We start from the raw sequence: 57,258 nt of genomic DNA on the forward strand, positions 1-57,258 counted from the left end.
GTGGAAGAGTGTCGAGTTCGGTTTGGATGCGGCGGATGCGATTCTGCTGAAGACGGCGGCGACGTTCGACTTGTCGGTGTGGGAGTTCTGGTCGGCCGCTGTCTGCGGCGGTCGCTTGGTGATCGCCTCCCCGGACGGTCACCGGGACCCGGCGTACCTCAACGAGTTGATGGCTCGCGAGTGGGTCACCACCCTGCATGTGGTGCCGTCCATGCTGGACGCGCTGCTGACCGCCGGTCTGCCGAACTCGCTGTGGCGGGTGCTCGCGATCGGTGAAGCCCTTCCGGGGTCGGTCGCCCAGCGGTTCCTGCGGGAACACCCGCGCACGGAGCTGTTCAACCTGTACGGTCCGACCGAGGCGGCGGTGTCGATCACCAGCCACCGGGTCACCCTCGCCGACGAGACCTCCGTGTCGATCGGCGCGCCGGAATGGAACAGCCAGGTGTACGTCCTCGACTCCCGGCTGCGGCCGGTGCCGGACGGTGTGTCCGGCGAGTTGTACCTCGCTGGTGCGCAGTTGGCGCGGGGCTACTTCGGTCGTGCGGATCTGACCGCGGATCGGTTCGTGGCCAATCCGTTCCAACCCGGTGAGCGGATGTACCGCACGGGTGACTTGGTCGCGTGGACCAGCACGGGTGAACTCGAGTACCGGGGTCGTACGGATTTCCAGGTGAAGATCCGTGGTTTCCGTATCGAGCTCGGTGAGATCGAAGCCGCGCTGCTGGCGCTGCCGCAGATCGCGCAGACAGCGGTGATCGCGAAGTCCGATCCCAAGACCGGCGACCGTTTGGTGGCCTATCTGGTGGCGAGTGATGCCGAGGCCGGTGTCGATGTGGCACAGGTGAAGTCCGAACTCACCGCTGGCCTGCCGTCGTACATGGTGCCCGCGGCGTTCGTGGTCCTGGATGCGTTGCCGTTGAATGTCAACGGCAAGCTCGACCGTAAGGCGTTGCCGGAACCCGAGTTCGAGGTTCAGGCGTTCCGTGCGCCGTCGACGCCGATCGAGGAGATCGTGGCGAACGTGTTCGCCGAGGTGCTCGGTGTGGAGCGTGTCGGCGCGGACGACGATTTCTTCGCGCTCGGTGGTAACTCGCTGTTGGCGACGCAGGTCGCGGCGCGTATCGGCGCTGCGCTGGATGCTCGTGTGCCGGTGCGTGTGCTGTTCGAAGCCTCCACCGTCGCCGGACTGGCCGCGAAGGTCGAGCAGCACGCGGGCGCCGGTGGCCGCCGCGAACTGGTCGCCGGTCCGCGTCCGGAGCACATCCCGCTGTCGCTGGCGCAGCAGCGCATGTGGTTCCTCAACCAGTTCGACACCGCATCGGCGGTGAACAACATCCCGGTGGCCGTGCGGCTCACGGGCGAGCTGGATGTCGCAGCGCTGCAAGCAGCGGTCGGCGACGTCATCGCCAGGCACGAGACCCTGCGCACCGTCTACCCCGAACAGGACGGCGCCGCGCACCAGGTCATCGTGCCCGTCGAGCGGGCCATGCCCGACCTGCGGCCGGAAGCGGTCGCGGCCGAGGACATCCGGCACCGGATCATCGAGGTGATCTCCGCCGGATTCGACGTGACCACCGAGGTCCCGTTGCGGGCCAAGCTGTTCCGCGTCGCCCCGACCGAATACGTGCTCGTGTTCGTCGCGCACCACATCAGCGCCGACGGCTGGTCGATGGGCCCGCTGACCCGCGACGTGATGCTGGCCTACGCGGCCCGTTCGGCCGGTGTGGAACCGGGCTGGGCGCCGCTGCCGGTGCAGTACGCCGACTTCAGCCTGTGGCAGCGCGACGTGCTCGGCTCCGAGGACGACCCGGAGAGCCTGATCTCCCAGCAGGCCGAGTACTGGCGCACCGCGCTGGCCGGGCTGCCCGACGAGCTGAACCTGCCCGCCGACCGGCCGCGTCCGACGACGCAGTCCTTCGCGGGCGGGCGCGTGGTGTTCCCGATCTCCGGCGAGCTGCACGGCAAGCTCACCGAGATCGCCAGACAGCAGAACGCGACGCTGTTCATGGTTGTGCACGCCGCGCTGGCGCTGTTCCTTGCGCGCATGTCCGGCACCGACGACATCGCCGTCGGCACCCCCATCGCGGGCCGCGGCGAGGCCGAACTCGACGACGTGATCGGCATGTTCGTCAACACCCTGGTGCTGCGCTCGCACGTCGAGGGCGACCTGACCTTCGACCAGTTCCTGGCCCGCACCAAGGACGCCGACCTGCAGGCGTTCGCGCACGCGGACCTGCCGTTCGAGCGGCTGGTGGAACTGCTCAACCCGGAGCGCTCCACCGCGCGGCACCCGCTGTTCCAGGTGGCGCTGTCGTTCGAGAACCTGCCCGAGAGCAGCTTCGAATTGCCGGGGCTGCACGTGGGCGCGGTCGACTTCGACGTGGACACCGCCAAGTTCGACCTGTCGCTGACCATCCGCGAAGCCGGGGAGAACCCCGACGACGCGGGCATGTACGCGGAGTTCTCCTTCGCGCGCGACCTGTTCGACGACGAGACGGTGCGGGTGTTCGCCGAGCGGTTCACCAGGCTGCTCACCGCGATCGCCACCGACCGCGAGACCCCGATCGGCGACCTGCCGTTGCTGGACGCGGCCGAATACCACCTGCTCACGCACGTGGCAGGCGAGGACGTCATGGCCACCGGCCTGCTGCCGGACCTGCTGCAGCACGGCGCGCGGCTGGACCCGGACCAGATCGCGGTGCGTTACCAGGGCCGGTCGATCACCTACCGCGAACTGGACGAGTACTCCTCGCGCCTGGCGCGGGTGCTCATCTCGCGCGGTGTCGGGCCGGAGCGCATCGTGGCGCTGTCGTTCCCGCGCTCCTACGAGATGGTCGCCGCGTTCTGGGCGGTGGCGAAGGCGGGCGGCGCGCACGTGCCGGTCGACCCGACCTACCCCGAAGACCGCATGCGGCACATGGTCAACGACTCCGGCGCGGTCATCGGCATCACCGCCAGCGAGTACGTCGACCGGTTGCCGCGCGACGTGGAGTGGCTGCGCATCGACGACCCGGCGCTCGGCGAGCTGATCGAGCGCGAGTCCGGCGAGCAGATCACCGATGCCGACCGCAACGCCGCGCTGGCGATGCGCCACCCGGCGTACGTCATCTACACCTCCGGCTCGACCGGTATGCCCAAGGGCGTCACCGTGACCCACGCGGGCATGGGCGGCCTGGTCGGCGTCGCGGCGGATCTGTACCAGCTGGAATCGCACCACCGGTTCCTGCACATCTGCTCGCCGAGCTTCGACCCGTCGGTGCTGGAATGGCTGTGCGCCGCCTACACCGGCGCGACGCTGGTGGTCGTGCCATCGACCATCATCGGCGGACCGGACCTGGCGGAGCTGCTGCGCACCGAGCGGGTCAGCCACACCATCATCACCCCCGCGGTGCTCGGCACGGTCGATCCGGAAGGCATGGAGGCGCTCGAAGTGGCCTCGGTCGGCGGTGACGTCACCACGCCGGAACTGCTGGCCAAGTGGTGGCCGGGCCGCAAGTACTTCAACGCCTACGGCCCGACCGAGACGACGATCATCTCGTCGTACGCCCAGCTCAGCCCGGGCAGGCACATCACCATCGGCCGTCCGGTGCGCGGCATGTCCGCGCTCGTGCTCGACAACCGGCTCAACCCGGTGCCGCCTGGCGTCGCGGGCGAGCTGTACCTGGCCGGTGGCGCGCTGGCGCGCGGCTACCACAACCGCCCCGACCTCACCGCGGAACGGTTCGTCGCCAACCCGTGGAGCGACGAGGGCGCGCGGATGTACCGCACCGGTGACGTGGTGCGCTGGTTCGCCGAACCGGGCGAGCGCGCGGGCAACGCCGCATTGCCTTCGGTGCCGTGGCAGCTCGACTACGTGGGCCGCTCGGACTTCCAGGTGAAGATCCGCGGCTTCCGTATCGAGCTCGGCGAGATCGACACCGTGCTGGCCGGCCACTCCGACGTCGAGTACGCGATCACCATCGGCCGCAAGACCGACGCGGGCGCGACGATCCTGGTGTCCTACGTGCTGGCCGCGCCGGGCCGGGAGATCGACACGGCGAGGCTGTCGGAGTACGCCTCGCGCACCCTGCCGCCGCACATGGTGCCGACGGCGATCGTGGTGATCGACGAGATCCCGCTGACCCCGGTCGGCAAGCTGGACCGCAAGGCGCTGCCCGAGCCCGAGCTGGCTCCGCGCGAGTTCCGTGCGCCGGCCAGCGAGGTCGAGGCCGTCATCGCCGAGGTGTTCGCCGAAGTGCTCGGCGTCGACCAGATCGGTCTGGACGACTCGTTCTTCGCGCTCGGCGGCGACTCCATCCTGTCGATCCAGCTGGTCTCGCGGGCCAAGGCGCGTGGCGTGCTGTTCACTCCGCGCGATGTGTTCGAGCGGCGCAGTGTGGCCGCGCTGGCCGAGGTCGCCGCGCTGGGCGCGGGCACGGAGCAGACGCGGCTGGAGGAACTGCCCGGCGGCGGTGTCGGCGAGATCCCGCTGACCCCGATCATGCGGCAGATCCTCGCGAGCGGTTCGACCTACCAGCGGTTCTCGCAGACCATGGCGCTGCGGCTGCCCGAAGGCATCGACCGGGAGACCCTGGTCGCCACCATCGCGGCGGTGTTCGACCACCACGACGTGCTGCGGTCCCGCTTGCGCCGCACCGGCACGGACTGGACGTTCGAAGCGCTGCCGCACGGCGCGGTCGACGTCGACGCCCTGGTGCGGCGGGTCGACCTGGCCGCCGACACCGACGAAGCGGAGCTGGCACGGGTTGCCACCGAAGCGCTCGACGGTGCGCTGGGCAGGCTCGATCCGGCGGAAGCGTCGATGGCGCAGTTCGTTTGGTTCGCCTTCGAGGGCGAGCGGCGGGACGTGCTGCTGATCGTCGCGCACCACTTCGTGGTCGACGGCGTGTCCTGGCGCATCCTGATCCCGGATCTGGCGGTGGCCTGGTCGCAGCTGGTCGCCGGTCAGCCGGTGGCGCTGCCCGCCAACGGCACCTCCATGCGGCGCTGGGCGCACAGCCTGGTCGAGGCGGCGAGCGCGCCGGACCGGGTCGCGGAACTGCCGTTCTGGCAGCAGGTCACGGCCACGCCGGATCCGCTGCTGGGCGAGCGTCCGTTCGATCCGGCGGTGGACACGTTCGCCACCGTCGAGCGGGTCGAGGTCACCGTGCCCGCCGAGGTCACCGACGCGGTGCTCACCGCGATCCCCGGCCTCTACCGCGGCGGTGTGAACGACGGCCTGCTCACGGCGCTGGCCATGACGGTCGCCCGCTGGCGCGGCGACGGCCCGGATGCCGCCTTGATCAAGCTCGAAGGCCACGGCCGGGAAGAGGACGTCGTGCCGGGCGCGGACCTCTCGCGCACGGTCGGCTGGTTCACCTCGGCCTACCCGGTCCGGCTCGATCTGGCCGGCGCCGACCTCACCGACGCGTTCGCCGGTGGCGCCGCGCTGGGCGAGATCGTGAAGTCGATCAAGGAGCAGTTGCTCGCGGTGCCCGACAAGGGCCTGGGCTACGGCCTGCTGCGGCAGCTGAATCCGGAGACCGCGCCGACCCTCGGCTCGTCCGGGCAGATCAGCTTCAACTACCTGGGCCGGATGTCGGCCGGGGAGATCCCCGAACAGCTCGCCGAGATCGGCTGGGTGCCGGTGGCCGACCTCGGTCAGCTGGATGTCGACATGGACCTCGACATGCCCGCCAACGCGACGATCGACATCAACGCGATCGTCACCGACTCCGACGAGGGTCCGCGACTGGGCGCGTCGTTCGCCTTCCCGACCGGTCTGCTGACCCGGGAACGGGTCCAGGAGTTCGCCGACCTGTTCGTCGCCGCGCTCACCGCGCTGGCCACGCACGCGCGGCGGCCGGACGCGGGCGGTTTCACGCCGTCGGACATGCCGCTGGTGCGGGTGGGGCAGCAGGACATCGAGCAGTGGGAACAGGCCTACCCGGCGCTGTCGGAAGTGTGGCCGCTGTCGCCGCTGCAGTCGGGTCTGCTGTTCCACGCGATGATGACCCAGTCCACCGTGGACGTGTACACCATGCAGGCCGTGGTGGACCTGGGCGGCACGCTGGACGTGGCGCGGCTGCGGGCGGCGGCCCAGGGCATCGTCGACCGGTACCCGAACCTGCGCACCGCGTTCGTCACCGACGCCGACGGACAGGCCGTGCAGGTGGTGCTGGACCGGGTCGAGGCGCCGTGGCGCGAGGTGGATCTCACCGAGCTGCCCGCCGACGAGCGGACCGCCGAGCTGCGCAGGCAGGTCGCGGCCGATCAGGCGACGCACTTCGACATGGCCACCCCGCCGCTGATGCGGTTCACGCTGTTCCGCAGCGATGCCGCGCAATGGCACCTGGCCATCACCACCCACCACATCCTGCTGGACGGCTGGTCGATGCCGCTGCTCATGCGGGACCTGCTGGTGCTGTACGCGGTGCGCGGCGACCTGACCGCGCTGCCGCGGGTGGCCTCCTACCGCAACTTCCTCGGCTGGCTGGCCGGGCGGGACCGGGACGCGTCGCTGCGCGCCTGGGCGGCGGCGCTGGAAGGGGTCAACGAACCCACCCAGCTCGCGCCGCAGCCGCGCGGAGCGGAGACCTACGAGATCGGCAAGGTCGTCACCGAGCTCGACGCCGACCGCACGCGCCGGATCACCAAGCACGCCGCCGAACTCGGCGTCACGGTGAACACGCTGGTGCAGGCCGCGTGGGGCATCCTGCTCGGACGGCTCACCGGCCGCGGCGACGTGGTGTTCGGCGCGACGGTGTCCGGCCGCCCGGCCGAGCTGCCCGGCGTCGAGTCGATGGTGGGTCTGTTCATCAACACGCTGCCGGTGCGGCTGCGCATCGATGACCGCCAGAGCATCGGCGAACTGCTGGCGCGGTTGCAGGGTGACCAGGCGGGCCTGCTCGAGCACCACTACGTGGGCCTCACCGACATCCAGCGGGTGGCGGGCACCGGGTCGCTGTTCGACACGCTGCTGGTGTTCGAGTCGTATCCGATGGACAAGGAGGCGATCTCGGCCGCCAGTTCGATCGACGGCATGTCGGTGACCGGTGTCGGCGTCAACGACGCCACGCACTACCCGATGACGCTGCTGGTGATGTCCGAGGCCACCATCGAGCTGACCCTGAAGTACCTGGGCAGCCGGTTCACCGCCGAAGAGGTCGAGACGCTCGCCGAGCGGCTGGTCCGGGTGCTCGACGCGCTGCTCGGCGATCCGGACGCCTTGGTCGGGGACATCGACATCCTCGACGAAGGCGAACGCGCCCGCCTGCTGGCCGAATCCGGCGTCACGGCGGCGGCTGCCACGCCGGAGCCGGTGGGCCGGGTCGGCGCGCGCACGGTGGCCAAGGTGCTCGGCGAGGTCGTCGAAGAGGACCCGGAAGCGCCCGCGCTGCTGGCCGGCGAGGACGAGGTCGCCTTCCACGCGCTGGACCGGCGTTCCTCGCAGCTGGCCCGGGTGCTCATCGACCGCGGCGCCGGACCGGGCGACGTGGTGGCGGTGACGCTGCCGCGTTCGGTGGACGCGGTGGTCGCGGCCTGGGCGGTGCAGAAGGCCGGTGCGGCATGCCTGTTCGCGGGCGACCTCACCGCCGAGGCGCTGACCGCGGCCTGCGCCGCGTTCGGCATCGGGTCGCCGGTGGCCGACAGCGACATTCGCTGGCTGGCGCTCGACGACGCCCAGGTGCGGGCCGACATCGACGCGGCGGCCGCGCACCCGGTGTCCTACGCCGACCGGGTCCGCCCGCTCGGCGAGGAACATCCCGCGTTCGTCGTCACCACGGCGAACGGGGTCGTCGCGATCACCCAGTCCGAGGCGCTGGACGAGGCCGAACGCGTCCGCGAGGAGCACGAGATCGACTACGAGTCGACCACGTACACCACGGCACTGTCCGGCCGCCCCGCGATCATGGAGTTCCTGACCTCCGCCACCGCCGGAGCCCTGTCCGTCCTGCCGACCGGCGACCTGGAAACCGACCTCACCGAGGGCGAGGTCACCCACTGGTTCGCGGGTCCGGGCGAAGCGACCGACGCGGCGGGCGAGGAGATCACGATCGTGACCGCGGAGTAGGTCCCGGTTGAAACCGACGAGCCCCACCCCACGCGGGAGGGGCTCGTCGGTTCACGTGGACAGATATGATCGACCGCCGACACTCGGCCTGATCAGCCTGGTCGATGTGGGTCAGGTCGGTCCGCCCGACCGGCGACTGCCGTGTCGCCGTCGTTCGACGAAGTCGGGAGGTTCGACACGATGCCGGTTCCACGTGGCGACAGGTGGACGGCCGCCGATCTCGATCACATGCCCGAGAACGGTCTTCGTTACGAGGTTCTGAACGGTCAGCTTGTCGTGAATGCCGTGCCTACGCCAAGGCATCAGTGGTTGATAAAATCGCTCGTCCGGGCTCTGGATGCGGTATCGCCGCCAAACCATATCGTGCTAACCGGCGTCGGGCTGCTGTCCGGCGACGACGAGCCGATACCGGACCTGGTGGTCGCGGTCGGCCCGATCGATCCGAACGGCAAGGGGATTCCCGCCGACCGGATAAAGCTCGCAGTCGAGGTGGTATCGAGATCTACGATGATGTCCGACAGGCTCGTCAAACCCATTCTTTATGCAGAGGCGGGCGTCAGAAACTATTGGCGCTTGGAGCCCGAACCGTTCCAAGGACAGCTACCGGGCGAGTCCTTCCCCGTTCTGTTCACGTACGAACTCGGTGCCGCCCGCAACTATGAGCTGACCCACAGGGTGTCCGCGGGCAACACGGTCACTCTGCGCAGTCCCTTCGACTTCACGTTCGACCCGGAGACGTTGCTGCCCTGACCTCGCTGTAGCGGAATCTCCGCAGTGTGGTGACGGGCGGTTCCTCTCGCCGCCGGGGGGCCATCAGCCGAGCCCGTGGTCCGGTCCGGCGCGAACTGCAATGATGTGCGCTATGAGCGGTCCCGACGACGCCCCGCGTGTGACGGCCGAGCAGTTCGCCGATGGGGCGACTGCCGGGCTCGGCGACATCGAGATCGTCGACGGGCGCGTAGTGCGACTGATGGCCCAAAGCCCCGTGCACAGCCGTGTGGTGCGGCGGCTGGCCGGAATGCTCGAGGCAGCTCGACGCGATGGCGGGCCGTGTATGGTCGTGGACTCCGATGTGGCCGCTCGATTCGCCGACGCGGAAGCCGCGGCGGCGGATCGGCGGTTGAACATCCGCTATCCCGATATCTGGATCCGGGACTGCGAGCCTTACGACGTCAACACCGTGCGTGACCATATCTTGCTGATAGTCGAGGTCACTTCCGTATCGACCATCGACGCCGATATCACCGACAAGCGAATCCAGTACGCTGCCGCCGGAATTCCTCGGTACCTGATCGTCCGGCTGGATCAGAAGGAAGAACGCATCGAGGAGATCGAGGAATACCGTCTGGACTGGTCCGGCCGCCGCTATCTCGCCCACACCGTCCACCGCCGCGTCCTGCTCCTCGACGACCCGGTCGAAGCGACCATCCCCTTCGACATCCTGGAACAGCCCTGACGCCCGGCCCGCGAGTGGCACATCATCGCGGCGAAGCGCGAGAAGCCCCTCCACCATGTGCCACTCGCGGAATGGTTCAGGGGTTGGTGGGGCGGAGGGTGGTGGTTACGAGGAGTGTGAAGGCCACCAGGGCGCAGGTGGTTCGGGCGATGTGGAAAGTTTCCCATCGGCCGAGGATTTCGGCGTAGTCGGCGGGCGGGCCGGTGACTGCCCAGACCTTGATCTTCTGGTTGATTGGGACGTTGCCGAGGCGGGTGATCAGGAAGGCCGCGACGGCGAGGGCGCTCGCGGTGCCTGCGAGCAGGCGTGCGCGGCCGGTGGAGCGGATGGCGAGTACCAGGGCGCTCAGGATGGTCAGGCCCATCAGTGACTGCATGACCACGCCGTTGACGCTCATCAGCGCGGTGTGGAAGGTGAAGCGCACATCCAAGGGGACTTTGCGGAACGCGTACAGGACATTGACCGCCCCGTAACCGAATGCCCCCGCGAGCAGCCCGGCCGGGATCACCGCGAATGCCCGCGCAGGCAAGGGTCTCTCGGCGATTCTCACGCGTGCCGCTCCGCCGGGACGAGCGCGAGCAGTTCGTCGACCGACCACTGGTCGTTGACGTGCGCGCCGTGCTTCGCCGCGAGCACCCGTCCGTCGGGGGAGATCAGGAAATCGGCGGGCAGCCCGAGACTGCCGCCCTCGGGTTTGGTGGGCGGGGCGGCTTGCTTGCGGCGCAGGGTCGCGTAGGCGTCGTGGGCGACACCGCGCAGGATGGCGGGCCAGCCGCGTGGGTCGAGCAGGGCGCGCGGCGAGGTCTCGACGCCGAACTCGCGGTAGAGCTTCCGGTCCGGATCGGCAATGAACTCCAGCGGCAGTTCAGCGGTGTACTTGCGCAGTTCCGCCGCGCTGGAATGGAAGACGATCACTTCGCGGACGCCCGCGGCGGCGATCTCCGCGTGCCGCGTGACGATCGAACGCAGGTGCAGGTTGCACACCGGGCATCCGGCGAAACGACGGAATTGCAGGTGGATCAGGCGATCCGGGTCCGGCACCTGGACTTGTGCACCGGAGACGGTGACCAGTGTCCGGTCCGGAACAGCGGTCGGCAGCGACATCAGGGCTCCTTTCGTAGGTGTACTTTGTACGCCTACGACCAGTATGCGCGTAACGCGTACGCTGTCAATCCGTGCCCCGCCCGCGCTCGCTGACCACCGCCGATCTCGCCGCGGCGGCCCTCGCCGTGCTCGACCGCGAGGGGTCTTCGGCGCTGACCATGCGCGCGGTGGCCAAGGAGCTGGGTATGGCCACCATGGCCCTGTACCGCTACGTGCGCGATCGCGACGAACTCGAGGTGCTGGTGGCCGACCAAGTGTTCGCCGCGATCGACACCACGCTCCCGGACGGCCGCGACTGGCGAGAACGCGTGACGGTGCTGCTCGAGAACATCCGGGACGGGTTCTCGGCCCATCCGGCCGCCGTGCCTATCGTGTTGCGGCGCAGGCAGTCGGCGGTCGAGTCGTTGCGCGTGATGGAATCCATGCTCGCCGTGCTCACCGAGGGCGGCTTCACCGGGCCCGCCCGCGTCATCGCCCAGCGCACCCTGATCGCCTTCCTGATCGGCTACCTGCAGAACAAGCACTACGCGCCACTGCCGGGTCAGGGAACGATGGTGCTGGCCGAGCTGCCCCCGGAGAAATACCCGCATCTGGCCCAGACCGCGGGCCAGGCCAAGGGCATGTCGGCCGACGACGAATTCCGCGGGGGAGTCGAGATCGTGCTGCGCGGTCTGCAGCCTTAGCGTTCGGCCGCATCCCGGCCGAAAAGGGCTGTGAGGTCAACCGTCTCGGCCATGGCGCGAGCGCCCGCGTCGTTGAGGTGCATACCGTCGCCGCTGTCGAGATCGGGTCGGATGAAGTCCGGCCGCTGCGGGTCCTCGACCGCGCGGGCGACGTCGAACACCGAATCGAAAACGTCGGTGCCGCGCAGCCATTCGTTCACCCGGCGGCGGGTCGGCAACGTCTCGGCAATCGGCAGGCCCTCGTAGACGCAGCCGCCGTAGGGACCGATGGTCGCGGCGTGGATGGGCAGCCCCGCCGCGTGCGCGCGCCGCGCGATGGCGGTGAAGCCCGCGATCAGTTCCTCGGCGGTCGCGGGCGGCTGTCCCGCCATCCCGCCCAGGATGAGGTCGTTGATGCCGAAGTTGATCAGCACGCTCGTCACGCCGGGCACGGCGAGCACGTCATGCTCGAAACGCTCCAGTCCCGGCTCGCCGATCTCGTCGGTGAGCAGGCGATTTCCCGAAATGCCCTGGTTGACCACCCAGCCTCGGTCCAGTCGCGCGTTGAGGTAGTCCACCGACCTGTGGTTGGCGCCCACGGTGGTACCGAAACCTTCGAACCACGAATCGCCGAACGCGACGGCCACCGGCGTCCGCGCGGGCGCGAGCACGTCGACGCCCGTGACGTAGAACCGCGCGGGGACCTCGCCGGCGTCGCCGAAAGCGGTCGCGGTCGCGACGTTTCCGGCGGCGACGTAAGCGATTTCGCCGGGTTGGTGGGAGTAGGTCGCGAGCCCCGTCGGGCCGGGCAGGTAGAGGCTCAGCGTCAGATCCGCACCCGCGGGCGCGGCCAGATCCACCGGGTCGCTGAACACTTCGCCGCCGACCGGGATGATCACCTGCTCGGCCCCGTCGAACCGCAACGCGGTATCGGTCTCGGCGACGATCTCGCTGCCTGTTTTGCGGAGAGCGACCCTGGCAGCGCCGATCGTCAGCGGTGTCTTCCCGTAGCGATTGGTCAGCCCGACCCGCACTCGCGCGCCACCGCCCGCCAGATGCAGCACCTGGCGCACGGTCTGGTCGGTGAACGCGCGCGGCTCCGCGAGCTTGATCTGCTCGTCCGGGCGAATCACCGCGGAGCGGAATCCGGCGATCCAGGCGGTCGACGACATGGGAACCTCCAGTATTTGACGCGAGGAATATTGCTCACGCATATTTCTACGGTGACTTATTCCTCATGTCAACTATCCGCAGCGAAACTTTGCGCTAGGTTTGCCATATGGACGTGACGGAGCTGTTCGAAGATCCGCGCCTGACCACGATGGGTCTGCTGTTCGAGGCGCACGGCGGTGTGCTCGCCAAGCTGGAGCAGGTGTGGAAGGCGCACGGGCTGTCCGGACTGGATCTGAACGCCCTGATGCGGCTGAGTCGTTCGCCGGGGCGGCGGCTGCGCATGACGGAGCTCGCGGTGCAGACCGCGCTGTCCACCAGCGGGGTCACCCGGCTCGTCGATCGGCTGGCCCGCGCCGGCCTGGTGGAGCGGGAACTGGACCCGGGGGATCGGCGCAGCGCGTACGCGGTGCTCACCGAGGCAGGCGCGGCGCGGCTGGCGCAGGTGCTGCCGGACTACCTCGCCGCCGTCGACCGCTGGTTCGTCGGATTGCTCACGCCCGAACAGCTCGCCGCGTTGTCCGAGGCGCTGCGGATCGTGCGGGACACCGCGAACCCGGATGCCACGTTCCGGATGGATTGAGCTCGTCCACCTGCTTCACAGTCCGCTGATGCCTCTTCCGGTTACGACCGCGCCCATGATCGCGAGCACCAGGGCCATCACCACATGGTTGTTGGCTTGCAGCCAGCCTCGGGTCCACTCCAGGGGTTCGCGGAGCCGATCGGCAGCGAGGCTGTAACCGAGGACCACCGCTACCACGCTGGAGGCGGCGAGCACGGTGAACACGACGACCGCGACCGCCTGCTCGCCGACGCTGATTCCGGCCGAACCGATCACCACGCCCGCGGACAGGCACAGCAGCAGGTTCTTGGGATTCACCGCGGAAAGCGCCGCTCCCAGCACGGTGGCCTTCACGATGGTGAGCTGGTCGATGGCGCGCATCCAGCCCGGCACCGCGGTATCGGCCCGGGAACGCCACTGTGCGATGGCCAATCCGAGCAACAGCACCCCCAGCACGATCCGCACCCACGACCCCGCCGCCGAGGGCTGCCGGTCACCGGCCCCGCCCAACGGACCGGCCGGCAACACCACGATCGCGGTGGCCGCCGCGATCCCGGCCACCCAGCCGAGTGCGAACCCACGGGCGGCCGCGCCGGCGTGCGCCGCCAGGATCATCAGAATCGCGGCCAAGATCGGGATCGGGGAGATCGCCACCCCCACCGCCAAGGGAAGCAGATCACCGAGCGCAGCGCCCATCCCCCGGAGAGTAGAGCAGAAGCCCAGCTCAGCGCCGGTGTATCCGGTGGGGCCCCGTGTCGTTGTCGCATCGTGACCCTCCGTTCCCCTCGACCAGCGGGTTTCACCCGCGCGGGGTGATGCGCTGCGGGCGGCAGGCCGTGATCGGGTCAGGTCGCGGGCGAGCCCGTCTCGGAGGCAGTGATCGTCGTCTGAGCCGGACGCCGGGTCATCCGGCCGAGACCGCGCCCCGGCGCTCCGCCAGATAGTCGGCCCAGGTCAGCTTGCCGACATCAGCCCCGTCGGTCACCAGGTTCCCGCCCGCGCGGTAGACCCGGCCCGCCTTGCCGGGCACCCGGACGGTCAGCAGCGCGCGCCGCTTGCCCAGCAGCGCCACGTAGTCGCGCACCAGCTCGCGCATGCCGATCACCTCGGGCCCGACCAGATCGGGGACCCGTCCGGCGGGCGCGCCTGCCGTCAGCTCCGCCAGCCGCGCCGCCACCTCGCGCACGTGCACCGGTTGCAGCCGCACTCCGCCGAGCACCGGGAGCACCGGCGATTTCAGCATCGAGTCCACCAGCTCGGGCACGAAATCGTGGAATTGCGCGGCGCGCAGCGTGGTGAAGGGAATGCCCGACTCGGCGACAGCCTGCTCGGCGGCGAACTTCGCGCGGAAGTAGGTCATCGGAAGCAGTTCGGCGGCGGTGACCGAGATGTACACGATGTGCCCGACGCCCGCGGCCGTGGCGGCACGCAGCAGATTCGCGGTCGCCACGTCGTCGCCCTTCGCGTCGCCCGCCAGATGCAGGATGGTGCCGACGCCCGCCACCGCGGCGTCGATGCCGGTGCCGCCCAACAGGTCTCCCGTGACGAACTCGAGGCCATCCTTCGCCGGACGTTCGGTGCGGCTCAGCACGCGCACGTCGGCGCCCGCGTCGCGCAGCAGCGGGAGCACCGCACGACCCAGGGTGCCCGTGCCGCCGGTGACCAGGATCTTCGCGGTCATGACTGTCTCCGATCTCGTCGGTGCCGATGGGGCGCTCCCATCGCTTCACCGAGACGACGACGCACGAGCGGGGAGTGTGACACCCGGGGTCACTCCCGCTCGCGGTAGCGGCGAACCTTGCTGAGGTTGCCGCAGCGGTCCATCGAGCACCAGCGGCGGCGGCCGGGACGCGAGGCGTCGACGAACAGCAGGCCGCAGTCGTCGGCGGCGCAGACGCGGATGCGGGCGGACAGCGGACCGGCGAACAGGTCGATGGCGTCCCTGGCCAGCGTGGACAAGGCGGCCGCCGCCGTCGGGCGCGCGTATCCCGCGGTGGCGTCGCCGCGCAGCTGCGGGATCAGCGGAGGCTGCGCGGCGACGGCGTTGATCGCCGCGATGTCGTCCGGCCGCAGCGGTTCTCCGGCGGCGAGGCCGTACGCGGCGCTGGTGATCGCAGCCCGCAGGGCGCGCATCGTCGGCAGATCCGCTTCGTCGGCGTTCAGCTCGTCGAGTTCGAGGATGACCGCCAGGAAGCGGCGCAGGTCCTCGACGGTGTGCACGATCTCCCACACCGCGAGCTCGCCCTCGCCTCCGGTGTGCGCGAGGTCGAGGGCGGCGCGCCCGGTGCGGAAGCGGCGGCGCAGATCGGGTGGCAGGCTGGCGCGGGATTGCATGACACCAGTTTAACTGGTTACAGTGCTGGCATGACGATCACCACGCACATCAATCCCGCCTCCATGCACAGCAACCCGGCTTTCACCCAGGTAGTGCGGGTGTCGGCCACGGCGGACACGATCTACGTCGGCGGGCAGAACGGGGTCGACTCCTCCGGGCGTGTGGTCGGTCCCGGCGTCGCCGAGCAGGCGCGTCAAGCGCTCGCCAACTTGCAGACCTGCCTCGCCGCCGCGGGCGCTTCCCTCGAGCACGTGGTGAAGTGGACGATCCTGATCCGTGAGGGCGAGCCTTTGGGAGACGGATTCGCGGCGTTCGGCGAAGTGTGGGGCGGCCGCCCGAACCCGCCCGCCATCACGGTCGCGCAGGTGGCGGGCTTCGCCGTGCCCGGCGCTGTATGCGAGATCGAAGCCGTCGCCGCCGTACCGGTCTGAGCGAGGTCAGTCGAGGGCCGCGCCGAGGCGCGCGGCGAGTTCGCGCAGGTGCGTGCGAAGTTCTGGCGGTTCGTGCACCCGGAAGGGAAAACCGAAGCCCGCGACGTAGACGGCGAGTTCGTCCAGCGAATCGGAACCGGTGCGCAGCACACAGCTCTCGGCGTCCACCGCCTCGATCACCCCGACGGTCGGGGCGATGCGCTCGGCGGCAATCTCCGCGGCGACACCGAGGGTGATGCGGGCCGCGTAGCGGTACGGCGCGGTCGTGACGCCATGGGAGAGATACCCGGGCAGGTCCGCGTCGGGCGCTTCGCGCGGGGTGAAGCGGGGGCCGGTCGGTATGCGGGGCCGCAAGCGGTCGACGCGGTAGGTCCGCCAGTCCGCGCGGTCGACGTCCCAGCCGATCAGATACCACCGCCTGCCCGTGTGCGCGAGCCGATGCGGTTCGGTGACGCGCAGCGATATGACGCCGTCGTGCGCGCGGTAGTCGAAGCGCAGGCGGTGGTGGTCGCGGATGGCGGCCGCGACGGCGGTGAGGACGTCCGGGTCGACGGTCGGGCCGCCCGCTGGCACGGTGACCGTGGCCGCCTGGAGCATGCCGACCCGGTGGCGCAGTCGCGCGGGCAGCACCTGCTCGAGCTTGCGCAGCGCGCGCAGCGAACTGTCCTCGATTCCCGCGATGGTGCCGCCCGCCGCGGTGCGCAGGCCGAGTGCCACCGCCACCGCCTCGTCGTCGTCCAACAGCAGCGGCGGCAGTTGTGCGCCCGCGCCGAGCCGGTAACCCGCAACGCCGGGCGTCGCGTCCACCGGATAACCCAGCGCGCGCAGCTTGTCGATATCCCGGCGGACGGTGCGCACATCCACGCCGAGCCGTTCGGCGAGCGCGGCGCCGGTCCAGTCACGCGGAGTCTGAAGCAGCGACAGCAGGCGCAGCAGCCGCGCCGAGGTTTCCAGCATGGGAAAAGTGTGCCGGAAAGCTAGGGCCGAAACTGTCCTAACCGGGTCATACCGTCGAGGACATGACCAACGACATCACACCGTTCCGTATCGACATCCCGCAGCGGCAACTCGACGATCTGCGTTCTCGTCTGGACGCCACCCGCTGGCCCGCCCCGCTGCCCGGCGACGGCTGGGACACCGGCGTGCCGACCGCGTGGCTGCGCGAACTGGTCGACCACTGGCGCACCGGATACGACTGGCGCGCGGCCGAAGCGCAGCTGAACGCCTATCCGCAGTACACCACCGAGATCGACGGGCAGAACATCCACTTCCTGCACGTGCGCTCACCCGAGAGCGGTGCGCTGCCGCTGCTGCTCACCCACGGTTGGCCCGGATCGGTGGCCGAATTCCTCGACGTCATCGGGCCTTTGAGCGACCCGAGGGCACACGGTGGCGACCCGGCCGACGCCTTCCACCTGGTCATCCCGTCGCTGCCGGGTTTCGGCTTCTCCGGCCCGGTCGCCGAGGCGGGCTGGACCATCGAACGGATCGCGAAGGCATGGGCCGAACTCATGCGCAGGCTCGGTTATGAGCGATATGGGGTGCAGGGCGGCGACATCGGCGGGGCGGTGAGCCCGGAGGTCGGCCGGACGGCGCCGGACCAGGTCGTCGGCGTCCACGTCAACGGCGCGCCCGGTCTGCCGCCGTTGCCGCGCGCGGAGGCGGAACTGGCGAGCCTGACCGAGTTGGAGCGCGATCGCGTGCGGCGGATGCAGGCGTTCATGCGGGAGGAATACGGCTACATCGCCGTGCAATCCACCCGTCCGCAGGCGCTGGCCTACGGACTGACCGACTCGCCGGTGGGACAACTGGCCTGGATCATGGACAAGTTCCGGGAGTGGACCCATCCCCGCACCGTCGAGCCGGACAAGATCCTCGGCCGGGACCGGCTGCTGACCAACGTGATGATCTACTGGCTCACCGGCACCGCGGGCTCGTCGGCTTATGTCGGCTACGCCCAGGACGCGCCGTGGGGCGAGCCGAAGCGCAACTCCGGCGTGCCGACCGCCGCCCTGGTCTTCGCCCACGACGTCGGCATCCGCCGCTACGCCGAGGAAGAGCACACCATCACGCGCTGGAACGACGTCGATCGCGGCGGCCACTTCGCCGCCATGGAGGAACCCGCGCTGCTCACCGCCGACATCCGCGAGTTCTTCCGCGACCTACGCTGAGCTCTTACGGTCTGCGCGCGCGCCGATCTCGCACGCGGTCGTGAGCTATGTGGATCTCACCCTGTGCGCCCGTGCGCAGAGGTCGGTTGCCGTCGTGGCCTGTGTGGTTAGTTCGTCTGGTGTACTCGTGCGCAGAGGTCGGTTGCCGTCGTGGCCTGTGTGGACAGTTCGTCCGGTGCGCTCCTGCGCAGAGGTCGGTTGCCGTCGTGACCTATGCGCACACCTCATCCCGCGAGTTCCCCAACCGAACGCCAGGAATTGCGTTCGGCGGTGAACGCTTCCGTCTGCTTCGCGCGGAACGCCTCTATGGATTCGGCGTTCTCGGCGAGGAACGCCCGATACTCCGCCAAGCGGAATTCGCCGTCCTCGGCACGCACCCGCGCGTTGCCCGCGGCGAAGTCGGCACGCAGGTCGAGCAGTTCCTCCGCTTCGACGGGATACCAGCGGATCCGGTCGAAATACCGCAACAGCCAGGGTGTTTCCGCTCCCGAGGCAGCCCGGTCCGCGCCAGGGGGAACCGGGGCCGCACCGGCTCGGTGGTTCCACACCTGCGTGGTGCGCCCGACGAACTGATAGCCGCCAGGCCCTTCCATGCCGTAGACGCACAGGTAGGCGCCGCCGATCCCGACCGCGTTCTCCGGCGTCCAGGTGCGGGCGGGGTTGTATTTCGTCGTGACCAGCCGGTGCCGCGGATCGGTGGGGGTGGCGACCGGCGCGCCGAGGTAGACGTCGCCGAGGCCGAGCACCAGATACTCCGCCCCGAACACGGTGTCGTAGACGTCCGCGACGGAATCCAGGCCGTTCATGCGCCGGATGAACTCGATGTTCCACGGGCACCATGGCGCGCCGGCGCGCACGCCGTGCATGTAGCGGGTGATCGCCTCGCGCGTGGACGGATCGTCCCAGGACAGCGGCAGATGGACGACCCGGCTCGGCACGGTCAGCTGGTCGGAGGCGGGCAACCGCGCCTCCGTCTCGGCGAGCAGATCGAGCAGCGCGGCCACGGACAGCACGTGCGGATCGACCCGGATCTGCAACGAGCGGATGCCGGGGGTCAACTCGGTCACGCCGCGCACCCCGGCGGCGAGCAGGTGCTGATGCAGCGCGTGCACGCGGGCGCGCAGGCCGAGATCCAAGGTCATGGCGCCGTATTCGATGAGCACGCCGTCGTCGCCTGCGCGCCGATACGTCACGGCGGTCTCGTCATCGACGTCGCAACGCCGCAGCACCCCGTCGTCGCCGTCGCCGCCCGCCGAGAGCACCGTCGGCCACCCGGCCCGGCGCGCGGGCCCGAACTCCCGGATCGAGGCCGCGCGGTCGCCGCGGACCGGCACGAACCGCACCTTGTCGCCGGGCGAGAGCTGTCCGAGCTTCCAGCGGTCGGCCGCCACGACCGTGACCGGGCAGACGAAACCGCCGAGGCTCGGTCCGTCCGGGCCGAGCAGGATGGGCGTGTCGCCGGTGAAGTCCAGCGCGCCGACGGAATACGGGGTGTCGTGGATGTTGGACGGGTGCAATCCCGCTTCGCCGCCGTCGGTGCGTGCCCACTCCGGTTTCGGCCCGATCAGCCGGACGCCGGTGCGGTCGGAGTTGAAGTGCACTTCGTAGTCGGTGCCGACGACGGTCTCGAAGTCGGCGCGGGTGAAGAACTCGGGCGCGCCGTGCGGGCCTTCGGTGACCGCGAGTTCCCAGCGCCGGGTCAGCACGGGTTGCTCGTCCATCGGCACGGCGGTGGCGACCCGGCCGTGGTGCGCGCCCAACGCCAGGGATTCCCCCGCGCGCAACGCGCCGCCGGTGCCGCCGCCGAAGCGCCCGAGCGTGAATGTGGCGCTGCTGCCCAGGTATTCAGGGACGGCGATACCGCCCGCGATCAGCACGTAGCAGCGCATCCCCGGTCCGCGCACCGCGCCGACGTCCAGCACGCCGCCCGCGGGCACCGGCACCGTCCGCCACTGCGGCACGGCGACGCCGTCCACGGTCACCTGCGCCGGAGCGCCGGTGACACAGACCCACCCCGGTGCGGTGAACCGCAGCGCGGGGCCGCCGAGGGTGCATTCCAGTCCGGCGGCGCCCTCGGCATTGCCGAGCGCGCGATTGCCGAGGCGGAAGGACAAATCGTCCATCGGACCCGACGGCGGGACGCCGATGTGCCAGTACCCGACCCTGCCGGGCCAGTCCTGCACGGTGGTGAGCATGCCGGGACGGACGACCTCGATCCGGCCGGGTCGCGTGGCCCGCTCCGTCCTGGCCGCCGGTAGCTCGACGACGGTCATCGCGACACCACCATGCGCACCGGGGTCGGGTCGAAGCCGTTGCACGGGTTGTTGATCTGTGGGCAGTTCGACACCAGCACCAGCGTGTCGATCTCGGCGCGCAGCGTGACCCGCTTGCCGGGCGCGGACAGTCCGTCCACGATGCCCAGCGTGCCGTCCGCCTCGACCGGAACGTTCATGAACCAGTTGATGTTCGACACCAGATCGCGTTTGCCCAGGCCCCAGCGCAAGGCCTCGGTGAGGAAGTTCTCCACGCAGGCGTGCTGGTGGCGGGTGTGGTGGCCGTAGCGCAGCGTGTTGGATTCCTGGGAGCAGGCGCCCGCGACGGTGTCGTGGTTGCCGACCTCGTCGGCCACCACCGTCATCAGGGCCGTGCCCGCGTCGGTCAGCAGCACGCTGCCGGTGGTGAGGAAGATGTTGCGCTGCGCGGTGATCGTGGCCTGCGCGCTGTAGCGGTCGGCGTGATCGGCCGCCGAGTACAGCAGGCAGTCCACCGCCTGATTGCCGTGCAGATCGATGATCTCCAGGTGCTCGCCCGCCCGGACCACCGCCGACCAAGGCGAGCGGGCCGGAACGGTCTCGTCGAGCACGACGGTGCGTGTCGTGGTCATGCGGTTGCCTCCAGGGTCAGCGCGGCGGTCCAGGCTTGTTCGGTGTTCTCCAGCGCCCGGAGGTATTCCGGGTCTTCGCTGCCGGGTACGGCGAGGTCTTCCGGCGCGGCCCACGCGACGAAGTCGAGGTCCGTCGCGGGCCGGTCGTCCAGCGGGTGCGCGGAGTTGGCGACCAGTACGGTGACCGGCAGGTGCACGAGCAGATCCACCGAAGAGCCGGGGGCGGCGCTGCCGGTGGCGACGAGCGCGCCGTCCCGCGCGACGCGCACGCCACGGAAGAACGAGATCGTCGGCCCGATGTCCCGGGGTTCCAAGCCCTGTTTGGCGCCCGCGAGCCGCAGCGAGTGACGGGCCTGGGCGGTCGGTCCGCAGAGTGTGTCGTGGTGGCCGGAGGTATCGGCGAGCACGGTCGCCAGCACGCGGCCCTGGTCCGACAGCAGCGGATGACCGCTGCCCAGGTACGCCTGCCACGGCACCTTGACCGTGTCGGCGACGTTGAGGCGCTCCCACGGCGCGTCGGTGCGCACCAGCAGCAGGTGCGCGCAGGCCGCGCCGTCCGGGTCGGACAGGCGCACGCGGGTGCCGCGTCCGAGCGCGATGTTCGCGTAACCGTCCGCCGGAATCCGCTGCGCGAAGGTGATCTTCGAGGCGGGTATCCCGGCGGGGAGCACGGGCGTCGCGATCGCCGCCGCCGCGGCCTGCGCCCGTGCGTGCGCTCGCGCGCCGGAGGTGTCCGCAGTGCTTGTCACGATGATTCCTTTCGGATGCTGCATGGGTGGGTGTGCGGCGGTGCCGGGCGCGCCGCCGCATCGGAGGCCGCTCAGGCCGGCTGCGGAGCGGGCTCGACGGCGGCCACGCCGCGCGACCAGCCGACCACGAAGCGATGCACCAGAACACCGACGGCGAGCACCAGCAGCACGAACAGCGGTGCGGCCCAGAGCATCCACCAGCCGCCGCCGGCCGGGGTGTATACCTCGGCGCGCGGCCAGGCCAGGTTCACCACCATCGCGACGCCCCAGACCACGGCGAGCGCGTTGACCGGAATGCCGAACCGGCCCAGGCCGAACAGCCGCGCGTCGGTGCCCGCGTCCGGCAGGCCGGTGAACCGGCGGACCAGCAGCGGCACGGTCACCAGCAGATAGGCCAGGTAGAGCGTGACGATGCAGACGCTGGCCAGCGTCGCGAAGATCGCGGCGTTGCCGAGGTTCAGCACCAGCAGTCCGATGCCGAGCGCGCCGATCACGATCGCGGGCAGCACCGGCGTGCCGTAACGCGGGTGCACCGCGGCGAGCCTGCGGGCGAACGGAAGCTTCCCGTCCCGCGCCATGGAGAACATCAGCCGCGAGCCGGCGGTCTGGATCGCCAGGGTGCACACGGCGATCGCCACCGCCACGCAACCCAGCAGCACCTTGCCCGCCGGGCTGTCCAGCTTCGCGGTCAGGACGTAGGCCAGGCCGTCGGAGGCCAGCGCGCCGTCGGACAGGCTCGGCGCGGCCATCAGCGCGCCCAGCAGCATCAGCCCACCGCCCAGCGCCGAGACCGACAGCGCGGTGAGAATGGTGCGCGGCGCGACCCGGCGCGGGTTCTTGGTCTCCTCGGAAAGCTCACCGGCGGAGTCGAATCCGACCATGACGTAAGCCGCCATCAATCCCGACACCAGGAACGCGGCCCAGTAGGGTCCCGGCGCGGCCTGGTCGGTCTCCAGTACCACGCCGGGCCCGCGCTCGGTGTGGGTGAAGAACAGCGCGATGATCGCCAGCACGCCGACGATCTCGACCGTGACGCCGATCGAGTTGATCCGCGCCATCAGGTCGATGCCGATGACATTGATCAGCGTGGTGACCACCAGCAGGATGCTGCCCAGCAGCACGGCGTTGGTCGCGCCGGACGACGAGGTCAGCGCGGTGTCGGTGCCGACGAGCTGGAAGCCGCTCCAGATCGACGGCAGCACCACTTGCAGGGCGATCGCCGCGGCTGCGGCCGTGACGATCTGCGCGATGATCATCATCCAGCCCGCGAACCAGCCGACGAGTTCGCCGCCGAGCCGCCGCGACCACTGGTAGATGCAGCCCGAGATCGGGTAGCGCGCGGCCAACTCGGCGAAGTTGAGCGCCACGAGGAACTGTCCGGCGAACACGATCGGCCAGGTCCAGAAGAAGGCGGCTCCGCCGAACGAATAACCGAAGCCGAAGAACTGGAAGATCGTGGTGAGGATGGAGACGAACGAGAAACCGGCCGCGAAGGAGGCGTAGCGGCCGAGCTTGCGGTGCAGGACGGGCTGGTAGCCGAACCGGGCGAGGTCGGCGCTGTCGCCGGTCAGGTCGGGCGGCGGGGTCGGGGCGAGCGTGGTGGCCATGGGCGGTCCTTCGGCGTGCCAATAACTATCAGGCGATAGTTTTGCCGCCGCGATCGCGCTTTCGGTGACCTGCGTGTATCGCTTTCGAGACCTTCGGTAACTTCTGTGTTGCGGGGATTTCTGTCAAATGACAGAAAACGCACCGCGCGCCGTCACGGAGCTGTGCGCACGACCACCGCGGCAGAGCTTCCCCGCGCCGACCTGCCAGAATGAACCCGTGGCAAACCTCGGGCCCGGACGGCCGCGTCTCGAACAGCGACGCAGGCGCGGATCGACGCCGCGCGCCGAGATCCTCGACGCCGCAGGTGAACTGTTCACCACCAACGGGTACGCCAACACCTCCACCCGTGCGATCGCCGACGCCGTCGGCATCCGCCAGGCCTCGCTGTACCACCACTTCGCGGCCAAGGACGACATCCTCGACGCGCTGCTCGCCGAAACCGTCGCCGCGCCGATCGAACTGGCGCACCGGCTGCGGGCGGCATCCGAGCCGCCGCCGGTCCGGCTGTACGCGCTGGCGCTGTTCGACGTGCGGCAACTGTGCGCGTCGCGCTGGAATCTCGGTGCGCTGTACCTGCTTCCAGAGCTGCGCACCGAGCGCTTCGCCGCCTTCCGCCTGCGCCGCGACGAGTTGCGCAGCCACTACGAGGCTTTGGCCGCCCAGGTGCTGGCCGAGGTAGGGGCGGTGAACGTGCCGGGCACCGAATCGCTGCCGTTCCGTCTGGTGGAGACGGTAATCAGCATTCGCTCCGACGAAGGGACCGCGCCCAGGTACGCGGAGCGGGCGATCCCTGGGGCGGTGCTGCGCACGCTCGGCTGGTCCGGTGATCTCGACCCGGTCCGGGCCGAAGCGGCCGTGCTGCTGGACCGCCTGGCATCGCCCACCCCATGACCAGGAACTCGTGCGACTACCGGTTGCGCTCGATTCCCCGGCTCCGATCCTGGCTGTGCCAATACCCCCGCACAGCTGACGGAGCATGACCCGGCGGCTCCCGCACCGCCGCCGACGGTGGTTCCGCTTGACCGAGCCCGAGAATCTTAACCACCTCCGGCGGCATTCCCTGCGCTTGCAGCCGCGCGAGATGTTCCGCGCGCTCCTGCTCCGCTGCCTCGCGCTCCTGCTCCGCTGCCGCGCGTTGCTTCTCCGCTGCCTCGCGTTCTGCCGCACAGGCCTCGGCCGCCTCTCTGGCCGCCCGTTCCTCGGTGTCGGCGGCCGATCGCTCCTGGTGCTGATCGGGCGCTGGGAATTCCCGCGCGACCCGCTCGGCGGCCTCAGGTGCAACCCGTGCGGGCTCGGTCTCCGGCGCTCGAGGTGCTTGCCTGGCTCGCTCGGCTTGCTCGTGGACTTGCCTGGCGTGTTCGGCTCGCTGCGGGGCTTCCACCCGCCCACGAGCGGCGCCTTCCCGGAACCGGAGCATATTCCGGAACTTCTCGGCTCGCTCGCGTGCCTTGTTCGCCAGCTCCGCCAATTTCGACCGGTGCTCGCGCTGTTGCGCCTTCTGCTGCCGCGCCTTCTCGCCGACACCGGGCAATTCGAGCTGCTGGCCTCGCTCCAACGCCAGACCGCGTGCCCAGATCTCGCGTGCATCGGCGCGCGAGATGACCTGGTGCGTGAACCGATCCCCGAAATCCCGGAGCAATCCTCTGATGAGTTCCTGGGCCTTACTCGAGATGAATTCGCCTTCGACGGATCGCAATGTGTGCTGATGCACCTCACGATTGGCGAGAAGGGCACGTATCACCTTGAGCTGAGTTTCGTCCTTGTCTCCCTCGATTCTGCCGGATTTCTCTTCGATGGAGCTGATTATTCCTCGATCGTCTTTGATCTTGTCGAATCGGGTTTTACCCACGCCTTCGACGCGGTATAACCGCGACTGCTGAACGTATCCGTTCTCGCGGTCGCTAAAGAAACGGTCGGTGCCGTTTTCGAATATTCTGCCGCGCTCATGATTCCTGACCTTGTCGCGGTCCCGGTCGTATCCGTCCGGCATAGCTGGACACACCCCCCGGTGTTCGTGGTGTCCTGGTGAGAAGGCGTGGAGAATCAAGCCTTCACGTGCGGTCGGTGGATTCCTCTTGCCGCTTCTCTTCGTGGTAGGAGGCGTATTCGCGCACTGCAGCGGCAATGTAGGAGAACATGCCGTCATGATCTTCGGGGTTGTAGCCGATCATGCTGTCTACCAGTCGCCACATCACGATTTCGTCTTCGTCGTAGGTGTCGCATTCCACTGCGGGATTCACGCGCGGGTAGAAGGAATAATCTCGGCCGAACCATTCGCAATCGAACCATCGTGCGCCCGCGAATCTGATGAAGCATTCACCGACGAAGCAGATGAAAGCGTCCACCATGTCGGCATTCTCCGGAGCCATCGCGGTAGCCATGTCCGGGAACAACTCCGCGACGATGGGGTCCAGCCGCTTCACCTCCGCCGAGTCTTCCGGCCACGGTTCCGAAGGGATGCGGCTTATGCCGGCATGGTCCATGAACTTCTGTGCCTGCGCCTTACGGCGATCAGGGTCGACCCACTTGCCCCATTCGGTCTGTTCGACGGGTACGCCGAGATCCATGGTCAACTGCTCGTCATTCCCCACGCCCAGCTCCTTCTCGTCATGGTCCGAACAGGTCAGTGTCGCGCGTACACCGGTCGCCGGACAAGAACCTCATCGCTCCAAGTACAACTTCTCGTTCGGTAACCTAGGCCAGCCCTCGGCATTATCGGGAAGAATGTGCACCGCGTCGACGTAGTGGCGTTTCCGGTGGTCTTCCATGAACGTCAACGCGGCAGTGAGGCAGGCCGTGAAGTCGAGCCGGAGGCCGTGCAGGAAGACCGACAGATGTACATCCGGATCGTTCGGCAGCGGAGAAGTCATCGCGTTTTCTCCCGTCATCGCCTGCCTGGATCGGCACATGCCCGGATGGCCTGGACTACAACCATTCCGGACGGGCGGTATCTGTCCCGCGGTGTCTCTATCCAATGCCGGACAGCGCCGGACTCGGCTGTGGGCGACGGCAGTGCCACCGTGCCGCCCTCCCGGACAATCGACACGTCGAGCCGGAACATCTCCGCGAAAAGCTTTGTGTCGTCGGGAAGATCCGGCCGCACAATATAGGTCCACCTGTTCGAGCGAGGATGCGCGACAATCGGCCCTATCGCATCCCTGCGGCGCTGCATGACTTGCCTGACGGCTCGCCCTAACGGAGCGGGCATGGTCAACGCTCCGACGTACGACGCGCGCATGATGATGCGCCCCAGCTCCGGCGGGTCGATGACAGCGGGCAAATCACACACGCGCCGGTAGAAGTGGCAGCGAGACCGGGGTGTGTCCCCGAAAGATATGTGTGCCATCGGTGTTAGACCTCTTGGTCAGCTTGCTCGGCCTTGGTGTGCGCCCGCCGCCGGGGAGCCGATCAAGGCATCGCATCGACCCGGCGACGGGGCTCTTCCAGCTTGTCCGTGCTGAGCATGTGATCCCAGGCACACAACTCGCCTCGAGGTCGTACGCTTCTCGTACGGACCGTTGGAGGGCACGGGCGAGGGGTGGGTATTGATCGTCAGCACATGGACACGAAAAGAAGTCCGAGCGCTGCGCGAGGTTGCTTTGCGCATGACACAAGAGGAGTTCGCCGAGAAGGTCGGATTTCAGACTGCGACTGTGCAGAAGTGGGAACAGAGGACCACAGCGGAGCGTCCGGTCAGAGGGCGGTCGGCCGAAGCGCTCGACACGATCTACAACGGCCTCGAACCGGCGCAGCGGGAGCGGTTCTGGCATCAGTTGGCAGGTGCACCACCGAAAACCGGAGGGCATCCTGTTCTCAGCGGGGCAGAAACCATCCAGCCCGAACCGGCCAATGCTGGTGACGGTGCGGTCGGTATGCATGTGCGGGAAGTCGAGGACGATGTGAAGCGGCGTGAGTTCAACAAGCTAGCCGCGGTAGGCGCGGTCGCGGTGCTTGTCCCGGACAGCGCCGACCGAATCGGCATGAGTATCGGCATGAGTGATGCCGAACGGCTGTTGGCCGATGTCGATGCGCTCGGTCAGGAGGATCAGCGCACAGGCGGTGCACAACTGGTCGGTTTCGCCGTTGACAAGCTGGCGCACGCCCTGGACCGGCTTCAAACCGGTGTATTCGATTCCGCTACTGGCAGCGCCTTCACCAAGGCGACCGGAGAACTCGCCGTGCTCGCCGGGTGGTTGGCCTATGACGCGGACCGGCACCCTCTTGCGCGCCGGTGCTTTGCTGATGCCATGGCTCTCGGCACCGAGGCGAACGACGATGACCTCATTGCACACACTTGCCTGATTGCGGCGAATCAATCCAGCTCCCTTGCTCGCGCCAATCGAGGAGGAAGCCCCCACAAGGCACTCCAACTCGCTGATCGTGCCCGCACCTTGATGCGCGGTCGGCCACCAGGCCGGATACATGCTCTGATTGCTGTTCGTGAGGCGCAGGCGTGCGGAATACTCGGTGACAGAATTGCTTTCGGGCGTGCTATCGCGACCGCATGGCGAGAGTTGGATGAGGCCATGCAGTCCGAGCCGCTGGAAGAAGTTCCGCAATGGCTGCGATTCGTGACCTACTCGGAGGTCGCCGACCACGAAGCACGCGGTTATGCAGATATCGGCGACCTGCGCCGATCTGTCGAAATGTACTCGGCTGCGGTCGAGCACCCCGCAGCCATGCGTAACGCCACAATCGTCCGCGCGTGGTCCGCCGCGACCAGGGCTCGTCTGGGAGATATCACTGGCGCGCTCGAGCACGGGTACCCGGCTTTGTCGGACTTGTCCGCCATTGCGTCGACACGCACACTACGCCGCCTCGCGCCGGTTCGGACAGCAGTCGATCGAGTGCCCGCCGGTGCGGAGTTCCGCGACTTGTACGACTCCCTGGCGCAGAAGGCGGTGACCGCATGACCGGCTTGCCGGATGGCCTGAAATTCGAGCACTACACCGCTGACGAAGCACGTGCGCGAAGAGAGATTGTCGAGGGTGTCTACCGACGTTCATACGTCGATGCCATCGCCTCGGGAGACCCGTTCGACTCGCCTTCGGAATTCATGCGCCGGTTCGATTCCTACACCGGCCCTCGTGGCAGCGGATTCGCGTATGTGCTTGCCCGAGTCGACGGTGAACCTGCGGGGCAGATCTGGGGATGGCCGTTACCGCCGAACGCGCGATGGTGGACGGGATTGCATCTCGACAGTGGCGACCTCGAAGAGTTCACTGCCGAAGACGGTAGGCGCACGTTCGGCCTCAGCGAGATCATGGTGTGCGCGGAATATGCCGGGCGGGGCATAGCGCGGGCCCTGCATGACGAGCTGCTCGGTTCCCGAACCGAACAGCGCGCGACACTGCTCGTCGAAGCGGACAACGAGCGCGCCTACCAGCGATATCGGCGTTGGGGCTGGGAAAGAGTCGGATGGCTGCGCCCATCTTGGTCCGAAGCCCCGCGTTTCGATGTGCTGATCCGCGAGTTGCGCTGAGCAGAAAGACGAAGGATCCGGCTCAGTGCGTCGGCGGCGCGATCTGCCAGTGCTCTTGCAACGCGCCCGCGATCTGCGGCAGCACGGTCACCGGAATCCGTTTGTGCCGCAAGATTGCCCGGATCTCCGTAACCTGATCGCGCTTACGCAGGTCGTAGGCTCCCGCAACCGGGCGGACCACCGGGGGGATGGACAGCAGCACCAGTTCGCCGTGCGGTTCATCTCCGCCGGAGAGGTCGAGCGCCAGCGACCACCGGTCGCGTTCGTCCAGCGCGAAGCGCCCGGCTACCACCCGATCCCACGAGATCCGGGAGACCGTCCACGGCTTGCGCCGGTAGATGGCGTGATCGGTGAGCACGACGGCGTCGCGAGTGAACAGTGCGACCAGCACAGCGATACCGACGACGGCTCCGGCCAGTAAACCGGTGAACACCCGGTTCACCCCGAACGCGGCGACGAACGAGCCGCAGATCATAACCGTCGCCAGTATGCCGAGCACGCTGTAGAACACGGCACGCTGCGTCGGGACGACACCTGCCCGCACCGCCGTCATCTCACCTACCTGTTCATGGCGCATATCCGGCCCACCGTACCGCTTCGCGCGCCGAGCGCACACACCCCGGCCGTTCCCAGTTCTGAACGGTGCTCACAGGGTGAGCGGGACCGCCGCCTCGGCGGTGTACACCAGGAACGTCAGGCTCTGCTGGAAGTACAGCTGCACCGAGGAGCTGTCATGTGACAGGTAACCGATGGACAGATCCTGGCCGATCCGCAGATCGAAGTCGCCGCCGCGGGTGGTGAGCACGATCGCGCCGTCGATGGCGGGCGCCCAGATGATCTCCCCTTCCGGGATCAGGCGCTCGATGTGCGTGCGGATCATGTGGCCGTGATCGGAGGTCTCGCTGACGGCGGTGTACAGATCGGCGCTGAGCAGCACCGAGTACGGACCGTCCACACCGGCCAGCCGCAGGGCGCTCAACGCCTGCGCGATCGCCTCCGGCACCAGCCTGGTGTCACTCGGCAGCGTGATCGGGTCGTTGGACGAGCTGGCGCGGATGCCGGTGATGTGCGCGGCCGGATACCCCTCGAAGATCGCCCGGTCCTCGGCGAACGCGATCTTCTTCGCGGCGTCCTTCACCGGGTCCAGGTCGGTGTCCTGCGCGCCGCGCTCTACGTCGTCGAGTTCCTCGCGGGAGAGCGTGAACGGCACGCGCAGCTCGACCAGCGGCGCGACCACCCGCTGCCGGGCGAACACCCCGGCGTCCGGCGACTCGATCGCCGTGGTGTGTCCCGTGCCCACCGCGGAGTAGTCGACGCCGTGCGGGCCGGACAGGTCGACGACGCGCCTGCCCGCGATGTGCCGCTTGAACGTGCGCGTCGCCTCCTCCTCGATGGCGGCCCACGCCTCGGAGGTGATCGGCGCGAGTTCGCGATGGAGGTTGTTCATGACCTGATGCTCCTTTTCAACGAGCCGATACCGAGGGCGCCGTCGCCCGCGGGCGCGGCGGTGCCGGGCAGATCTGTGCGACCGTCGGTGTCCACCGACACCGTGGAATCCGCCGCCTCCCACGGCGCCGGAGGCAGGTCGTCGAGGAAATCGACGGTGGGTGCGAAGAACGACGTGCCGGTGTGGGCGACGGAGAAATCGAGGATGCGGTCGTAGGCCGCCTCATCGGTGCCGAGGAACATCCGGGTGAGCATGCGTTCGGTGACGCTCGGCGTGGCCGCGTAGGCGATGTAGTAGGTGCCGAACACGCCCTCACGCACGCTGCCGAACGGCATGTTGCCGCGCAGGATCTGGCGTTCGGTGCCGTCCGGGTCGATCAGCGTGTTGACCTCGACGTGCGAGTCGGCGGGCTTTACCTCGTCGGGGAGTTCGAAGTCGTCCAGTTTGGTGCGGCCGATGACGCGCTCCTGCTCTTCCACCGACAGCGCGCGCCAGTCCTCCAACGGGTGGGTGTACTTCTGCACGATCACGTAGCTGCCGCCGGTGAACTCCGGGTCCTCGTCGCCGACCAGCGCCGCCGCGAAAGCCGCGCGGCCCTCCGGGTTCTCCGTGCCGTCCACGAAACCGAGCAGGTCGCGCTGCTCGAAGTAGCGGAAGCCGACGGTCTCGTCCACGATCGTCCCCGCGCCCGCCAGCCGGTCGCCGATGGCCATCGCCAGCTCGAAACAGGCGTCCTGCACCTCGGACTTGATGTGGAACAGCAGGTCGCCCGGCGTCGCGGGCGCGGTGTGGCGTGCGCCGACGTAACCGGGGAACGGATGCAGCTCAGCCGGTTTCGGCCCGGCGAACAGGCGATCCCACGCGTCGGAGCCGATCGACGTGACGCAGGTCAGGTTCGCGCCGGGCAGGCGGAAGCCCACCGAGCGGCGCAAGCCGGTGATATCGGCGAGCAGGTCGCGGACCGCCGCTTCGCCACCCTCGTCGATCGTGGCGACCAAGAAGATCGCGGACGGTGTGAGCGGTTCGAGGATCGGCTGCGGCTCACCCATGATCGACACCCTAATGCCCGGCCGCGGCGGCCGGGGTGCCGACCCGCATCGTGGCGAACTACATCGCCACCGTCAGCAGGAACGCCACGTCATCGATCGCCTTGACGCTGTGGCGCGCCTTGGGCACCACGATCAGGTCGCCCTCGGAGCCTTTCCATTCGTTCGCGCCGCTGAGCAACACCAGGGTGCCGCTGAGCACCAGCAAAGTGGCCTCGCCCGTGTTGTCGTGTTCGGCCAGACTGTGCCCGGCCGACAGGCCGACCACCGTTTGCCGCAGCGTGTGCGTGTGGCCGCCATAGATTGTCTGTGAACTGCGCCCGCTCGTGGCGAGGGCGGCCAGCTTCAGTTGCTGGCGCGCTACCGCAGTCAGCGATTTCTTTTCCATGGACCGCCTTTCGCAGAGCACCACAGCCGATGCCGGGCTGCTGGCAACGGCTCGAGGCGTTCGACCGGACGCGGGTCCGGCCGCCCGCATATCGCGAGTATGCCCGAGTCCGCCGCGACGCGGGCCGGGTTTCACCGGCCCCGCCCGTGACGGCGGCGTTCGCGGGCCGGCGCGGCGTGGCGCGCTAACCGGACCGGCGGGTGTAGTGCCGGATGCGGAAGCGCAGCCCGGTGGTGGAGGTGCGCCACGGCTCCGGGTCGTCGGATCGCCACTCCGGTCCGATCGGCGGCGCGAAGGCGTCGCCCTCGACCGCGGTATCGATCTCGGTGACGCTCAGGTCCGTCGCGAACTCGAGCGCCGCCCGGTAGATCTCGCCGCCACCGGCCACCCAGACCGCGTCCGGTGCGCAGCTGTCCAGCGCGTCCGGCACCGACGACGCCCGCTCGGCGCCTTCGGCCGACCAGTCCGGCTGCCTGGTCACCACGATGTTGCGCCGCCCGGCCAGCGGCCGGAACCGCGGCGGCAGCGAATCCCAGGTTCTGCGGCCCATCACCACGGGATGTCCCCAGGTCACGTCTTTGAAGTGGGCCATGTCCTCCGGCAGCCGCCAGGGGATCTTGTTGCCGGACCCGATCACCCCGTCCAGGGTCTGCGCCCAGATCAGCCCGACCGTCCGCTCGCTCACACCGCCACCGGGGCCTTGATGGCCGGATGGTGCCGGTAGCCGTCCACCTCCACGTCCTCGTAGCGGTAGTCGAACAGCGTCGGCGCCGGATGCAGCCGCAGCGTGGGGAACGGATAGGGGTCGCGCTGGAGTTGCTCGGTGACCTGATCGAGGTGGTTGTCGTAGATGTGGCAGTCTCCGCCGGTCCAGATGAAGTCGCCGGGGATCAGCTCGGTCTGCTGGGCCACCATGTGGGTCAGCAAGGCGTAGCTGGCGATGTTGAACGGCACGCCGAGGAACAGGTCGGCGCTGCGCTGGTAGAGCTGGCAGGACAGCTTCCCGTCGGCCACGTGGAACTGGAAGAACGCGTGGCACGGCGCCAGCGCCATCTTGTCCAGCTCGGCGACATTCCACGCCGAGACGATGATGCGCCGGGAGTCGGGGTCGGTGCGCAGTGTGTGCAGCACCTGGGAGATCTGGTCGATGTGCGTGCCGTCCGGCGCGGGCCACGACCGCCACTGCACGCCGTAGACCGGGCCGAGTTCGCCGTCGGCGTCGGCCCATTCGTCCCAGATGGAGACGCCGTGCTCGCGCAGCCAGCTGACATTGGAGTCGCCGCGCAGGAACCACAGCAACTCGTAGACGATCGACTTGAGGTGGACCTTCTTCGTGGTGATCAGCGGGAAGCCCGCCGCGAGGTCGTAGCGCAATTGGTGGCCGAAGATGCTGCGCGTGCCGGTGCCGGTGCGATCGGCCTTCTTGGTGCCGGACGTCAGCACCAGCCGCAGCAGGTCCTCGTACTGGGTGTCGGGAGCCGATGCCGGATCGAGCGCGTCGTGAGCCACGTCTGGCAACTCTAGTCGTCGTCCTCGCACCGCCCGCGAGCCGTTCGGGCGCGTCCCCGGCCCGGCCCGACGGCGGCGGCCCTGGCAAGCTCGGCCCATGCGCAAGCTCTACGTGATCGGCATCGGCGCCGGCGATCCCGACCAGGTCACCGTGCAGGCGGTCAAGGCGATGCGGCAGGTCGAGACGTTCTTTGTCATCGGCAAGGGGGAGGCCAAGCGGGAACTGGCCGACGTGCGGACGGCGATCCTGGCCGAGCACATGGATCGGCCGTACCGGATCGTGCCGATCGCCGACCCGCCGCGGGACCGCACGCCTGCGGATTACGTCGACGTGGTCGACGACTGGCACGATCGCCGGTCGGCGCTGCTGGAAGCGGCGTTCGCGGCGGCCGACGGCGTCGGCGGCATCCTGGTCTGGGGTGATCCCGCGCTCTACGACAGCACGCTGCGGATGGTCGAGCGGGTACTCGCTCGCGGCGCGGTGCGTTTCGAGTACGAGGTCGTTCCCGGCATCACCAGCGCGCAGGCTCTGGCCGCACGGCACCGGATCGTGCTGCACGGCATCGGCGAACCGGTGCGCATCACCACCGGCCGCCGCCTGCGCGAGGAGGGTATGGGCGCGGAGAACGCGCTGGTGATGTTGGACGGCGACTGCTCGTTCACCGCGATCGATGACCCGGACGTGCACATCTGGTGGGGCGCCTACCTCGGCATGCCGGACGAGACGCTGATCGAAGGGCCGCTGGGCGAGGTGGGGGAGCGGATCGTCCGGCGCCGCGCCGAGTTGCGCGAGCGGAAGGGCTGGATCATGGACATCTACCTGCTGCGCCGCGGGGCGTGATCCGCCCGCCGCCGTACGAGAACCGGCAGGTTGTCGGTAGGGCTGGGTAGTCTGAACCCCGTGCCTGAGCTACCGGAAGTGGAGGCGTTGGCTCAGTTCCTCCGGGAGCATGCGGTCGGCGCCGTGGTCGGCCGCGTCGACGTGGCCGCGTTGAGCGCCGTCAAGACGTTCGAGCCCCCGGTCACCGCGCTGTCCGGCCGAGACGTCACCGGCGCGGGGCGCTGGGGCAAATTCCTCGGCCTGGAATGCGACGGGTTGTGGCTGGTCACGCACCTGTCGCGGGGTGGCTGGCTGCGCTGGATCGACGAACCGAGCCCGGCGCCGCCCAAACCGGGCGGCAAGAGCCCGCTGGCGTTGCGGGTGCACTTCTTCACGCCCGAAGGGGCGACGCCGGCGTTCGACCTCACCGAGGCGGGCACGAAGAAGCGGCTGGCGGTCTACGTGGTGCCGGACCCGAAGGCGGTGCCGGGTATCGCGCGCCTCGGCCCCGACGCGCTGGAGGTGACCGAGGCGCAGTTCGCCGACATCCTGCACGGCACCTCGCAGCGGATCAAGACCGCACTCGTGGACCAGTCGCTGCTGGCCGGTGTCGGCAATGCCTACTCCGACGAGATCCTGCACACCGCGCGGATCTCGCCGTTCGCGAACACCAAAACCCTCCCGGCCGACAAGGTGGCGGAACTGTACACCGCGATGCGCACGGTGCTCACCGACGCGGTGGGACGTTCCGTCGGCCAGGACGCCGCGCGCCTCAAGGGCGAGAAGCGCTCCGGCATGCGGGTACACGCCAGGACCGGGCAACCCTGCCCGGTCTGCGGCGACACGGTCCGCGAGGTCTCCTACGCCGAACGGTCCTTCCAGTACTGCCCCACCTGTCAGACCGGCGGCAAGATCCTCGCGGACCGGCGGATGTCGCGCTTGCTGAAGTAGCGGCCCGGCTCAGGTCAGCGTCGGGACCCGCACGCCCTGCCAAGCGAGTCGTTTCGCCCGGTCCGGATCGTGTTCCACGCGGGTGGGGTAGTCGATGATCAGAGTCGACCTGCGCGCCTCCGTGTACGTGGGCCAGGACGGCAGCGGAGCGCCGGTGCGGGCGAAAGCCAGCCAGTTGTCCTGGAACTGATCGGTGACCGCCCGCAGGCCGCGCCTGCCGCCCGCGGCCGTGAAGGCCCGGCCGATCGGGGTGTCCGTCACGCCGAACACCGGGATGAGGTCGGTAGCGTGCGTGGCGCCGATCCCGGCCAGTTGCAGAGCGCGCGGGGCGAAGTCGTAGCGGTAGGCGTAGGTCGGCGCGTGCTTGCTGTGTCCCTCCATGACCGTCAGCGAAGGACGCCAGAAGGTGTAGTCGCCGCCCGCTCGCACCGCGGCCTTCGGCTGCGGATAGCCGGGGTACGCCGCCCTGATTCTCGACTCGGCCTCGGTGGAGTTGCCGAGCGCCTTGCGCAGCCGGTCCGCGGTGGTGGGCAGTTCGTCGGCGAACCTGGCGAACAGCGTGCCCTCGTCCCGGTTGGTGCCGATGATCAGCGGCACCCGGTGCGCCGAACCGTCGGCGATCGCGTCGACCGGGGAAAACGGCAGGAACTCACCGTCGATGACCGGGCAGACCGGAAAGGCGCCCGGGTGTTCCCGCACCACCTGTGCGATGGTGCGATCGACCGCGCGGCGGATGTCGTTGGCCCCCGCGGTGCGCAGCGCGGTGTGCGCGGTGTCCGGCGTCGCGCCCAGCGCGGCCACACAGCGGCGTGCGAAGCCGCGGGCTTCCTCCGCGGTGACCGCCCAGTCGGCGGGCGGGCTCTGGGCGATGGCTCGATGGAACAGACCCTTGGCGGCCGGTGTGGCGAGCAGGCTCAGCACGGCGTGCGCGCCGGCCGATTCGCCGAAGATCGTCACGTTGTCGGGATCACCGCCGAACGCCGCGATATTGGTGCGCACCCACTCCAACGCGGCGAGCTGGTCACGCAGGCCGAGGTTGGAGTGGAACGGTTCTTCGTCGGTGCCGAACTCACTGAAATCGACGTAGCCGAACGCGCCGAGCCGGTAGTTCAGCGAGACCACCACCACGTCGCCGCGCAGCGCCAGTCGCGCCCCGGAGTACAGCCCGAGCGCGGAGGTCCCGATGAGATAGCCGCCGCCGTGGATGAACACCAGCACCGGGCGCGGGCTCGACGCCGTCGTCGCCGGCGCGGTGACATTGAGTGTCAGCGCGTCCTCGCTGGTCGGCTGATAGGCGCGCGGCCCGATCCGCGCTCCGGAGCGGTGCTGCATCGCCGCGGAGGTGAAGTCCGTCGCAGCCCGTACACCGGACCATGGTTCGACCGGTTGTGGAGCGCGAAAGCGCAGGTCCTCGATCGGAGGAGCCGCGTAGGGAATGGACCGCCAGCGCAAGACGCGGCGGCCACGGCGACCGCGGACGACTCCGTCGGCGGTCGCGATATCCGTTGTTGCCACCATTTTCAAATGGTAGCTATGCGCGCCGCGCCTCCAACAGGCGCAACCAGAACTCGCTGACCGCCGGGAAGGCTGGCACGGCGTGCCAGAGGGTGGACAGCGGTACCCGGCCGACCACCGCGATCGTCGCCGCGTGCAGTTGCTCGCCCACGTCCGGCCCCACGAAGGTGGCGCCGAGCAGCGTGTCGGTGTCGCGATCGATCACCAGTTTCGCGTGGCCCGCGTAGTCGTCCCTGGACAGCGCCGAACCGGCCACTTCGATGTCGAGTTCGACGGTCTCCACCGCGTGCCCCGCGTCCTTGGCCGCGGCTTCGGTCAAGCCGACCGAGGCCACTTCGGGCGCGGTGAACACCACCTGCGGCACCTTGCCGTGATCGGAACTCGCCACGAAACGCGGGTCGTCCAGCGGCTTGCCCTCGGCCCGCGCCGCGATCACGTCGCCGCACACCCGGCCCTGGTACTTGCCCATGTGCGTGAGCGCGGCGCGGTGGTTGAGGTCGCCGACCACATACAGCCACTGGCCTTCGACATCGGTCGCGGTGAGGTGATCGTCCACCGCGACGTAACCATCGGACAGCCCGACCGCGTCCAGGCCGAGCGCCTTCGCGGCGGGCGCGCGTCCGGCCGCGACCACGATCTCGTCGACTTCCAGCGCCGACTCGCCCTCGGGGCCGCGCAACCGGATCGTGACAGGCCCGCCGTGGATCCAGCCTTCGCCGGTGTCCTTCGCGGCCGGGCGTTCGACGGCGGTGGGTGCGGTGCCCATGCGCACCCGTACACCCGCGCCGGTCAGCGCCGCCGCCACCCGCTCGCCCGCGAAAGGCTCGGCCGCGGCCAGCAGCGCGGAGCCGCGCACCAGCAGGGTGACCTCGGCGCCGAGCGCGGCCAGCCAGGTCGCGGCCTCACTGGCCACCACACCGCCGCCGACCACGGCCACCCGGCGCGGGACCTCGTGCAGATTGGTGGCGTCGCGGGAAGTCCACGGCAGCGCGGCGCGCAATCCGGGCACGTCGGGCACATTGGCGGTGGTGCCGGTGGCCAGCACCACGGCGTGCCGGGCGCGCAACTGCCGCCCGTCGACCTCCACCGAACGCGGGCCGGTCAATCGTCCGGTGCCGCGCACGATGTCGATGCGGTTGGCGCGCGCCCAGTCGGCCTGCGCGGAATCGTCATGGTCGTGCACGAAGGCGTCCCGGCGCCGCAGCACCGCCTCGACGTCGAGGCCGGTAGCAGAAATCCCCGGCATCGCTCGCGCGGCCGCGAGCACGTGGCCCGGCCGCAACAGCGCTTTGCTCGGGACGCAGGCCCAATAGGAACATTCGCCGCCGACGAGTTCACGCTCCACGATGGCGGCCGTGCGGTCGCTGCCCGCGACGGCGTAGGCGGCGGCGTTCTCACCCGCCGGTCCGCCGCCGATCACGATGACGTCGTAGTCGGTCGGTGCGCTCGACATCGCCGCGCCTACTGCAGGTAACCCTCGACCTGCGACACCGGATTGGCCTGGGCCGCCTCGGGGGACTGGCCCTGGTCGATCCGCGCACGGCGATGACGGAGCAGGTCCCAGGCCTGATCCAGCATCACTTCCAGTTCGGCCAGGCGCTGGCGTTCGGTCTTCGGGTCCAGCTCGCCGTGGGTGGCCTGCGAGCGCAGCTGGTGCTCCTGGTCGACCAGGTCCTTGATCCGCGCCAAGATGTCCTGTTCGCTCATGCTTCGTCCCTTCCGGCCAGAGCGGGCCCCTGCGTGGTCACGCCGCGCCGCCGCCTCCGGGCCTGTTCGCTCATGCTCCGTCGTTTCCGGCATGTGCGGGACCCCGAGTCGGCAACGCCGCGCTGCCGACTCCGGGCTGACCGCTCATGCCGACCATGCTACGGCCGGGCCAGGCACGCGGCGGCCCTCGGGACGGCCGCGGCGAGTTCCGGCCACGGCAGCGCCGTGTAGCCGAGCGCGACGCCGAAATGGTCCCGGCGGGATCCGAGGTGATGTCTGGCCAGGCCGTCGAGCGCGATGCCGCGCGCGATGCCCGCCGCGATCACGCGCCGCTCGGCCTCGGCCGACGCCACCGGCACGACGACGTGCGACCCCGCGTCGTCGCCGAGCACATCGAGGCCGCGGCGCCGCAGTTCGGTCACCACCAGCGCCCGGCGCGGCGGCAGCGCGCGGCGCAGCCTGCGCAGGTGCCTGGCCAGATCACCGTGCGCGGCGAAGGCGACCAGCACGCGCTGACCGGCCGGGCTCGGACCGGTGCCGGTGCGCTCGCGGTGGTCGAGCACCGCAGCGGCGATCTCCGGAGCGGCGAGCAGCCAGCCGACTCCGAGGCTCGGGGAGAGGATCTTGCTGGTCGTGCCCAAGTGGACGACGACGTCCGGAGCCATGGTGGCCAGCAGCGGCAGCGGCGCGGTGTCGTAGCGCAGTTCGCCGTCGTAGTCGTCCTCGATGACGAAGATCCCGCAGCGGCGCGCGTGTTCCACCAGCTCCACCCGCCGCGCGGCAGGCATCCGCGCGCCGAGCGGAAACTGATGTGCCGGAGTGCAATACACCGCTTTGATGCGCGGCGGCAGCAGGTCGACGCGCAGACCGTTCGCGTCGACGGGGACCGGAACGACCTCGAGACCGGCCGCCGCGAACGCCCCCGCGGCGCGCTGGTAGCCCGGGTCCTCCATGGCGACCGCATCGCCGGGCCGCAGCAGCGCGGCGGCCAATTCGCCGACGGCGGAGCTGGTTCCGGCCGTAGCGAGCAGGACGGTGTCGCTGCCCGCTTCGATCCCGCGGTGGCGCAGCAGATGCTCGGTGACGGCCGTGCGGAACTCCGGTTCGCCCGCGCGGTCTTTGCGCACGAGCGGCGAGTGGTCCGCCGCGGCCCGCCAAGCGCGGCGCCACGCGGCCGGATCGATGGCGTCGACGCACGGGGCGCCCGGGGCGAGGTCCAGCAGTTCCGGCGTGGCGCCGGTGTCGTGCACGGAATCCGGACGCGCGGGCGCGGCGGCCGGTGCGGTCGTCAGGTAGGTGCCGGAGCCGCGTCTGCCGCGCAGCCAGCCCTCCGCGTGCAATTGGTCGTAGGCGGCGGCGACCACGGTGCGGCTCACGCCCAGCCGCCCGGCCAGCGCGCGGGTGGACGGCAGCCGGTCGCCGCCGCGCAGCGGCCCACTGGTCGCCGCGTGGCGCAATTGGTCGGCGATCTGCACCGACAGCGGTTGCGCCAGATCGCGATCGAGGGCGAGGGGGAGGTCGTCCAGCACGGCTGCTCCTCGAAGTGGACTGCTGAGAATCCTTCGAATTGGCACTTTGATAATGCCATTCGCGGCTCGATGCTGGGAGCATGACCGAAACAGTCAGCCAACGGGCTCCCCTCTCGCCGACGCCGCGCAGCACGCCGACCCGGTTGACCGACCGCGCCAGCACCGATCGCGCCGACTTGGACGCGGTGCTCGACGCCGGGCTGATCTGCCACCTGGGTGTGCTGCTCGGCGGCACGCCGGTCGTGCTGCCCACCGCCTACGGCCGGGACGGCGACACGCTGTACCTGCACGGCTCCACCGGCGCCGGGAACCTGCGCGCGGCGCTCGCCGCCGACATCTCGGTGGCGGTGACCTTGGTGGACGGCGTGGTCTACGCGCGTTCGGCCATGCACTTCTCGATGAACTACCGCTCCGCGGTCGTGCTCGGCCGCGCGCGGGAGGTGACCGAGCACGACGAACGCCTGCACGGGCTGCGGGTGATCGTCGAACACGCCGCGCCCGGCGCGTGGTCGCGCGTGCGGTCTCCGAGCAAGAAGGAACTCGCCGCCACGAAGGTGCTCGCCCTCGATCTTCTCGAGGCGTCGGTGAAGGTCCGCGCAGGCGGGCCGAAGGACGACCCGTCGGACATCGACAACGGGGGTGTGTGGGCGGGGGTCCTTCCGCTGCGCCAGATCTGGGAAACCCCGATCGACTCCGCGGACCTCGACCCCGGCGTCTCGGTCCCCGCGGACGTTCTGGAGCGCGCGGTCCCCGCCCGGTGACGACTACGGCACACGGGGAAGTCCGGCGACAGGCGCGCTGTTCCGCACGGTCGCCGGAGGCTTCGCGCCCGTCCGAGCGGGCGTGGCGCGCCGGTCAGAACCAGAACGCTGCGCCGTAACCCGTCGTTTGCGCTGTGGTCTTTCTCGAATCGGCCCGTACGGTGACGAAAGGCATGGCCGAGGCCGGGGAAAGGCAGCCGCTGATATTCAACGGGGTATTGGTGTGTGCAAACGTGTAAGGGAATTCGGATTCCCCGTCGAGTTCCGCCGCGCCGATCACCGCCGCCGTGACCGAACCGGGGGCGAGATTCACCGCGAGTTCGCCGGCGACGCCCGCCTCGACGCCGATGCTGGGCTGGATGGCGACGGCGGCGCCGACGGAGATGCTCGGCGGCGCGATCAGTTGCAGGGAGGGCATCATCATCTGCTTGTCGGGCATATTCATCTCCAGGGAGGGCGCGTCGAAGGTGAGCGATCCCTCCAGTCCGAAGGAGGGCGCGATCCCGGCGTTGATTCCGACGCTGGGTGAGATGCCGATCGAGATGCCGTTGGAGATGTCGACCGCGCAGCCGACCAGATAACCGATGGCGATTTCTCCGCCGCGCAGCGCCGTGGGGCCGTCGAGCGTCACCGAGAAATCGCCGGACACTCTCGCCGCGTGTACGAACGGGACTCCCGGCGCGATGTCGCCCGCGGGCGCGACGTTGTTGGCGTTCGCCGACGCGACCAGATGCAGCCCTCCGGCATTGATCTCTCCTGGCGCGGCGCCGGCCACGGAATCAGAAACAGCGAAAGCGCCCGTAGCGGCCATGGCCACCGCGATGAGCGCGGCGAGAGTGCGCGAATGCTTTCGGTTCATCATGCTCCAGTCGAGTATCGATGGAATCGGAACTTCCTGCGCGAAACGGACTTGCACGGCGAATGGGGCAGGCACGGGCTTCATTCGGCGTACGCCGCAGACTTTATCGGCAGGTGTGGCCGACGCAGCTGATCACGCCACACGGCGAGTCGGCCGACGCGACTGATCGCGGTCGTCGTCGGCATTCGTCCTGATCACCGGTGCGGGGCGAGCGAAACTATCGGATTTTCATACCAGGTCACCGAATTTCCCGGCTGTTCGCCGAAATATTGCGCGTGTCGCGCGAACCCGCCGCGATCGGCTGCACGCCTGTGGGTATACCCGCGGCCCGGCGAGGTGAGCCCAGGGGGCGACCGGGGCGCATCGGCGTGCGCGTCCGCGGGACTCACCACGGATCGGCGTGCAGACCCACGGAACGTACCGCGCGCACCGCCAGCCGGCGCAACGCATCAGCGGACTCGATTCGCTTCGGGTCCAGGGAGACCAGGCTCAGCACGTAGTCGTGCCCGATGCGGCACAGGTAACCCGACAGACGGGTGCGGGGCAGTCGCGCGGTGGTGAGCCCGGGATGGATGGCGCGGGCGGCGACGCCGGTGCAGCGGTGCGGGCCGAGTTCGAGCAGCGAGGCGGGGAGCGTCCCGATGTTGGAGCACAGGATGTCTCGTTCGCCAGCGCCCTTGGACAGCGCGTAGGCCCAGCGGTCCGGGATCACCTGGAGCAGTTCTTCGGGCATGCCGCCCGGCGCGGACATGCGGTGCTCGTAGGCGGAGCGAGCCAGCGCCCGGATGGTCGCCGGGGTGTCGCAGCGGGTGATCGCGATGCGCGTCATGGCGAGATCGTTGTCGACGCGGGGTTCGTCGCGGGTGTCGACGGGCAGGCTGGCTTCGATCGTCTCGCCGCGGAACCCGCTGTCCCGCAGCACCGTCGCCACGAGGTGGATGAACAGGCTGTTGGCCGTCCCGCCGTCACGCGCCGCCACGCGGTCCCACTCGGCGGCCGGGCATTGCAGGATCGCGCTGCGCGTGGCGTCGCCCGCCGCGCGCGGCTGCTCGTCCCGGCTCGGCGCGGCGAGTCGCCGCGGTATCCCGTGCCGCAGCGCCGCCGCGGTGTCGCGCAGCACGATCGACCACTGGCGACGGGCGTCGGCCCAGTCCGATTCCCGGGCGGGGAACCGCGCCGGACGCACCCGTGCACCGCCGAGCGCGTCGTCCACCGCGAGCACCAGCGCGCGTCCGTCGGCCAGCGCATGCGAGCAGGTGAGGGAGACGATCGAACCGCCGTCGTCCAGGGCGGCGGTGGAAAGCCGCCAGCCCGGGCCGTATTCCGGATCGAGCCCGGCGCCCTGCGCGTCGGCCCAGTCGAGCAGCTCCGCCACCGGCAGGATGCCCTCGGCGCGGTCGATCGGATACGCGCGCACGTTCGGTCGCCAGGCTCGGCGCGCGCCGGGCACTCGGGGGCGAACGACTCTGCGACCCAACGGCCCCGACCGCAGTGCCTCGTGCACCCGCGTCAGCAGCGCTGGGTCCACCCGGTCGGCCGTCCGCCACAGGCCCTGCAACGCGATCGGCGTGCCGAGCCCACGGTGACTGCGCAGGAAGATCTCGTCGACGACGCTCAGCCGGCGCATGGGCCTCAGGCGCGAGTGCCGTGCCGGCCCGCGCCCGCGGCGAACCGCTGCGCGCCGTCCAGCGCGCCGTCGGCCAGTGCGGTCAGACCGTGACGGAATTCGTTGCGCAGCGCGGACTCTTCCGTCATCCCCTCCTGCTCGAGCAACGACATGCGATCCGAGCGCAGGCAGGTCTGCGGCAGCGCGGCCAGTTCCGCGGCCAGCGCCTCCGCGGCGCGGCGGCCTTCACCACTGGGCACCACGCGATTGACCAACCCGATCCGCAACGCCTCCTCCGCGTCGACCGCGCGTCCGGTGAGGATCAGGTCCATCGCGCGGCCCGTGCCGATGATCTGCGGAAGCCGCACGGTGCCGCCATCGATCAGCGGGACGCCCCAGCGGCGGCAGAAGACGCCGAAGGTGCTGTCCTGTTCGGCCACGCGCAGGTCGCACCACAGCGCGAGCTCGAGCCCTCCGGCCACCGCGAAGCCGGAGACCGCGGCGATCACCGGCTTGGACAGCCGCATCCTGGTCGGTCCCATCGGGCCGTCCCCGTCCTCGGCGGCGCGGTTGGAGCGCTCGGTACCGAGTGCCTTCAGGTCGGCGCCCGCGCAGAACGTGCCGCCGTCGCCCCACAGCACCGCGACCGCGGCCTCGGGGTCGGCGTCGAACTCACGGAAGGCGTCGGCCAGCGCGGCGGCGGTCGGCCCGTCCACAGCGTTGCGTGCTTCGGGCCGGTGCAGGATCACGGTCGTCACGGGGCCGTTGCGTTCGATGAGTACCGTCACGCGCTCGAACATACGCCGTAAAAGCCCTCTTGTGTGAAGAAATGAATTCATGCTTCACTTCTTGGGTGGCCTACCGGAGAACACCCGCCGTGCAGGCCCGCCTGGACGCTCAGGCGGGGCTGATCGTGCAGGCCGCGACCAAGGTGCTCTCCCGCGGCGGCTACGCGGCGCTGTCCATGGCTGCGGTCGCGGCCGAGGCGGGCTTGGCTACCGGCACCGTCTACAAGAACTTCGACGGCAAAGCCGCCTTGGTGCGCGCGGTGTTCCGGAAAGTGGTCGCCCGCGAGGTCGCCGCCGTGGCCGCGGCGGGCGCGCGGGGAACGGCCGTCGAGCGGGTCACCGCGGCGGTGGAGACCTTCGCCGGCCGCGCTCTGAAGAACCCGAACCTGGCCTACGTGCTGCTCGCCGAGCCCGTCGACGCGGCCGTGGACAGCGAACGCCTGCGCTTCCGCCGCGCGTTCGCCGAAACGTTCGAATCGGCGGTGGCCGAAGGCATCGCGCGGGGCGAACTCCCACCGCAGGACCCGAGGATCAGCGCCGCCGCGCTGGTCGGGGCGATCGGCGAGGTGCTGGTCGGCCCGCTCGCCGACGCGCCGCACGGCGAAGCCGTCGTCCCCGAACTCACCGCTTTCGCGATCCGCGCGCTCGGCCTGCGCGACAACCCGGGTGACGCCCGGCAGGAATCAGGAGTGTCAGATGCAGACGCATGAAGTCTTCAACCAGGTGCCCGACATCGTGCCCTTCGACGTCTCGCGCAATCCGGCCCTGCTGGAGGGCCTGCACCGCGAAGGGGCGGGCTGGGCCGAAGCCGAAGTGCGGGAACTCGGCGCGCTCGCGGGCGGCGCGCAAGCGCAGGAGTGGGGCAGGCTGGCCAACGAATACCCGCCGGTGCTGCGCACCCACGACCGCTACGGCCACCGCATCGATGAGGTCGAGTTCCACCCGCACTGGCACGACCTGATGCGCGTCGCCGTCGAGCACGGCCTGCACGGCGCTCCGTGGCTGGAGGACCGGCCCGGCGCGCACGTGGCGCGCGCGGCGAAGTTCTACACCTGGGGCACCGCCGACGCGGGCCACATGTGCCCCATCTCGATGACCTACGCGGTGGTCCCCGCGCTGCGGCACAACCGGGAACTGGCGGCGAAATACGAACCGCTGCTGGGCTCGCGCGTCTACGAATTCGGGCTGCGCGAACCGTCCGCCAAGGCCGGGCTCATCGCGGGCATGTCGATGACCGAGAAGCAGGGCGGCTCGGACGTGCGCGCCAACACGACCACCGCGACGCCGCAGCCGGACGGCTCCTACCGGATCGTCGGCCACAAGTGGTTCACCTCCGCGCCGATGTCGGACATGTTCCTCACACTGGCCCAGGCGCCCGGCGGCCTGTCCTGTTTCCTGCTGCCCCGCGTGCTGCCCGACGGCGCCCGCAACCCCATCCGCATCCAGCGGCTGAAGGACAAGCTGGGCAACAAGTCCAACGCCTCCTCCGAGATCGAGTACGAGAACGCCACGGGCTGGCTGGTCGGCGCCGAGGGCGCGGGCGTCAAGACCATCATCGAGATGGTGAACATGACCAGGCTGGACTGCGTGATCGGCTCCGCGACCGGCATGCGGGCCGGCGCGGTGTACGCGGTGCACCACGCACGGCACCGGAAAGCCTTCGGCGCCGAGCTGATCGACCAGCCCGCCATGCGCAACGTGCTGGCCGATCTGGTGATCGAGTCCGACGCCGCGACCACCGTGATGATGCGGCTGGCCGGGGCCACCGATCGCGCGGGCCGCGATCCGGCCGAGGCGGCGCTGCGGCGCATCGCGCTCGCCGTGACGAAGTACTGGGTGTGCAAGCGCGCGCCCGCGCACGCGGCCGAGGCGCTGGAATGCTTCGGCGGCAACGGATACGCCGAGGAGTCCGGAATGCCGCGGCTGTACCGGGAAGCGCCGCTGATGTCCATCTGGGAGGGCTCGGGCAACGTCGCCGCGCTGGACGCGCTGCGCGCCATGGGGCGGCAGCCGGAGACGGTCGAGGCGTACTTCAACGAAGTGTCGCTCGCCAAGGGGGAGAACCCGCGCCTGGACGACGCGATCGCCCGGGTCGGCAAGGAACTGTCGGATCTCAACGACATCGAATACCGCGCACGGCGGGTCGTCGAGCTGATGGCGCTGGTGCTGCAAGGCGCGCAACTGGTCCGGCACGGACACCCCGCCGTCGCCGACGCGTTCTGCGCCACCCGGCTCGGCGACGACTGGGGCATCGCGTACGGCACCCTGCCCACCGGCGTCGACACCGGCGCGATCATCGAGCGTGCGTTCGTCTGAGTTCGAGCTACCGGGGACCGGTTCAGGTGCGGCGGTCCCCGGAGGCGAGACATCCAGGATAAAGAGACCCGGCGCCGCGCCCTCAGCGGGTGTCGAGCCAGGTGAACGTGTGGTGGAGCAGGGGGAACGTGCGCCGTAGACGCAGTGCTCCCCGGCGCCGTCGGCGCTGTGGACGGGGATCAGCATCACCAGCGCGACCCCGACCAGCTGCGACGACGATGGATCGCGGGCAGCCATGAGGCGGCGGTAGTGTGACGGCGGTGGCAGCGGAGTTCGTCGACAGACCGTTGAGCTGGCTGGTCCGGCGGGTGCTGGACCGGGCCGCGCGGGGGAGGTATCTGCTCGGCATCGCGGGGCCGCCCGGGGCGGGTAAATCCACGTTGTCGGTCGCGCTGCGGGACGCGATCAACCTCGCGGCGGGCGACGCGGTCGCCGAAATCGCACCCATGGACGGCTACCACCTGAGCAACGACGTCCTGCGGGCGACCGAAAGCCTCGCGCGCAAAGGCGAGCCGGACACCTTCGACGTCGACGGTTACGTCTCGGGGCTGCGCCGCCTGCGCGCTACCCCGGTGGGCGAGCCGGTGCCGTGGCCCACCTTCGACCGGTCCATCGATGCCCCGGTGCCCGGGGGAGTGGTGTTCGACCGGCAGTCCATCGTCCTCACCGAAGGCAACTATCTACTGCTCGACGACTTCGGCACGCGGCGGTGGTCGGTGGTCCGCCCGCTGCTGGACGAATGCTGGTATCTCGACGCCGCGCGCGAGGTGCTCGGGAAGCGCCTGCTGCACCGCCACATTCGCGGTGGCCGCACGCCCGCGCTGGCGCACGACAAAGTGCACAACAGCGACTTGCGCAACGCCGATCTCGTCGCTGCCACCAGGCAGCGCGCCGACCTCGTGCTGCGCTGGAATGCGGGAAGCCACACGGTGGCCGTCCCGCCCTCGGCCGCCGATCCGAGCAGCTCTTAGCGTGCGCACATCGTCCGAGCTGGTCGACGTCTCGTCGGCGGGCAGTCGACGCACCGCGTCGGTGCGAGCGAGCGATCCGGCACAACCGAATCCGGCGATCCGGGGTCTCGGCATGCGTTCAGCCGAAGACTCGGCGCGACAGGTTGCTGCCACTGGCCCAGCATCACAGCACTACGGGTCGCAGCGGCGACCCTGGTCCGCGCGGCGCGGTCACGTTCGGTTCCCATTCAGGTGAAGCCGTGCGTGCCCGCGCAGAGGTGCTCCGCCAATTCGGAGACCACTCAGTGCCGGTCCGTGAAGGTTCCCGACCGTGGCGCGATCCGGGCACCCGTTCGCGTGCCGGTCCCTGCCGCATCCGAGCGGGCGGGAACTTCGCATCGTCCGGCGCGTGTTGTGGCTCATGCGCTCTACCTGGCCCGATGATGGGAAAATGACGGAGAATCGCGCGGTCGGCAGGGCGTCGCGGGCACTGCACAACCTGTTCGCCGTGGTGTGCGCTCTGCTGTTCTACTACTTCCTGCCGCTGCAGGCCGTGCCGCTGGGCCGGTTGTCCGGCGTGCCGGCGTTGCTCGCGTTCGTCGTCGGCGTCGCGGGCCTGATCTGGCTGGCCCGGTGGCGGATCCGGCGGTACATCAGGGATCCGCGCGCGACCGTCGGGCGGATCAACGACGTGCTGCTCGTCGTCTGCGTCGTGGTGACGTTCTTCGCCCTCTACTACTACGTGCTCGAACTGCGCGCACCCGGCCAGTTCGAGGGTCTGCACACGCGGACCGACGCGCTCTACTACACGATGGTCACGCTGGGCACGGTCGGCTACGGCGACGTGCACGCGGTCGGAACCGCCGCCAAGGTGGCCACCATGGTGCAGGTCGCCTTCGACCTCGGCGTCATCGGCATCCTGATCGCGATATCGACCTCGCACATCATCCAGCAATTGGACCAGGCGCAGCGCGACCGTCCGACGGACTAGCGAACGAGATCAGCGGTTGGCGCGGTACCAGCGGATCAGCGAGTCGGTCGACGAGTCGTCTTGCGGTCCGTGCTCTTCCGCCGAGGTGAGCAGCGGCGCCAAAGCGAGCGCCTGCTGTTTGCCGAGCTCGACACCCCACTGGTCGAAACTGTCGATGCCCCAGATGGTGCCCTCCACGAACACCTGGTGCTCGTAGAGCGCGATCAGCTGACCGACCACCGACGGCGTGAGCCGCGGCGCGAGGATGGTGGTGGACGGACGGTTGCCCGGCATCACCTTGTGCGGCACGATCGCCGGATCGGTGCCCTCAGCGGCGATCTCCTGCGCGGTCTTGCCGAACGCGAGCACCTTGGTCTGCGCGAACAGGTTGCTCATCAGGATGTCGTGCATGCTGCCGGTGCCGTCGCTGGTCGCCAGATCGTCGGTGGGCTGCGCGAAGCCGATGAAGTCCGCCGGGATGAGGCGGGTGCCCTGATGCAGCAATTGGTAGAAGGCGTGCTGGCCGTTGGTGCCCGGTTCGCCCCAGAAGATCTCGCCGGTGGAGGTGGTGACCGGCGTGCCGTCGGCGCGGACCGACTTCCCGTTCGACTCCATCGTCAACTGCTGCAGGTAGGCGGGGAAGCGGGCCAAATCGTTCGAATACGGAAGCACCGCATGGGATTCCGCGCCGAAGAAGTTCGAGTACCAGACGCCGAGCAGGCCGAGCAGCACCGGGGCGTTCGCCTCCAGCGGCGCCTCGGCGAAGTGCCGGTCCACCGCGTGCATACCGGCGAGGAACTCCGCGAAGCGCTCCTTGCCGATGGTCGCCATCACCGAAAGGCCGATCGCCGACGCCACCGAGTAGCGTCCGCCGACCCAGTCCCAGAAACCGAACATGTTCTCGGTGTCGATCCCGAATTCCGCGACCCGCTCGGCATTGGTGGAGACCGCGACGAAGTGCTTGGCCACGGCGTCCTCGCCGAGCGCGGCGACCAGCCAGCGCCGGGCCGCGGTCGCGTTGGTGAGCGTCTCCAGGGTGGAGAAGGTCTTGGACGCGACGATGAACAGCGTGGTGGCCGGGTCCAGCCCGTCCAGCTTCGCGACCAGGTCGGCGGGATCGACGTTGGAGACGAATCGGGCGCCGATGCCGGCGTCCTCGTAGTGCCGCAGCGCTTGGTGCACCATGACCGGCCCCAGATCCGAGCCGCCGATGCCGATGTTCACCACCGTCGTGATGCGCTCGCCGGTCGCCCCCCGCCACGCGCCGGAGCGCAGCGCGTCGGTGAACTCGCCCATCCGCCGCAAGACCTCGTGCACCTCGGCGCCCGCGTCGACGCCGTCGATGATCATGGTCTCGCCTTCCGGCAGCCGCAGCGCGACGTGGCCGACCGCGCGGTCCTCCGAGGTGTTGATGTGCTCGCCGCGGAACATCGCGTCGCGCCGCTGCGGCACGCCCGCCTCGCGCGCCAATTCCACCAGCAAGTGCAGGGTTTCGCGGTTCACGCGGTGCTTGCTGTAGTCGATGTGCAGGTCCGCCACCTGGACGGTCAGCTCGCTGCCCCTGGCCGGGTCGTCGGCGAAGAACTCCCTCAGGTGTCGTCCAGCGACGGCGCCGTGGTGATCGTGCAGTTTCCGCCATGCCGCCGTCGCGGTGATGTCGCTGCTCACGTTCGCCGAGAGTACAAGCAGGCGCCGCCGCGCGCACGGCTGCGGGCGCGGAGAGTCGGCCGGACCGCCGGAACTGTTCCCCCATCGGGCATAGGCTGGCGTCATGGTGTCCGAACGTGAACTTCTCGAATCCGTACCGAAGCAGTTGTGGATCGGAGGGCGGGCCGTCGACGCCACCGGCGCGGGCACCTTCCCGGTGCACAACCCGGCGACCGGGGAGGTATTGGCGAACGTCGCGGACGCGACGCCGGAGGACGCGCTGCGCGCGCTCGACGCGGCCGTGGCGGTGCAGGACGAGTGGGCGGCCACGCCCGCGCGGGAGCGCGGGGAGATCCTGCGCGCGGTATTCGAGCAGATCACCGCCCGCGCGGAGGAGTTCGCCCTGCTGATGACCCTGGAAATGGGCAAGGCGCTGCCGGAGAGCCGCAACGAGGTGCGCTACGGCGCCGAGTTCTTCCGCTGGTTCAGCGAGGAGGCCGCCCGGGTGCACGGGCGCTATCTGCACGCCCCCTCCGGCACCGGCCGGATCATGGTGCACAAGCAGCCGGTCGGCCCGTGCCTGGCGATCACGCCGTGGAACTTCCCGCTCGCCATGGGCACGCGCAAGATCGGCCCCGCGCTGGCCGCGGGCTGCACGATGATCGTCAAGCCCGCCTCCGCGACGCCGCTGACCATGCTGCTGCTCGGCAAGCTGTGCAGCGAGGCAGGCCTGCCCGACGGCGTGCTGTCGGTGCTCACCTCCAGCCGCTCCGGCGCGGTGACCCAACCGCTGCTCGACGACTCCCGGCTGCGCAAACTCACCTTCACCGGTTCCACCGAGGTGGGCAAGAAGCTGGTGGAGAAATCCGCGAACCGGCTGCTGCGCACCTCGATGGAACTCGGCGGCAACGCGCCGTTCGTGGTGTTCGCCGACGCCGACGTCGACGCCGCGGTGCAGGGCGCGATGCTGGCGAAACTGCGCAACGGCGGCGAGGCGTGCACCGCCGCCAACCGCTTCCACGTGCACAACAGCGTGCTGGAGGAGTTCACCAGCAAACTGGTCGAGGCGATGTCGAGCAGCGTGCGGCTCGGGCCGGGCGCCGACCCGGACACCACGCTGGGCCCGCTGATCAACGAGGAGCAGCTGCGCACGGTCGGCGAGTTGGTCGACGACGCCGTCGAGAAGGGCGCGCAGGTGCTGATCGGCGGCAAGGCGCCCGACGGGCCCGGCTGGTTCTACCCGGCCACCGTGCTGCGCGACGTCCCGCCGCAAGCGCGGATCCTGCGCGAGGAGGTCTTCGGCCCGGTCGCGCCGATCGTCGGCTTCGACACCGAGGAAGAGGGGCTCGCCGCCGCCAACGACACGGAATTCGGGCTCGTCAGCTACGTCTACACGCGCGACCTCGAGCGCGCGCTACGGATCGCCGAGGGCCTGGAATCCGGCATGGTCGGCGTCAACCGCGGCGTCATCTCCGACCCCGCCGCCCCCTTCGGCGGCGTCAAGGAGTCCGGCTTCGGCCGGGAGGGCGGCACCGAGGGCATCGAGGAGTACCTGTCCACCAAGTACATCGCGCTTACGTGAGAGAGTGCCGCGGTACCGAACGCGATCGGTCGCGCACCTGAATCTGTCGGCGGCGATCGCCCACATCCCCATGCTTTCCGGGGGACGACTTCGTCGAGCTTCGACACTAGCCTCGACCTGGGGTCGGAGGAGGCGGCGAAGGGGCTGATCATGAGAAGGCGCGGGCGCCGGTGATGCCGGATTGAGCAACGGCATCGTCAGAGCCTTCTTGCGGGTCGTGGACGATCTGAAACGGCTGACCGAGAAGGGAGCCGAGGGCGTCGCGGACATGAAGACAGGCGCGGCCCGCGGTTCCCGGCACGTCATCGAGGCCCACACGCACGGCGACGCCGACGGTGACCTCGCGATCCGGCGTGCGGCAGGTGGCGATGCCGGTCCCAGGCGGGATTTGTGCCCCCCGCCACCGGACCGAGCGTCGCTGAGCCGGGCCGGACAGCGACTCGAAGCCGACCTGAATCGACGTTTCGGCGAGAGAACACCGACCAACGAGGAATTGGGCGACTTCATAGCCAACCGTCGGCTGTCGCGGCTGGAGCAATACGCCCTCATCGACCGGAGAATCGAGGAAACGGCGGCTTCTCTCGGCCGGGACAGCGCCGAGGTACGCGAGCAGATGCGGCGTGAGCTGAAAGACGCGCTCGACGGGAAACCGCTCGCTATCCGCGTCCGCGACGACAAACTCCTGGCAATCCTCGAGGAAGGGCGGATCAGGGGCATTCGCAACCCCGCGGGCGTTCGCGCCCATGCCGAGGCCGAGTGGTTCGGCCCGCACGTCCACGACAACCCGCCCGTCTACGGCTACGTCGCCGTGGACGGAGTGCGACCGTCCCAAGACGGCATGATCGATGCGTTGTCGGAGCTGAACTACGGCGACAATCAGATCTACCTGAAGCCGGAGGCCCGGTCACGAACGACCATCACGTTCGGTGACTCGCTGGTGGAGAGGGAACTGGCGATACCCTCCCCCGTGGACAACCCTTCGGAATACTCCTATGGCGCCGGAGTGAACGGTATGGCTCCCATCGGCCGCGACTATCTCGGAGCGGACTTTCGCGCCGGCCATTTCTTCGAAGCCCAAATGTTCGATCTCACGACCGCGGACATAGATTTCATCGGGTTGCATCAGCCGCCCGGTGCGGCGTTGCGACAGGCGCTGGACGAATCGGGAATAGATTGGCGTGTTCTGACCAATCGCACGATCGCGGCCGAGGGCACCCCCGCGGAACGAGCGGCCGCGATCGAACGGACGAGTCAGGACCTCGAGTATCTTCGCCACGTTCATCCCGCCATTCGCTCGCATGCGGAACCTATCGAAGCCGAGCTGAGGGCCGACCTGCGTGTCCTGAACGATTCCACCGCAGGGCAGGCAACGGCCGCGGAACCCGGATAGCGTCGGTGGGCCGGCATGGGCGGACATGAAGCGACCGCCCCGGGGTGCAAGACACCCGGGGCGGCCTGTTCGGAAGCGACGGTCTCACGAGCGCCGCGTGCTATCGGTTCAGTGGCCGAGGCGACCGCGGCCGAGGCGAAGCAGCAGCATGGCGAGGGTGTGGCCCTCCTGGCCGAGTTCGCTGAAGCGCTCCAGCACCTTCATCTCGCGGCTGTGCACCAGGCGCGGCCCGCCCGACGCCATGCGCGTCCGGCCGATGATCCGGGAAATCTCCGTCCGGCGCTTGATCGCGGCCAGGATCTCCGCGTCGAGACGGTCGATCTCCTTGCGGAGCTTGTCGATCTCGGCCTCGGTCTGCGGCAGCGCGGATTCGGACCCGGTCGTCGTGGCAGGGGTGCTCATCATTCATCTCCTCGTGTCAGAACTTCGATCGGCGCGTGCCGACGGGGCTCGTTACCGATCAGTTCTTTCACCGTGAAACAGACCTGGTGGGGCCTTGTATTGTCCCCCCAAGTAGGTGTGCTCAGGTACAGGCTCCGCGATCCCGGCGTTCGGCTGGCCGCCGAATCGGATGTCTTGCGAAAGCGCTGAGCATGTCGCCAGTGTGCCACGGGCTGGGGGGTATGCAAAACGGGTACGTTTGGCAATCGCGCGAGAATCGCTGGTCGTTTCACGCACCCTTCCCACCAGGGGGAGTTCACTCGCCGTTCAGTCGGCCGGGGCCGAACCGATACCGATGTCACCCGGGGCTTCATCTCTGTCGGTGGCCGCCGGTAGCGTGGATGGACGATGGACATCACGGTGGCTCCCAAGACGCAGGCCGGTCGGGTCGTGCACCCGGATCCGACATCGAAACCGCAGCTCGCCGGCGGTAAGGCAGCGGAGGCGGCGCAGCCTGCCGCCATTCCGGAGGCGCCGCCGACGGATGCCGAGCGCGAGCGGCAGCGTGTCGAGCGGGAACAGCGGCGCGCCGAGGAGGCCGAGCGCCTGCTCGACGGCCTGAATCCGCAGCAGCGCGCGGCGGTGGTGCACACCGGTTCCCCACTGCTCATCGTGGCGGGCGCGGGCTCGGGCAAGACGGCCGTGCTCACTCGTCGCATCGCCTACCTGCTGGCCGCCCGCGGCGTCACGCCGGGCCAGGTGCTGGCCATCACGTTCACCAACAAAGCCGCCGCGGAGATGCGGGAGCGGGTGACCGGGCTGGTCGGCCCCCGGGCGAACGCCATGTGGGTCTCCACCTTCCACTCCAGTTGCGTCCGCATCCTGCGCACCCAGGCGGCGCTGCTGCCCGGCCTGAACTCCAATTTCTCCATCTACGACGCGGACGATTCCCGCCGCCTGCTCACCATGATCAGCCGCGACCTGGACATCGACGCCAAGAAGTACTCGGCGCGGCTGCTGGCGACGGCGATCTCGAATCTGAAGAACGAACTCATCGACCCGGCCCGGGCCACCGCCGACGCGGAATCGGACGACACGGAGCTGCCCGGCCTGGTGGCGCGGGTCTACACCGAGTATCAACGCAGGCTGCGCTCGGCGAACGCGCTGGACTTCGACGATCTGATCGGCGAGACGGTGGCGCTGCTGCAGAACCACCCGCAGGTCGCCGAGTACTACCGCCGCCGGTTCCGGCACGTGCTGGTGGACGAGTACCAGGACACCAACCACGCGCAATACGTGCTGGTCCGCGAGCTGGTCGGCCACCACGCGGAAGACGCGGCGCAGGACCGGGTGCCGCCGAGCGAACTGTGCGTGGTGGGCGACGCCGATCAGTCCATCTACGCCTTCCGCGGCGCGACGATCCGCAATATCGAGGAGTTCGAGCGCGACTTCCCCGACGCGGAAACCATTCTGCTGGAACAGAACTACCGCTCCACCCAGCACATCCTCTCCGCCGCCAACGCGGTGATCTCGCGTAACGAGAACCGGCGCGACAAGAAGCTGTGGACCGATTCCGGCGAGGGCGAGCTGATCACCGGCTACGTCGCCGACAACGAGCACGACGAGGCGTCGTTCGTCGCCCGCGAGATCGACCGGCTGGTCGACCAAGGCGATGCCAATTACGGCGATGTCGCGGTGTTCTACCGCACGAACAACAACTCCCGCGCGCTGGAAGAGATCTTCATCCGGATGGGCCTGCCCTACAAGGTGGTCGGCGGCGTCCGCTTCTACGAGCGCAAAGAGGTACGCGACGTGGTCGCCTACCTTCGCGTGCTGGAGAACCCCGACGACGCGGTGAGCATGCGCCGCATCCTGAACACCCCGCGCCGCGGCATCGGCGATCGGGCCGAAGCCTGCGTGGCGGTGCATGCCGAACAGCGCGGGATCGGTTTCGCCGCCGCCTTGCGCGACGCCGCAGAAGGCAAGGTGGCGCTGCTGAACACGCGCGCGCAGCGCGCCATCGCGGGCTTCCTCGAACTGCTCGACGACATCAGGGCCGCGGGCGAACAAGCGGAATCCGACTTTCCCGATGTGGGCAACGTCGTCGAGGCGGTGCTCGAGCGCACCGGCTATCACGCCGAGCTGGAGGCTTCCGACGACCCGCAGGACGGCGCCCGGCTGGACAACCTCAACGAGTTGGTCAGTGTCGCACGGGAATTCAGCTCCGAGGCGCGCAACAACGCGGAGGCGGCCCGGCAGGAGGGGCTGTTGCCCGAGGTGGGCGAAGGCGAGCCGGATCCGGGTTCGCTCGCCGCGTTCCTGGAGCGCGTCTCGCTGGTGGCCGACACCGACCAGATTCCGGACGAGGGCTCCGGCGTGGTCACGATGATGACCCTGCACACCGCCAAGGGGCTGGAATTCCCGGTGGTGTTCGTGACCGGCTGGGAGGACGGGCAGTTCCCGCACATGCGGGCGCTCGGCGATCCGACCGAGCTGGCCGAGGAACGCCGCCTCGCCTACGTCGGCATCACCAGGGCCAGGCAGCGGCTGTATCTGACGCGCGCGGTGGTGCGTTCCGGCTGGGGCCAGCCGGTGTCGAACCCCGAATCGCGTTTTTTGCAGGAGATTCCGGGTCACCTCATCGACTGGCGTCGGCTCGAGCCCGCCGGTTCACCCGGAACGCGGGGTCTGCGACGGCGCGGCGACGACGACGGATTGGAACGGGACTGGACGCGCGGCGACGGATGGTCGGAGCCGCGGCCCGGCTTGCGTGATCGCGGACCGCGCAGGCCCGCTCCCGGCGGCGCGACCCGCAACAACACCAATCTGGTTCTCGCCGTGGGCGATCGGGTCAGCGACGACAAGTACGGTCTCGGCCGGGTGATCGCCGCCGAGGGCTTCGGGCCACTGGCCACCGTGACCATCGACTTCGGCACCGCGGGCAAGATCCGGTTGATCCCGCAGTACAGCCGCACGCTGGTCAAGCTGTGAGCCGCGCGGGCCTTTGGACCCTGCCCGCATCTGCCGCGCGCCGGTAGGGTCCGCGACGTGGATACGATCGCACAGCATCTCCTGTGGTTCCTGCCCATGCTCTGGCTCGGCATGGTGCTGGCCATCTCCTTCCTGGAAGCGCCCCTGAAGTTCCGCGCTCCCGGCGTCACACTGCCGCTGGGTCTCGGCATCGGCCGCTTGGTGTTCCGCGCGCTCAACACCGTCGAAGCAGTGCTCGCGGCACTGCTGGTACTCGCGGCCCTGATCGTCGCCCCCGGCACCGCGACCTGGGTGTGGCTCGGCATCGCCGCAGTAGTGCTGGCCGTCCAAATCGTGGCGGTTCGCCCGCCACTGTCCCGCCGGTCCGATCGCGTACTGGCCGGCGAGGATCTGCCGCGCTCCCACGCGCACTACTGGTACATCGGCCTGGAGGTCGTCAAGGTCGTCGCGCTGATCGGTCTCGCGATCGCGGCAGCGCCGTAGACGTGACTGGTTCGCACCTGCGGCCGACGTGGTCGCACACGTCGATCACCACCGCGCGCACCGCCAGCCGCGATGGGCGGACACTCCCGCCACCGACCCCTTCGGCCTCGTGAGCCACGGCTCCGGCTACGGCGTAGTCCCGCCCTCGCCGAAGCGGCCGTAACTCGGGACGGCGGCCGACTCGGACCGGATGTGGCGGCATTGCTCACGATCGCAGTCGCACGCTGCCACGCCGAAACCGGCGACCACAGTCGAGCACTGGCCGCTCTGCGCACCGCTGAACCCACATAACTCCTGACCTGACCAGCGAACAGCCCCGCTGGGTGTCGATGTGGTGCCCCAACAAGGGGACGGTTGTGGACCAGACCGCAAAGACGTTCCTCGCCCTAGGCGACCTCGCCAATGCCGCACGTTGTTACGAGCTGGCCACCACCATCTGGGATCACGAGACGCACGCCCGTGTGTGGGCGCTCAGCGCTGCTGAAACCGGGCTCCTGCGCTGGAAACTCGGCAAGCACACCGACGCTGTCGACATGTGGCGCACCGCCGTACCCGCTCTGCACGCCGTGAAATCCGCGCGTGCCACCACTGCCTTGGGCGAAGTTCGTCGCACGGCCCCCGAACTGTTCAAGGACACCGGCCCTACCGGCATCCCTGCCATGTGAGGCCGTTCCGCCCGCCGTATCGCGATCGGCCGTCGCTGGATGCGGGTCAGCGATGTGCGGACGGCTGCCGTTTCAGTCGCGCTGCGGGCCCAGGCTGATGCCGCGGGTGGCGAGCCAGGGCAGCGGATCGACCTTGTCGGTGCCGTTCAGCCAGACCTCGAAGTGGCAGTGCGGGCCGGTGGAGAACCCGCGGTTGCCGATGGTGGCGATCTGGTCACCGGCGAGCACCCGCTGGCCCGCCGACACCGTGGCGGTGTCGATGTGGCCGTAGATGGTGATGGTGCCGTCGT

53 protein-coding genes (1 of these 53 only partly in view) are annotated in these 57,258 nt (G+C 69.4%); 22 read left to right on the plus strand and 31 right to left on the minus strand.

The features are described from left to right. From U3653_RS32355 to U3653_RS32365, 3 genes are all read left to right on the plus strand, one after another. Positions 1–8,053: non-ribosomal peptide synthetase (locus tag U3653_RS32355; RefSeq protein ID WP_435406613.1), on the plus strand; the 8,053-nt coding region annotated here is incomplete at its 5' end. Between the two features lie 180 nt (positions 8,054–8,233). After that, positions 8,234–8,803: a Uma2 family endonuclease gene (locus U3653_RS32360; RefSeq protein WP_195078324.1), complete on the plus strand. Its 570-nt coding sequence runs from the start codon at positions 8,234–8,236 to the stop codon at positions 8,801–8,803. Between the two features lie 112 nt (positions 8,804–8,915). Continuing rightward, positions 8,916–9,509 (plus strand): Uma2 family endonuclease, encoded by a 594-nt coding sequence (locus U3653_RS32365; protein WP_195078325.1) that lies wholly within the window; start codon positions 8,916–8,918, stop codon positions 9,507–9,509. A gap of 76 nt (positions 9,510–9,585) precedes the next feature. Here the strand turns inward: U3653_RS32365 and U3653_RS32370 are convergent, their stop codons facing one another. Then, positions 9,586–10,059: a DUF1772 domain-containing protein gene (locus tag U3653_RS32370; RefSeq protein ID WP_323124144.1), complete on the minus strand. Its 474-nt coding sequence runs from the start codon at positions 10,057–10,059 to the stop codon at positions 9,586–9,588. After that, positions 10,056–10,613 (minus strand): peroxiredoxin-like family protein, encoded by a 558-nt coding sequence (locus U3653_RS32375; RefSeq protein ID WP_195078326.1) that lies wholly within the window; start codon positions 10,611–10,613, stop codon positions 10,056–10,058. The genes U3653_RS32370 and U3653_RS32375 overlap by 4 nt, the downstream gene beginning before the upstream one ends. Positions 10,614–10,684: 71 nt before the next feature. On the opposite strand from U3653_RS32375, the gene U3653_RS32380 reads away from it, so the two are divergent. Further along, complete coding sequence (locus U3653_RS32380; RefSeq protein WP_195078327.1) at positions 10,685–11,296, plus strand: TetR/AcrR family transcriptional regulator C-terminal domain-containing protein; 612 nt, start codon at positions 10,685–10,687, stop codon at positions 11,294–11,296. On the opposite strand, the gene U3653_RS32385 is transcribed toward U3653_RS32380, so the two are convergent. Beyond that, the gene (locus tag U3653_RS32385; RefSeq protein WP_195078328.1) at positions 11,293–12,447 is read right to left on the minus strand and encodes a GDSL-type esterase/lipase family protein; all 1,155 of its coding nucleotides are present in this window, start codon (positions 12,445–12,447) and stop codon (positions 11,293–11,295) included. The two genes, U3653_RS32380 and U3653_RS32385, sit on opposite strands and share 4 nt — an antisense overlap. Before the next feature lie 107 nt (positions 12,448–12,554). On the opposite strand from U3653_RS32385, the gene U3653_RS32390 reads away from it, so the two are divergent. Then, positions 12,555–13,028 carry a MarR family winged helix-turn-helix transcriptional regulator gene (locus U3653_RS32390; protein ID WP_195078329.1) on the plus strand — a complete coding sequence of 158 codons (474 nt, stop codon included), beginning with the start codon at positions 12,555–12,557 and terminating at the stop codon, positions 13,026–13,028. Between the two features lie 15 nt (positions 13,029–13,043). Here U3653_RS32390 and U3653_RS32395 read toward each other — a convergent pair whose 3' ends face one another. The 3 genes from U3653_RS32395 to U3653_RS32405 all read right to left on the minus strand — a co-directional run bounded on the left by U3653_RS32395 (position 13,044) and on the right by U3653_RS32405 (position 15,341). Then, the gene (locus U3653_RS32395; RefSeq protein WP_195078330.1) at positions 13,044–13,703 is read right to left on the minus strand and encodes a GAP family protein; all 660 of its coding nucleotides are present in this window, start codon (positions 13,701–13,703) and stop codon (positions 13,044–13,046) included. A 208-nt stretch (positions 13,704–13,911) separates the two neighbouring features. Continuing rightward, complete coding sequence (locus U3653_RS32400) at positions 13,912–14,688, minus strand: SDR family oxidoreductase (RefSeq protein WP_195078331.1); 777 nt, start codon at positions 14,686–14,688, stop codon at positions 13,912–13,914. An 89-nt stretch (positions 14,689–14,777) separates the two neighbouring features. Then, entirely contained in the window at positions 14,778–15,341 is a 564-nt protein-coding gene (locus U3653_RS32405; RefSeq protein WP_195078332.1) for a CGNR zinc finger domain-containing protein, read from the minus strand. A gap of 30 nt (positions 15,342–15,371) precedes the next feature. On the opposite strand from U3653_RS32405, the gene U3653_RS32410 reads away from it, so the two are divergent. Further along, complete coding sequence (locus U3653_RS32410; RefSeq protein ID WP_195078333.1) at positions 15,372–15,773, plus strand: RidA family protein; 402 nt, start codon at positions 15,372–15,374, stop codon at positions 15,771–15,773. A gap of 6 nt (positions 15,774–15,779) precedes the next feature. On the opposite strand, the gene U3653_RS32415 is transcribed toward U3653_RS32410, so the two are convergent. Beyond that, complete coding sequence (locus U3653_RS32415) at positions 15,780–16,730, minus strand: helix-turn-helix transcriptional regulator (protein ID WP_195078334.1); 951 nt, start codon at positions 16,728–16,730, stop codon at positions 15,780–15,782. A gap of 62 nt (positions 16,731–16,792) precedes the next feature. Between U3653_RS32415 and U3653_RS32420 the strand changes: the two genes are divergently transcribed. Then, on the plus strand, positions 16,793–17,944 hold the full coding sequence (locus U3653_RS32420) for an epoxide hydrolase family protein (protein ID WP_195078335.1): 1,152 nt from the start codon (positions 16,793–16,795) through the stop codon (positions 17,942–17,944). A gap of 224 nt (positions 17,945–18,168) precedes the next feature. On the opposite strand, the gene U3653_RS32425 is transcribed toward U3653_RS32420, so the two are convergent. From U3653_RS32425 to U3653_RS32440, 4 genes are read right to left on the minus strand one after another with little or no spacing between them, the layout of a single operon-like run. After that, a complete protein-coding gene (locus U3653_RS32425; RefSeq protein WP_195078336.1) occupies positions 18,169–20,217 on the minus strand; it encodes a 5-oxoprolinase/urea amidolyase family protein in 2,049 nt (682 codons plus the stop codon). Then, positions 20,214–20,828 (minus strand): urea amidolyase associated protein UAAP2, encoded by a 615-nt coding sequence (locus tag U3653_RS32430; protein ID WP_195078337.1) that lies wholly within the window; start codon positions 20,826–20,828, stop codon positions 20,214–20,216. The genes U3653_RS32425 and U3653_RS32430 overlap by 4 nt, the downstream gene beginning before the upstream one ends. Beyond that, the gene (locus U3653_RS32435; RefSeq protein WP_195078338.1) at positions 20,825–21,601 is read right to left on the minus strand and encodes a DUF1989 domain-containing protein; all 777 of its coding nucleotides are present in this window, start codon (positions 21,599–21,601) and stop codon (positions 20,825–20,827) included. Before U3653_RS32435 ends, U3653_RS32430 begins: the two co-directional genes overlap by 4 nt. Before the next feature lie 47 nt (positions 21,602–21,648). Then, positions 21,649–23,184, minus strand: a complete 1,536-nt coding sequence (locus U3653_RS32440) for an amino acid permease (RefSeq protein WP_195078339.1) — start codon at positions 23,182–23,184, stop codon at positions 21,649–21,651. Between the two features lie 217 nt (positions 23,185–23,401). Here U3653_RS32440 and U3653_RS32445 point away from each other — a divergent pair, with 217 nt between their 5' ends. Continuing rightward, positions 23,402–24,076 carry a TetR/AcrR family transcriptional regulator gene (locus tag U3653_RS32445; RefSeq protein ID WP_323124145.1) on the plus strand — a complete coding sequence of 225 codons (675 nt, stop codon included), beginning with the start codon at positions 23,402–23,404 and terminating at the stop codon, positions 24,074–24,076. Positions 24,077–24,092: 16 nt separating this feature from the next. On the opposite strand, the gene U3653_RS32450 is transcribed toward U3653_RS32445, so the two are convergent. The 3 genes from U3653_RS32450 to U3653_RS32460 all read right to left on the minus strand — a co-directional run bounded on the left by U3653_RS32450 (position 24,093) and on the right by U3653_RS32460 (position 26,055). Next, positions 24,093–25,175 (minus strand): hypothetical protein, encoded by a 1,083-nt coding sequence (locus tag U3653_RS32450; protein WP_195078341.1) that lies wholly within the window; start codon positions 25,173–25,175, stop codon positions 24,093–24,095. Positions 25,176–25,236: 61 nt separating this feature from the next. Further along, complete coding sequence (locus U3653_RS32455) at positions 25,237–25,776, minus strand: hypothetical protein (protein WP_195078342.1); 540 nt, start codon at positions 25,774–25,776, stop codon at positions 25,237–25,239. 69 nt (positions 25,777–25,845) lie between these two features. After that, positions 25,846–26,055 (minus strand): hypothetical protein, encoded by a 210-nt coding sequence (locus U3653_RS32460; protein ID WP_195078343.1) that lies wholly within the window; start codon positions 26,053–26,055, stop codon positions 25,846–25,848. A 675-nt stretch (positions 26,056–26,730) separates the two neighbouring features. Between U3653_RS32460 and U3653_RS32465 the strand changes: the two genes are divergently transcribed. Further along, positions 26,731–28,098: a helix-turn-helix domain-containing protein gene (locus U3653_RS32465; protein ID WP_494338313.1), complete on the plus strand. Its 1,368-nt coding sequence runs from the start codon at positions 26,731–26,733 to the stop codon at positions 28,096–28,098. Next, positions 28,095–28,667 (plus strand): GNAT family N-acetyltransferase, encoded by a 573-nt coding sequence (locus U3653_RS32470; protein WP_195078345.1) that lies wholly within the window; start codon positions 28,095–28,097, stop codon positions 28,665–28,667. The genes U3653_RS32465 and U3653_RS32470 overlap by 4 nt, the downstream gene beginning before the upstream one ends. Positions 28,668–28,689: 22 nt before the next feature. Here U3653_RS32470 and U3653_RS32475 read toward each other — a convergent pair whose 3' ends face one another. The 6 genes from U3653_RS32475 to U3653_RS32500 form a co-directional block, all read right to left on the minus strand. Continuing rightward, complete coding sequence (locus U3653_RS32475) at positions 28,690–29,220, minus strand: hypothetical protein (RefSeq protein ID WP_067795546.1); 531 nt, start codon at positions 29,218–29,220, stop codon at positions 28,690–28,692. A 93-nt stretch (positions 29,221–29,313) separates the two neighbouring features. Beyond that, entirely contained in the window at positions 29,314–30,114 is an 801-nt protein-coding gene (locus tag U3653_RS32480; RefSeq protein ID WP_195078346.1) for a family 1 encapsulin nanocompartment shell protein, read from the minus strand. Beyond that, positions 30,111–31,163 (minus strand): Dyp-type peroxidase, encoded by a 1,053-nt coding sequence (locus U3653_RS32485; RefSeq protein ID WP_195078347.1) that lies wholly within the window; start codon positions 31,161–31,163, stop codon positions 30,111–30,113. The genes U3653_RS32480 and U3653_RS32485 overlap by 4 nt, the downstream gene beginning before the upstream one ends. Before the next feature lie 58 nt (positions 31,164–31,221). Beyond that, complete coding sequence (locus U3653_RS32490) at positions 31,222–31,548, minus strand: cupin domain-containing protein (protein ID WP_067795535.1); 327 nt, start codon at positions 31,546–31,548, stop codon at positions 31,222–31,224. Positions 31,549–31,732: 184 nt separating this feature from the next. Beyond that, positions 31,733–32,233 carry a dihydrofolate reductase gene (locus U3653_RS32495; RefSeq protein WP_195078348.1) on the minus strand — a complete coding sequence of 167 codons (501 nt, stop codon included), beginning with the start codon at positions 32,231–32,233 and terminating at the stop codon, positions 31,733–31,735. Beyond that, on the minus strand, positions 32,230–33,057 hold the full coding sequence (locus U3653_RS32500; protein WP_323124146.1) for a thymidylate synthase: 828 nt from the start codon (positions 33,055–33,057) through the stop codon (positions 32,230–32,232). Before U3653_RS32500 ends, U3653_RS32495 begins: the two co-directional genes overlap by 4 nt. Positions 33,058–33,154: 97 nt before the next feature. On the opposite strand from U3653_RS32500, the gene cobF reads away from it, so the two are divergent. Further along, positions 33,155–33,898 (plus strand): precorrin-6A synthase (deacetylating), encoded by a 744-nt coding sequence (gene cobF, locus U3653_RS32505; RefSeq protein WP_195078350.1) that lies wholly within the window; start codon positions 33,155–33,157, stop codon positions 33,896–33,898. A 60-nt stretch (positions 33,899–33,958) separates the two neighbouring features. Continuing rightward, complete coding sequence (locus tag U3653_RS32510) at positions 33,959–34,828, plus strand: Fpg/Nei family DNA glycosylase (protein WP_067795522.1); 870 nt, start codon at positions 33,959–33,961, stop codon at positions 34,826–34,828. Between the two features lie 9 nt (positions 34,829–34,837). Here the strand turns inward: U3653_RS32510 and U3653_RS32515 are convergent, their stop codons facing one another. The 4 genes from U3653_RS32515 to pdxR all read right to left on the minus strand — a co-directional run bounded on the left by U3653_RS32515 (position 34,838) and on the right by pdxR (position 39,579). Beyond that, positions 34,838–36,346 (minus strand): carboxylesterase/lipase family protein, encoded by a 1,509-nt coding sequence (locus U3653_RS32515; RefSeq protein WP_195078351.1) that lies wholly within the window; start codon positions 36,344–36,346, stop codon positions 34,838–34,840. Between the two features lie 13 nt (positions 36,347–36,359). After that, entirely contained in the window at positions 36,360–37,796 is a 1,437-nt protein-coding gene (locus U3653_RS32520) for a dihydrolipoyl dehydrogenase family protein (RefSeq protein WP_195078352.1), read from the minus strand. A gap of 8 nt (positions 37,797–37,804) precedes the next feature. Then, the gene (locus tag U3653_RS32525; protein WP_067795516.1) at positions 37,805–38,050 is read right to left on the minus strand and encodes a DUF2630 family protein; all 246 of its coding nucleotides are present in this window, start codon (positions 38,048–38,050) and stop codon (positions 37,805–37,807) included. A gap of 158 nt (positions 38,051–38,208) precedes the next feature. Beyond that, entirely contained in the window at positions 38,209–39,579 is a 1,371-nt protein-coding gene (gene pdxR, locus U3653_RS32530; RefSeq protein WP_195078353.1) for a MocR-like pyridoxine biosynthesis transcription factor PdxR, read from the minus strand. Between the two features lie 80 nt (positions 39,580–39,659). On the opposite strand from pdxR, the gene U3653_RS32535 reads away from it, so the two are divergent. Continuing rightward, a complete protein-coding gene (locus U3653_RS32535) occupies positions 39,660–40,340 on the plus strand; it encodes a pyridoxamine 5'-phosphate oxidase family protein (protein ID WP_195078354.1) in 681 nt (226 codons plus the stop codon). 94 nt (positions 40,341–40,434) lie between these two features. On the opposite strand, the gene U3653_RS32540 is transcribed toward U3653_RS32535, so the two are convergent. The 3 genes from U3653_RS32540 to U3653_RS32550 form a co-directional block, all read right to left on the minus strand. Continuing rightward, the gene (locus tag U3653_RS32540; RefSeq protein ID WP_323124147.1) at positions 40,435–41,283 is read right to left on the minus strand and encodes an MspA family porin; all 849 of its coding nucleotides are present in this window, start codon (positions 41,281–41,283) and stop codon (positions 40,435–40,437) included. A gap of 301 nt (positions 41,284–41,584) precedes the next feature. Further along, positions 41,585–42,826, minus strand: coding sequence for a hypothetical protein (locus U3653_RS32545; RefSeq protein WP_195078356.1), 1,242 nt, complete (start codon positions 42,824–42,826; stop codon positions 41,585–41,587). Positions 42,827–42,831: 5 nt separating this feature from the next. Continuing rightward, the gene (locus U3653_RS32550) at positions 42,832–43,593 is read right to left on the minus strand and encodes a crotonase/enoyl-CoA hydratase family protein (RefSeq protein WP_195078357.1); all 762 of its coding nucleotides are present in this window, start codon (positions 43,591–43,593) and stop codon (positions 42,832–42,834) included. Positions 43,594–43,658: 65 nt separating this feature from the next. Between U3653_RS32550 and U3653_RS32555 the strand changes: the two genes are divergently transcribed. The 4 genes from U3653_RS32555 (at position 43,659) to U3653_RS32570 (ending at position 47,850) form a co-directional block, all read left to right on the plus strand. Then, the gene (locus U3653_RS32555) at positions 43,659–44,303 is read left to right on the plus strand and encodes a TetR/AcrR family transcriptional regulator (protein ID WP_195078358.1); all 645 of its coding nucleotides are present in this window, start codon (positions 43,659–43,661) and stop codon (positions 44,301–44,303) included. Further along, positions 44,290–45,909: an acyl-CoA dehydrogenase family protein gene (locus U3653_RS32560; protein WP_195078359.1), complete on the plus strand. Its 1,620-nt coding sequence runs from the start codon at positions 44,290–44,292 to the stop codon at positions 45,907–45,909. Before U3653_RS32555 ends, U3653_RS32560 begins: the two co-directional genes overlap by 14 nt. Before the next feature lie 260 nt (positions 45,910–46,169). Beyond that, positions 46,170–46,880, plus strand: coding sequence for a nucleoside/nucleotide kinase family protein (locus U3653_RS32565; RefSeq protein WP_323124148.1), 711 nt, complete (start codon positions 46,170–46,172; stop codon positions 46,878–46,880). A 430-nt stretch (positions 46,881–47,310) separates the two neighbouring features. After that, positions 47,311–47,850, plus strand: coding sequence for a potassium channel family protein (locus tag U3653_RS32570; protein WP_195078360.1), 540 nt, complete (start codon positions 47,311–47,313; stop codon positions 47,848–47,850). A 9-nt stretch (positions 47,851–47,859) separates the two neighbouring features. Here the strand turns inward: U3653_RS32570 and pgi are convergent, their stop codons facing one another. Continuing rightward, the gene (gene pgi, locus U3653_RS32575) at positions 47,860–49,497 is read right to left on the minus strand and encodes a glucose-6-phosphate isomerase (protein ID WP_195078361.1); all 1,638 of its coding nucleotides are present in this window, start codon (positions 49,495–49,497) and stop codon (positions 47,860–47,862) included. A gap of 103 nt (positions 49,498–49,600) precedes the next feature. Here pgi and U3653_RS32580 point away from each other — a divergent pair, with 103 nt between their 5' ends. Then, a complete protein-coding gene (locus U3653_RS32580) occupies positions 49,601–51,058 on the plus strand; it encodes an NAD-dependent succinate-semialdehyde dehydrogenase (protein WP_195078362.1) in 1,458 nt (485 codons plus the stop codon). A 148-nt stretch (positions 51,059–51,206) separates the two neighbouring features. Here the strand turns inward: U3653_RS32580 and U3653_RS32585 are convergent, their stop codons facing one another. Beyond that, positions 51,207–51,836 (minus strand): hypothetical protein, encoded by a 630-nt coding sequence (locus U3653_RS32585; RefSeq protein ID WP_195078363.1) that lies wholly within the window; start codon positions 51,834–51,836, stop codon positions 51,207–51,209. Between the two features lie 60 nt (positions 51,837–51,896). Here U3653_RS32585 and U3653_RS32590 point away from each other — a divergent pair, with 60 nt between their 5' ends. After that, the gene (locus U3653_RS32590) at positions 51,897–52,448 is read left to right on the plus strand and encodes a hypothetical protein (RefSeq protein WP_195078364.1); all 552 of its coding nucleotides are present in this window, start codon (positions 51,897–51,899) and stop codon (positions 52,446–52,448) included. Between the two features lie 108 nt (positions 52,449–52,556). Here U3653_RS32590 and U3653_RS32595 read toward each other — a convergent pair whose 3' ends face one another. After that, positions 52,557–52,850 carry a chorismate mutase gene (locus U3653_RS32595; RefSeq protein WP_062977356.1) on the minus strand — a complete coding sequence of 98 codons (294 nt, stop codon included), beginning with the start codon at positions 52,848–52,850 and terminating at the stop codon, positions 52,557–52,559. Positions 52,851–53,237: 387 nt separating this feature from the next. On the opposite strand from U3653_RS32595, the gene pcrA reads away from it, so the two are divergent. From pcrA to U3653_RS32610, 3 genes are all read left to right on the plus strand, one after another. After that, positions 53,238–55,820: a DNA helicase PcrA gene (pcrA, locus tag U3653_RS32600; protein ID WP_195078365.1), complete on the plus strand. Its 2,583-nt coding sequence runs from the start codon at positions 53,238–53,240 to the stop codon at positions 55,818–55,820. A 57-nt stretch (positions 55,821–55,877) separates the two neighbouring features. Then, positions 55,878–56,303 (plus strand): hypothetical protein, encoded by a 426-nt coding sequence (locus tag U3653_RS32605; RefSeq protein ID WP_195078366.1) that lies wholly within the window; start codon positions 55,878–55,880, stop codon positions 56,301–56,303. A 356-nt stretch (positions 56,304–56,659) separates the two neighbouring features. Then, entirely contained in the window at positions 56,660–56,968 is a 309-nt protein-coding gene (locus U3653_RS32610; protein WP_195078367.1) for a hypothetical protein, read from the plus strand. 72 nt (positions 56,969–57,040) lie between these two features. Here U3653_RS32610 and U3653_RS32615 read toward each other — a convergent pair whose 3' ends face one another. Next, positions 57,041–57,258, minus strand: partial view of a M23 family metallopeptidase gene (locus U3653_RS32615; RefSeq protein ID WP_195078368.1) — the final stretch only. The gene runs 1,000 nt beyond the window's last position; 218 of the gene's 1,218 nt are visible here — the last part of the coding sequence; the start codon falls outside the window, past its right edge; it ends in the stop codon at positions 57,041–57,043.

This window comes from Nocardia implantans (genome assembly GCF_035544775.1).
In the GTDB taxonomy this organism is placed as follows: domain Bacteria; phylum Actinomycetota; class Actinomycetes; order Mycobacteriales; family Mycobacteriaceae; genus Nocardia; species Nocardia implantans.

Coding starts and splice junctions, on each gene's coding strand:
- U3653_RS32410 (WP_195078333.1), top strand. CDS start 15,372: ATGACGATCACCACGCACATCAATCCCGCCTCCATGCACAGCAACCCG.
- U3653_RS32475 (WP_067795546.1), bottom strand. CDS start 29,220: ATGACGGCGGTGCGGGCAGGTGTCGTCCCGACGCAGCGTGCCGTGTTC.
- cobF (WP_195078350.1), top strand. CDS start 33,155: ATGCGCAAGCTCTACGTGATCGGCATCGGCGCCGGCGATCCCGACCAG.
- U3653_RS32425 (WP_195078336.1), bottom strand. CDS start 20,217: ATGACCGTCGTCGAGCTACCGGCGGCCAGGACGGAGCGGGCCACGCGA.
- U3653_RS32460 (WP_195078343.1), bottom strand. CDS start 26,055: ATGACTTCTCCGCTGCCGAACGATCCGGATGTACATCTGTCGGTCTTC.
- U3653_RS32470 (WP_195078345.1), top strand. CDS start 28,095: ATGACCGGCTTGCCGGATGGCCTGAAATTCGAGCACTACACCGCTGAC.
- U3653_RS32440 (WP_195078339.1), bottom strand. CDS start 23,184: ATGGCCACCACGCTCGCCCCGACCCCGCCGCCCGACCTGACCGGCGAC.
- U3653_RS32365 (WP_195078325.1), top strand. CDS start 8,916: ATGAGCGGTCCCGACGACGCCCCGCGTGTGACGGCCGAGCAGTTCGCC.
- U3653_RS32385 (WP_195078328.1), bottom strand. CDS start 12,447: ATGTCGTCGACCGCCTGGATCGCCGGATTCCGCTCCGCGGTGATTCGC.
- U3653_RS32540 (WP_323124147.1), bottom strand. CDS start 41,283: ATGAAGCCCGTGCCTGCCCCATTCGCCGTGCAAGTCCGTTTCGCGCAG.
- U3653_RS32375 (WP_195078326.1), bottom strand. CDS start 10,613: ATGTCGCTGCCGACCGCTGTTCCGGACCGGACACTGGTCACCGTCTCC.
- U3653_RS32570 (WP_195078360.1), top strand. CDS start 47,311: ATGACGGAGAATCGCGCGGTCGGCAGGGCGTCGCGGGCACTGCACAAC.
- U3653_RS32435 (WP_195078338.1), bottom strand. CDS start 21,601: ATGCAGCATCCGAAAGGAATCATCGTGACAAGCACTGCGGACACCTCC.
- U3653_RS32545 (WP_195078356.1), bottom strand. CDS start 42,826: ATGCGCCGGCTGAGCGTCGTCGACGAGATCTTCCTGCGCAGTCACCGT.
- U3653_RS32395 (WP_195078330.1), bottom strand. CDS start 13,703: ATGGGCGCTGCGCTCGGTGATCTGCTTCCCTTGGCGGTGGGGGTGGCG.
- U3653_RS32560 (WP_195078359.1), top strand. CDS start 44,290: ATGCAGACGCATGAAGTCTTCAACCAGGTGCCCGACATCGTGCCCTTC.
- U3653_RS32515 (WP_195078351.1), bottom strand. CDS start 36,346: ATGGTGGCAACAACGGATATCGCGACCGCCGACGGAGTCGTCCGCGGT.
- U3653_RS32420 (WP_195078335.1), top strand. CDS start 16,793: ATGACCAACGACATCACACCGTTCCGTATCGACATCCCGCAGCGGCAA.
- pcrA (WP_195078365.1), top strand. CDS start 53,238: ATGGACATCACGGTGGCTCCCAAGACGCAGGCCGGTCGGGTCGTGCAC.
- U3653_RS32405 (WP_195078332.1), bottom strand. CDS start 15,341: ATGCAATCCCGCGCCAGCCTGCCACCCGATCTGCGCCGCCGCTTCCGC.
- U3653_RS32580 (WP_195078362.1), top strand. CDS start 49,601: ATGGTGTCCGAACGTGAACTTCTCGAATCCGTACCGAAGCAGTTGTGG.
- U3653_RS32480 (WP_195078346.1), bottom strand. CDS start 30,114: ATGAACAACCTCCATCGCGAACTCGCGCCGATCACCTCCGAGGCGTGG.
- U3653_RS32535 (WP_195078354.1), top strand. CDS start 39,660: ATGACCGAAACAGTCAGCCAACGGGCTCCCCTCTCGCCGACGCCGCGC.
- U3653_RS32595 (WP_062977356.1), bottom strand. CDS start 52,850: ATGAGCACCCCTGCCACGACGACCGGGTCCGAATCCGCGCTGCCGCAG.
- U3653_RS32390 (WP_195078329.1), top strand. CDS start 12,555: ATGGACGTGACGGAGCTGTTCGAAGATCCGCGCCTGACCACGATGGGT.
- U3653_RS32485 (WP_195078347.1), bottom strand. CDS start 31,163: ATGGGTGAGCCGCAGCCGATCCTCGAACCGCTCACACCGTCCGCGATC.
- U3653_RS32520 (WP_195078352.1), bottom strand. CDS start 37,796: ATGTCGAGCGCACCGACCGACTACGACGTCATCGTGATCGGCGGCGGA.
- U3653_RS32360 (WP_195078324.1), top strand. CDS start 8,234: ATGCCGGTTCCACGTGGCGACAGGTGGACGGCCGCCGATCTCGATCAC.
- U3653_RS32490 (WP_067795535.1), bottom strand. CDS start 31,548: ATGGAAAAGAAATCGCTGACTGCGGTAGCGCGCCAGCAACTGAAGCTG.
- U3653_RS32450 (WP_195078341.1), bottom strand. CDS start 25,175: ATGCCGGACGGATACGACCGGGACCGCGACAAGGTCAGGAATCATGAG.
- U3653_RS32400 (WP_195078331.1), bottom strand. CDS start 14,688: ATGACCGCGAAGATCCTGGTCACCGGCGGCACGGGCACCCTGGGTCGT.
- U3653_RS32590 (WP_195078364.1), top strand. CDS start 51,897: ATGATCGATGCGTTGTCGGAGCTGAACTACGGCGACAATCAGATCTAC.
- U3653_RS32525 (WP_067795516.1), bottom strand. CDS start 38,050: ATGAGCGAACAGGACATCTTGGCGCGGATCAAGGACCTGGTCGACCAG.
- U3653_RS32415 (WP_195078334.1), bottom strand. CDS start 16,730: ATGCTGGAAACCTCGGCGCGGCTGCTGCGCCTGCTGTCGCTGCTTCAG.
- U3653_RS32430 (WP_195078337.1), bottom strand. CDS start 20,828: ATGACCACGACACGCACCGTCGTGCTCGACGAGACCGTTCCGGCCCGC.